We start from the raw sequence: 56,294 nt of genomic DNA on the forward strand, positions 1-56,294 counted from the left end.
CGCCGGAAACGGCGGTCCTAACCTCACCGACAGCACCGATTTTCGCCGCTGTCGATGGGGAAAGGGGGAAACCACACCGCTTTTTCCGCAGCCTGCTAGTCCTGGACCGCATCCGGTGCGTGCGTCGCCCGCGCGCGGTAGTGCGCCAGCACATGGACCCTCAGGGCACTGGACAGGTTGAGGCGCGGTCCGTGCGGGCCGGCGGCACGGGCGGCATCCACCTCGGTGACGATGTCCGCGACGGTGCGGCCCTCGGCCGCCGCGATGTCGCGCAAGGCGTCCCAGAACGGGTCCTCCAGCGAGACACTGGTCGGATGGCCGGCGATGGTGATCGAGCGTTTGCGTCCGGTCATGCGCCGGGTTCGGGACGATCGGGGGCCGCCGGATCGTGCATGAACCGGGCCGCGACCGTGACCGCCTCGGCCAGGGCCTGGGCCTCGGTGCGGCCGGAGGCCTTGCGCGGCTTGAAGCCGTGGTCGCCGTCCTCCAGCCAGTGCAGCCGGATGGCCGGCGACAGGCGCAGACCCGGGACCACCTCCCGGCCGCCCATGGGATCGCGCGTGCCCTGGCAGATCAGGGTCGGGGTGCGCAGGTGTTCGAGATGCGCCGTGCGCAGGCGGTCGGGGCGGCCCGCCGGGTGGACCGGGTAGCCCAGGCAGAGCAGGGCGCGCACCCCGGCATCGTCCGCGAGCAGGGAGGCCATGCGTCCCCCCAAAGACTTGCCGCCGATGACCACGCGGTCGGCCGGGCCATGGGCGGCGATCATGGCCCGCCAGGTATCCAGGAGCACCGGTTCACGATCGGGCGGACGGCGGCGGCCGTCGCGGCGGCGCGCGGCCATGTAAGGGAACTCGAAGCGCACGACCCGCACGCCGGCCTCGGCGAGCCCTGTCGCCACGGTCGTCATCCAGTCGGAGTCCATCGGGGCGCCGGCGCCGTGCGCCAGCAGCAGCCGCGGTCCGTCGGTCGGGCCGTCCTCCAGCACCGGCGGGCGAGGCGGCGCATCGGCGGTGGGCATGGTGGGCATGGCGCGACCGGGCGCGCGGTCAGGACCCGGCGGCGGCGCGGGCGCGCTTGCCCGCTTCCCAGGCCGCCCGACCCCAGTCCGCCAGCATGTCCTCGTCGTCCAGAACGAACGGTGGTACCCGCCGGAAGCTGGCGGCCACCAGCGCACCCCCGCCCGGCGGCTCGAAGTGGGTCATGATATCGGCCGCCGCCTTCTCGGAGTCGGTGTCGGCTGAGGTGTCGTCTGCGGTGTCGGCGTCACGCTCGGCGGCGTCGTAGGCCGCGCGGGTGCGGGCATCGACGCGGAACAGCAGAACCCCGTCCTGGATCACGCCGAACAGCGTCCCCTTGAGGTATAGGCCGATGGTTGCGCCGCTGTGGCGGGTCTCGACCCCGCCCAGCGCGGCGCGCAGCAGCGGCAGCACCGCGTCGGCCACGTGCGCGGCGCGGGCCAGCGTCGTCATGACGAGCCCCGCAGCTTGATCGGCCGGTCGAACACGGCCAGCACGTCCAGCAGGGCGGATCCCCGCGCCAGGGTCTCGCGGCCGGTCAACACCGTGTACTGGTGCGCGGGCGGCGCCAGCGTTCCCGTTCCGCGCGATTGGGGGCCGCGGGCCTGCTTGGTGATGATGTACTGCGGGCGTTCCAGGCTGCTGCGGAAGACCGCGAAGCGGGCCATGCCGTCGCTCTGGTCGATGGCGTAGTCACGCCACTCGCCGCGCATGACGCGGCGGCTGTACAGGGACAGCAGGGAGTTCATTTCCGATCGGGTGAAATGGACGAGGGGGGTGCCGCGCCGGTATTCGAGCAGGCGGACGATCTTCGACATGGGCGCTCCACTGCTTCCCGGTCCCCTGCGTCCCGGGACCCCTGTATGGTCGCGTCGCGGGGCATTGTCAGCCGAGTCGTCGACCCTGTCGAGACCTAACTGGCCGCTGCCGCGGCTGAGGTGTGTCGGCTCGTCCGCCGGCGGCGAGCGGCCGGCGCAGGCTACAGCCGGTCGCCCGAAGCCGGACTCACGCCGAGCTCCGACGTCGGACGCGACGCCGCGTTAGCGTTGCCCCGGACGCGGGCCGACCATGGGGCCGGCCAGATCCCGGGAACTGATGACGTGGCGAGGATCGGTCACCAGGCGGCCGTTCTCGCCCGGAACCGCTTTATCATAACAGGTGATGCCGCCGATCGAGCGGTAGCAGTACAGCCGCGTCTCGACCGGCATATTGGCAGGCAACGGTTGCACGCAGTAGTACCCGCCGTCGCCATAGCGGACCGTGGAGCAGTCGTGTCCGGTCACGAGCGAGACGACGTGGTCGGGAATGGTCTTGTCGGAGGCCACCACCGAGGCGATGTTGACGGCGCCGGCGGTCAGCGTCACCGGATGGGTGGCGACGTCGTACATGGTATCGCAGCCGGCCAGCGCGACCAGCGCCGTAGCCCCAGCCAGGCCCCCGGCCAGGGCGCCGGCCCCGCGCTTCCAGGGGGACCGGCGTGCGGTCCGTCGTGTGGCCCATGGTGTCGCCCATGGAGTGGCCCCGCCTGTCTCAGGCCGCCGCCTGGTGTTCGCGTCCATCACGCCCCCGCCCCATTCCTCGTCGCTCCCGTCCCGCCGCTCCAGCCGCCGATGCATACGTCGGGCGGCATCGACCGGCCCACCGAGGCTGCCGTTGCAAGCGCGGTCTGGTCACCCTACCTGCCCCGGGGTTAAGGATCGTTGAATCCGGCGCCCCTTTCCCCGCCACCACGGAGGCTCGATACCGCCATGGCCGTGCATACCCCGATCTGCGATTTCGGTTGGCGCGCTCCCGATTTCTCGCTCCCCGGCACCGATGGCCGCACCTGGACGCTGGCCGACGTGCGCGGACCGCGCGCCACCCTGATCGTGTTCATCTGCAACCACTGCCCCTACGTCAAGGCGGTCATCGACCGGCTGGTGCGCGATGCCCACGCGCTCATGGACGTGGGCGTCGGCGTGGCCGCCATCTGCTCCAACGACCCGGTGCAGTACCCCGACGACTCCTTCGACAACATGACGCGGTTCGCCGCCGACCACGGGTTCCGCTTCCCCTACCTGCACGATGCAACGCAGGAGATCGCGCGGGCCTATGACGCCGTGTGCACGCCCGACTTCTTCGGCTTCGACCGCGACCTGGGGCTTCAGTACCGAGGCCGCCTGGACTCCTCGGGCAAGCAGCCGGCGGGGCCCGACGCCCGCCGCGAGTTGTACGAGGCCATGATGGCGGTCGCCGAAACCGGGCAGGGACCGCGCGAGCAGACCCCGTCGATGGGCTGTTCGATCAAGTGGAAGGCGGCCTGAGCCGGCGTCCGGCGACCGCGCGGCTCCCGCGTTGCCTTCCCGGCATGCGCTGATTATGGTGTGCGACCGGTCCCGCCCCGGTGACCGGCCACTGTCGCACGACCGCCCCGCACAGAGGACTCGAGGAGACACCCGTGGCGAAAACGCCCAGGCGCGCCCGCGAAGACGATCAGGCCCCGTCCGCGCCCGACGATCTGGATCCGGCCCAGGCCGCCCTGTTCCGCGAGGTCGAGGAAGACCTGCGCGCGGAGCAGATGCAGAAGCTGTGGAAACGCTACGGCGGCTATGTGATCGCCGCGGCGGTTCTGGTGGTGGGCATCGTGGCCGGGATGCAGGGTTGGACCGCCTGGCAGGCGTCGGTCCGGGCTGACGAGGCCGAACGCTACTACGCGGCCGTGCGCGGTCAGGGGGTCGATCGTCCCGCGCTGGATGTGCTCGCGCAGGAGGGGCGCACCGGCTACGCCGATCTGGCGGCGCTCCAGGCCGCCAACGCCCTGGTCGAGGCGGGGGACGAGGCCGGCGCCGTCGCGGCCTACGACGCGCTGTCCGCCGACGGCGGCGCGCCGCAGCCGATGCGCGATCTGGCGACCGTGCTGGCGGCGCTGCATGCCATGGACACCGAGAGCGCCGGCGCCGTGCGCGGCCGGCTGGCGCCGCTCGATACCGAGGCCGGCCCGTGGCGGTTCATGGCGCGGGAACTGCTGGCCGTGCTGGCGTTGCGCGAGGGCGACACCGCCGCAGCCCGGACCGCGTTCGCCGATCTGAAGGAGGCCCGCGAGGCGCCGCCGGGCGTGCGTTCGCGCGCGGCCGAAATGCTCTCCATGCTGGGCGGGCCGGCCCCGGGCGAGGGCGACGGGGCCGCACCGGAGGCCGAGGGCTGAGGCGATGACGAACGGCGGCATGGGGCGCGGACGCGCGGGTCTCGCGATCGGGCTGGTGGCGGCGCTGGCCGGCTGCGGCTGGATCGGGGCGGAGACCCAGGATCCGTTGCCGGGCACGCGCATCAGCGTGCTGGAGCGCGAGGTGCGCCTGTCGCCGACCGTGGCCGGCGAGGCGGGCGAGATCCGGCTGCCGGCTCCCGCGCCCAACGACGACTGGCCGATGGCCGGCGGTTACGCCAACCACGCCATGCACCACATGAGTCTGGGCGAGGCGCCGGCGCTCGCCTGGCGCACCGACATCGGCACCGGCTCGGGGTCGCGCGACGCGCTGCTGGCCGAGCCGGTCATCGGCGGCGGGCGCATCTACACCATCGACGCCGAGGCCGAGGTGCGGGCCTACGATCTCGCCACCGGCGACCTGCTGTGGAGCGTCTGGCTGCCCGATCGCGCCCGCGAGGAGGACGACGGCTACCTTCTGGGCGGCGGTCTGGCCTTCGGGGCCGATGGCCGGCTCTATGCGACCACGGGCTTCGCCAAGGTCATCGCCCTCGACGCCGCGAGCGGCCAGGAAATCTGGCGCGAAGAGGTCGGCGTGCCGATCCGGGCAGCGCCCACGCTCAACAGCGGCCGCGTGTTCGTGGTCACCGTCGACAACCAGACCATCGCCCTCGCCGCTCAGGACGGCCGCAAGCTGTGGACTCATGCCGGCTCGCCCGAGGTCGCCAGCCTGCTGGGCACACCCGCCCCGGCGGTCGACCAGGGCGCGGTGATCGTTGCCTATTCGTCCGGCGAGCTGTACGCGCTGCGGGTGGAGACCGGCGCCGTGCTGTGGCAGGACAGCGTCACCACGGTGCGCCGGACCGATGCCGCGGGCAATCTGCGCGACATCCGGGCGCGGCCGGTGATGGCCGGCAACCGCGTCTATGTGGTCGGCCACAGCGGCCTGATGACCGCCATTGACCTGGCGACGGGCGAACGCATCTGGCAGGCGGAGCTGGGCGGCGTGCATCAGCCCTGGATCGCCGGCCGCACACTGTACGTCATCACCGCCGAGGCCGATCTGGTCGCGGTTTCGGCCGACGACGGCCGCATTCTCTGGGTCACGCCCCTGCAACGCTGGGAGGATCCCGACGACAAGGAGGGGCCGATCACCTGGGGCGGCCCGCTGCTGGCATCCGACCGCCTGATCGTGACCGGCAGTAACGAGGAGATTCTCGCCGTCTCGCCCTACGACGGCCGCGTGCTGGGCTACGTCGAGGCCCCGGCCGGCATCACCCTTCCGCCGGTGCTGGCGGCCGATACCCTCCTCATCCTCACCGACAACGGCGACCTGATCGCCTACCGGTAGGACGACACCCGCGCCCCGGCGTGCCGGGCGCCCCCGGGTCGGTGCCGCCGACCCGGCCCTTTGCGAGTCCCCGTTTCATGACACCGTTGACCGTCGCCATCATCGGCCGCCCCAATGTGGGCAAGTCCACCCTGTTCAACCGGCTGGCCGGGCGCCGGCTGGCGATCGTCCATGACCAGCCGGGGGTGACGCGGGACCGCCGCTTCGCCGACGGCCGGCTGGGCGACATGGCGCTGCGGCTGGTCGACACCGCCGGCCTGGAGGAGGCGCCGGCCGATGCCCTGGAGACCCGCATGCGGCATCAGACCGAGCGGGCCATGGCCGAGGCCGACGTGGTGCTGATGCTGATCGACGCCCGCACCGGCGTGACCCCCATGGACGCCCATTTCGCCCAGGTGCTGCGGGAATCCCCGACCCCGGTCGTGCTGGTCGCCAACAAGTGCGAGGGGGGCGCGGGCGAGGCCGGGCTGTACGAGTCCTACGGGCTCGGCCTGGGCGATCCGGTGCCGCTGTCGGCCGAGCACGGCGAGGGGTTGGCGCTGCTGTACGAGGCCCTGCTGCCGCACGAGGCGGCCCTGCATGAGCGCCAGGCCGCCGCGGGCGAGGCCGGGGCGCCGGACGGCGCGGATGCGGCGGGCGCGGAGGCGCTGCCGCCCGACCTGGAGGCGCGCGCCATGGCCGGCGCCGAGGACGACGCCGAGCCCGAGCCCGACGACCCCGGCCGGCCGCTCAACCTCGCCATCGTCGGCCGCCCCAACACCGGCAAGTCGACCCTGGTCAACCGTCTGATCGGGGACGACCGCCTGCTGACCGGGCCGGAAGCGGGCGTGACCCGCGACTCCATCACCGTCGACTGGACGCACCGCGGCCGCCCGGTGCGGCTGGTCGACACCGCCGGCCTGCGCCGCAAGGGCCGGGTGACCGACAGCCTGGAGAAGCTGTCGGTCGCGGACACCCTCAACGCCATCCGCCTGGCCGAGGTGGTGGTGCTGATGATGGACGCTGACATGGTGATGGACCGCCAGGACCTGACCATCGCCCGCATGGTGGTGGAGGAGGGCCGCGCCTTGGTGCTGGCGGTCAACAAGTGGGACGCCGCCGCCGACCGTGAGGCCACCCTGCGGCGCGTGCGCGACCGCCTGGAGACCTCGCTGGCCCAGGTGCGGGGGCTCCCGTTCGTGACCGTCTCGGCGTTGCAGGGCCGCAACCTGGACCGCCTGATGGACACGGTGTTCGAGATGCACGCGCGCTGGAACGTGCGCGTCTCCACCGGCCGCCTGAACCGCTGGCTGGCGGGGATGACCGGCGAGCATCCGCCGCCCATGGGCAAGCACGGCAAGCGCATCCGGCTGCGCTACATGACCCAGGCCAAGGCTCGGCCGCCTACCTTCGCGGTGTTCTGCAGCCGGCCCGAGGATCTGCCCGACAGCTATGTGCGCTACCTGGTCAACGGTCTGCGCGAGGCGTTCGGATTCGACGGGGTACCGGTGCGCCTGTTCCTGCGCAAGAGCGAGAACCCGTACGCGAAGGGATGATCGGGGGTGGCCGTCTGGCGCCCACGCGCCCGTGTGGGCGCCGGGTAGTCTGGTCGGCTCTTGTCCTGACTCGTCAGAACAAGAGCCATCCGCGGCTTCGCGGCGCCGGTGCGGTCGCACCGGCCGGCCGGTATTACGGTCCTTCCGCCACCGTCCGCCCCGCGTCTGTCAGCTTGCAGACCTGCCAATCCGGCTTGACCGGGTTGGCGAACCAGGGCTCGGCCCAGCCGGCGTCCAGGCACGCCTGAACCAGGCGGCGGCTGACCCGCCGGCCGTTGGCGTCGAACAGGGGCAGCTTACCGCCCGGCTGCGCCAAGCCGCGTCGCAGCCAAGCCCGCTGGGCTTTGGTCGGTCTGGGGGCTTTGGTCGGTTTGGGAGCCGGTCCGGGACTCGGCGGCGGGGCAGGGGGCGAGTCGCCGGTCCCGGCCGCCGGCGGCGGCTTGACGCCGGCCGGCGCGCTGCGCAGGCTGCCGGGCGCGGCCGCCTCGTCGGCGGCATCGCGGGCAGCGGGTCCGGATCGCGGGCGCGCGCTCATGCACGGCAGGATAGGCAGCCCGCCGGGAGGAGTCCATTGGAATACTGTCTGGTTTACATGACCGCCGGCTCGCATGACGAGGCGGTGCGCATCGGGCACGAACTGGTGGCCGATCGGCTGGCGGCTTGCGTCAACGTCCTGGGCCCCATGACCTCGATCTACGAATGGGAGGGCCAGACCCACGAGGATCCGGAGGTCGCTTTCGTCGCCAAGACCCGGCGCGACCTGGTGGATCGGCTGGCGGCGCGGGTGCAGGCGCTGCATTCCTATGATTGCGCCTGTGCGGTCGCCCTGCCCATCGTTGGCGGGCATCCCCCATTTCTTCAGTGGCTGGGCGAACAAACGGCCGCAGAAGGTTGATATCGCAACCATCAACTCTCGCCCTCCGGCTTACCCCGGGAGCGATACCGTGGCGGCGGCCTGGGCGGCAATGCCTTCGCCGCGGCCGGTGAAGCCGAGCCGTTCGGTGGTGGTGGCCTTGACCGCCACCCGGCCGCCGTCGAGTCCCAGGATCTCGGCGATGCGGCCGGCGATGGCGGCGCGGTGCGGGCCGACCTTGGGGCGCTCGCAGATCAGGGTGAGGTCCAGGTGCAGGATTCGTCCGCCCAGGGCCTCGACCAGCCCGCCAGCATGGCGCAAGAACACGTCCGAGGGCGCGCCCTTCCAGCGCGCCTCGCTGGGCGGGAAGTGGCGGCCGATGTCGCCGGCGGCAATGGCGCCGTAGATCGCGTCGGCCAGGGCATGCAGGCCGACGTCGGCGTCCGAGTGGCCCGACAGGCCCTGGGTGTGCGGGATGCGCACCCCGCCCAGGGTGACGTGGTCGCCGGGACCGAAGGCGTGCACGTCGAAGCCGGTGCCAACCCGGACCTCGCCCGCGCCGCGGAACCGGGCCTCGGCGCGGCGCAGGTCGTCGGCGGTGGTGACCTTGCCGTTGTCCTCCGCGCCCGGCACCAGCACGACCGTGCCGCCGGCCGCCTCCAGCACCGCCGCGTCATCCGTCAGTGCCTGGCCGGCGGCGGCGCGGTGGGCGGCCCGGATAGCCTCGAACCGGAAGCCCTGCGGCGTCTGCGCGCGCCACAACCCGGCGCGGTCCACGGTCCCCGTGATGCGGCCGTCGGCGTCGGCGCGCTTCAGGGTGTCGGCCTGGGCGACGGCAGGGATGGCGCCGGCGTGGTGGTCCAGGGCAGCGATGACCCGGTCGATGACGCCGACGGTGACGAAGGGTCGCGCGGCGTCGTGGATCAGCACCTGGTCGGGCGCCAGTTCCGCCAGGCTTTCCAGGCCCAGGCGCACCGAGTCCTGGCGTTCGGCGCCGCCCGGCACCGGCTCCAGCAGGTCGAGGCCGCGCGCCGCCTGCTCGTAGAGCGGCCGGTCGTCGGGATGGATGACGACGCGGATCGCGGACACGTCGGGGTGAGCGGCGAAGGTGGCCAGGCAATGCCGCAGGATCGGCCGCCCGCCCAGGGTCAGGTACTGCTTGGGCAGGCCGCCGCCCAGCCGGTAACCGCGCCCCGCCGCCACGATCAGGGCCACCCGCTTCGGTCCGCCCTTGCTCCCGCCTTGCACCGCCTCCGTCATGGTCGCCGTGTCCCTCGTCGCTCCGTTGTTTCGGTCCCATGGCGCCGAAGCGCCCCGCGGGCGGCGCAGGGTAGTGCATTCGGCCAGGGTCTGGAACGTCGTTCCGCGCCCGCGGCGCGGCCGCGGGGGCACGCTGTTCCGCAATTGCGAACGCCGCGCGTTGTGATGCCACCGATCGCGCGGTATAGTCCCGCCATGGTCAACACGCTGGGGTTCCATCTCGCCGCCGTCCTGTTCCTGGTGCCGGCGGCCGTGCTGCCGCTGTGGCGTGCCGCCAAGCCGGTGTGGCAGGCGGCCGCCACGGTGCTGGCGGCCATGGGGCCGACCTTCTGGGTCACCTGGCAGCTCACAGAGGGTTGGCACACCGGTGTTTCCGCGACCCTGTGGGTGGCGATCGCCACCAGCGCCCTGTTGTTCTTCCTGGTGACCATGGTCAGCCGCCATGCCTGGCGGCTGGCGCCGCTGCTGATGCCCTACCTCGGCCTGCTGGGCGTGGTGGCGGGCGTCACGGCCGGGGCGGACGACGCCGTCCTGCCCCTGCGCGGCCAGGCGCCGCCGGCCGCCTGGCTGGTGTTCCACATCGTGGTGTCGGTCATCACCTATGGCCTGCTGACGATCGCGGCGGTCGCGGCCCTCGGAGCCTTCCTCCAGGAACGGGCGCTGAAGCGCAAGCAGCCGACGCGGCTGACGAGGCTGCTTCCGTCGGTGACGGAGTCGGAGCGCCTCTCGGTGGCCCTGCTGGCCTGGTCGGAGGCGGTGCTCGGCCTCGGGCTGCTCAGCGGCATGGCGGTGCAGACGTTCGTCAGCGGGACCCTGCTGGTGCTGGATCACAAGACGCTGCTGTCGCTGCTGGCGTTCGCGGTCATCGGCGGCCTCTTGGCCGCGCATCGCTGGGCCGGGGTTCGTGGTCGCGCCGCGGCGCGCTACGTGCTGCTGGCCTACCTGCTGCTGACCCTGGCCTTCCCGGGCGTCAAGTTCATCTCGACCGTGCTGGCCTGACGCGCAAAAAACAGACGGACTGCCGCAAGATGGGTCGCCAATTGCCTAAGCAGTGTGCATAATGCGCGTCTTCTGACCCGGTTCCGCTCCCCATCGGTTTCTCCCCATGACCCTGACCATCGGTCCCCTGCGCCTGCGCAACCGTGTGCTGCTCGCGCCCATGTCGGGCATCACCGACGCGCCGTTCCGGCGGCTGGCGTGGCGCTTCGGGTGCGGCCTGACGGTCTCCGAAATGATCGCCAGCGGGCGCGTCGCCAGCGGCCACGATACCCGCCTGGGGCACGCGGCCGGATCCTGCGGGGACGCCGGGCCGGCCGCCGTGCAGCTCGCCGGCTGCGACCCGGTGATCATGGCCGAGGCGGCGCGCGCCTGCGCCGACCAGGGAGCGGCGCTGATCGACATCAACATGGGCTGCCCGGTCAAGAAGGTGGTCAAGGGCGAGGCCGGCGCCGCGCTGATGCGCGACGAGCCGCGCGCCGCCGCCATCATCGGCGCCGTGGTGGCGGCGGTCTCCGTCCCGGTGACGCTCAAGATGCGGGCCGGCTGGGACGCCGACCACCGCAACGCCCCCCGGCTGGCGCGCATCGCCGAGGACCTGGGGGTGCGGATGATCACGGTACACGGGCGCACCCGGGACCAGTTCTATGGCGGCCATGCCGACTGGTCGGTGATCGGCGACGTTAAGGCGGCGGTGTCGGTGCCGGTGGTCGGGAACGGCGACGTCGGCTCGCTGGACGACGCCCGGCGGCTGCTGGCGCGCTCGGGCGCCGACGGCGTGATGATCGGGCGCGCCGCCCAGGGCCGGCCGTGGCTGCCCGGGCTGGTGGCCCAGGGCCTGGAGGCGGGAACCGCGCCGGCCGAGCCGGACCTTCTCGCCCGGGCCGCGATCGCCCTGGAGCACTTCGACGGCCTGATCGACCACTACGGCGGTTATCGTGGCCTGCGCCTGGCCCGCAAGCACATGGCGTGGGCGGTGCAGGGACTGCGCGACGCGGCGGCCTTCCGGCGCGCCTTCAATGCCGAGACCGACCCGGCGTGCGCCCGGGCCGCCCTGGTCGCCTTCTGGGCGGAGGCCCGGCCGGAACGCGCGGACGGTGGTCCGGCGGCCGGCCCGTCGGCACGGGAGGCAGCATGAGCCGGTCCCTCAAGGTCGTCGATGGCGGCCGTCCCACGTCGGAGCCGACCCTCGACCCGGTCTCAATCCTCAACGCCATCGCCTCGGCCGTGCTGGTGCTGGACGACGCCGACCGGGTGGTGTTCCTCAACGCCGCCGGCGAGCAGTTGTTCGAGAGCAGCCTGGCCCACCTCAAGGGCACTCCGCTCGACGACCTGGTGCCGCGCGACAGCCAGACGTTCTCGTTGATCTCCCAGGCGCGGCGCAACAGCAGCGCCGTGTCCGAGTACGAAGTGGAGATCGACACCCCGCGCACCGGCCCCCGGGTGATGACCATCCAGGTCTCGCCCCATGGCGACATGGCCGATTGGGTGGTGGTGCAGTTCCAGGAGCATTCCAAGGCCCTGCGCATCGGCCAGCAGATGTTGAGCCGGGGCGCGGCGCGGTCGGTGTCTGCGATGGCGCGCCTGCTGGCGCACGAGGTCAAGAACCCGCTGTCGGGCATCCGCGGCGCGGCACAGCTCCTCGACCAGAGCGTGCCCGAACCGGACCGGGTGCTGACCCAGCTCATCCGCGACGAGACCGACCGTATCGTGGCCCTGGTCGACCGCATGGACGTGTTCAGCGAGGGCGGCGCCCTGAAACGCGAGCCGGTCAACATCCATCAGGTTCTGGAGCACGTTCGCCGGGTGGCCGAAAACGGGTTTGCCCGGGGCGTCCGTCTGGTCGAGAGCTACGACCCGTCGCTGCCGCCGGTGCTCGGCAACCGCGACCAGCTCGTGCAGGTGTTCCTGAACCTGGTCAAGAACGCGGCCGAAGTGGTGCCGGCGGAGGGCGGCGAGATCGTGCTGTCCACGGCCTACCAGCACGGCCTGCGGCTGGCCGCGCCGGGCTCGACCGATCGGCTGGACCTGCCGCTGGTGGTGACGGTGCGCGACAACGGGCCGGGCATCCCCGAGGACATGCGCGGCCACCTGTTCGAGCCCTTCGTCACCAACAAGCCGGCCGGCAGCGGCCTTGGCCTGCCGCTGGTGGCCAAGATCGTGACCGACCACGGCGGCATCGTCGAGTTCGATACCCAGCCGCGCCGGACGGTGTTCCGGGTCGTGCTGCCGATGGCGCCGGCGGCCCGGCAAACGCGGCGGCACGAGGCGTGAGAGGGTCAGAGTGTGACAGCGTGAGAGACAGCGTGAGAGGAGGAGAGACGATGACCGAGGCGACGGTCGGCCCCGGCGCGGAGGCGATGGCGCCGCTGCTGGATGCCGTGCCGGGCGAGGGCCGGACCATCCTGATCGCCGATGACGACCGCGCCATCCGCACGGTCCTCAGTCAGGCGCTGGGGCGGGCCGGCTACGAGGTGCGGACCACCGGGACGGCCTCCACGCTGTGGACCTGGGTCTCCGACGGTGCCGGCGATCTGGTCATCACCGACGTGGTCATGCCGGACGAAAACGGTCTCGACCTGATCCCGCGTATCAAGAAGGTCCGGCCGGACCTGCGCATCATCGTGATGAGCGCCCAGAACACCCTCCTGACCGCGGTCAAGGCGACGGAGCGTGGCGCGTTCGAGTACCTGCCGAAACCCTTCGACCTGACCGAACTGGTCAACGTGGTGCGGCGCGCGCTGTCGACCCCCAGCCAGCCGGCGGCGCGCGGCCCCGACGTGGCGGACGAGGACGAGGGCCTGCCGCTGATCGGCCGCTCGCCGGCGATGCAGGAGATCTACCGCACGCTGGCCCGGTTGATGAACACCGACCTGACGGTGATGATCACCGGCGAGTCCGGCACCGGCAAGGAGTTGGTGGCGCGCGCCCTGCATGACTACGGCAAGCGCCGCGGCGGGCCGTTCGTGGCGGTCAACATGGCGGCGATCCCGCGCGAGCTGATCGAGTCCGAGCTGTTCGGCCACGAGAAGGGCGCCTTCACCGGGGCCACCACGCGCGGTGTCGGCCGGTTCGAGCAGGCCGACGGCGGCACCCTGTTCCTGGATGAGATCGGCGATATGCCGCCCGAGGCGCAGACCCGCCTGCTGCGCGTGCTGCAGGAGAACGAGTACACCACGGTGGGCGGGCGCACCGCGATCCGGGCCAACGTGCGCATCGTCGCCGCCACCCACCGCGACCTGACCCAACAGATCCGCCAGGGGCTGTTTCGCGAGGATCTGTTCTACCGCCTCAATGTCGTTCCGATCCGCCTGCCGGCGCTGCGCGAGCGGGCCGAGGACATCCCCGAACTGGTGCGGCATTTCCTGGCCCAGGTGGCCGAGGAGGGCCTGCCCGGCAAGATGATCGACGGGCCGGCGATGGAGCGCCTGAAGCGCCACCGCTGGCCGGGCAACGTGCGCGAGCTGGAGAATCTGGTGCGCCGCCTGGCCGCGCTGTACTCGCAGGAGACCATCGGCGTCGACGTGATCGAGGCCGAACTGGCCGCCGCCCCGCCGACGGTCGGCAACGGCGGCGGCAGCGGCGAGGGCCTGAGCACGCTGGTCGAACGTCACCTGCGCGAGTACTTCGCGGCCCACAACGAGGCCCTGCCCGCCGCCGGGCTGCACGACCGGGTGTTGCGCGAGGTGGAACGCCCGCTGATCGCGCTGTCGCTGGAGGCGACCAAGGGCAACCAGATCCGGGCCGCGCACCTGCTGGGGCTGAACCGGAACACCCTGCGCAAGAAGATCCGCGAATTGGACATCCAGGTGATTCGCGGCGTACGGTGACAGACCGGGGCGCGCCCGGACCGGAAGGCCGGCGGACCTGGGAACGGAACCACGATGGACACTGCCACCCGCAGCACCCTGAAACGGCGGCTCCTGCGGTTGGGCCTGTGGGCGCGCCGCGCGCGCCTGTCGCGCGCCCTGACCCTGGTCCTGGCCGTGGCCGCGGTGGTGTCGGTGGGCGTCACCACGGCGGTGCTGACCGGCCTGGGGCCGACCATCAAGGACCCGGCGGTCATGCTGGGTCTGCTCAACGTCAACCTGGCGATCATGCTGGCGCTCGGCCTGCTGGTGGCGCGCCGCCTGGTGAAGGTCTGGGCGGCCCGTCGCAGCGGCGGGGCCGGATCGCGCCTGCACGTGCGCATGGTGGTGTTGTTCGGCGTGGTGGCGGTGACCCCGGCGATCCTGACGTCGGTGTTCTCGATCCTGGTGTTCCAGGTCGGCGTCCAGGGCTGGTTCTCGACGCGGGTGTCGACCGCGCTCGATGAATCGCGAGAGGTCGCCCAGGCGTACCTGACGGAGCATCAGCAGGCGATCGCCGGCGACGTGCTGGCCATGGCCAACGACCTGAACCGGGACTGGCTGCGCATCAGCCGGGACCCGCAACGCCTGAGTCAGTTCCTGGGCACGCAGTCGGCGTTGCGCAACCTGACCGAGGCGGTGGTGTTCGGCAAGGACGGCAAGGTGATCGCCCGCGCCGGCTACACCTTCTCACTGCAGTTCGAGCAGGTGCCGTTCTGGGCCATGGACCGGGCCGACAGTGGCGACGTCGCGCTTCTGACCGGCGAGAACGACGACCGGGTACGCGGTCTGGTGCGGCTCGATACGGTCACGCCGCTGTACCTGTACGTGGGGCGATTCGTCGATCCCGCGGTGCTGGGGGCGATCGAGAGCACCGAACAGGCGGTCAACCAATACCGCGAACTGGAGGGGCGCCGCTCGGGCTATGAGTTCACGCTGTCCATGATCTTCCTCATGGTCGCCGTCCTGCTGCTGCTGGCGGCGGTGGCCGTGGGCCTGACCATGGCAACGCGCCTGGCGACCCCCATCATGGCCCTGATCGACGCCGCCGACCGCGTGCGCCAGGGCAACCTGCGGGTCCGGGTCAAGGAGATCGCCGCCAATGACGAGGTGGCGTCGCTGTCGCGGGCGTTCAACCGCATGACGGCGCAGATCGAGGCCCAGCAGAAGAGCCTCATGGGCGCCAACCGGGAGCTGGACGAGCGCCGCCGGTTCACCGAGACGGTGCTGGCCGGGGTCTCCGCCGGCGTCATCGCGCTCGACCGCGACGGCCTGGTGACGCTCGGCAACCGGTCCGCGTGCGATCTCCTGGGCGAGGACCTCAACGCCTGGGTGGGCCGCCCGGCCGCCCGCCTGATCCCGGAGATCGCCGCGCTGATGGACCAGATCCGGCCCCGTCCGGACCGGTCGGCCCAGGCCGAGACTGCGTATCGGCACGACGGACGCACCCTCACGCTGCTGGTGCGCCTGAGCGCCGAGCGCGACGCTGAGGGGGGCATCCTGGGTTACGTCTTGACCTTCGATGATATCACCGAGTTGCAGCAGGCGCAGCGCAAGGCGGCCTGGGCCGACGTCGCGCGGCGCATCGCGCACGAGATCAAGAATCCACTGACTCCGATCCAGCTCTCCGCCGAGCGCCTGAAGCGGCGCTACCTCAAGCAGCTCACCCAGGACCAGGACACCTTCGTGCAGTGTACCGACACCATCGTGCGCCACGTCAGCGACATCGGCCAGATGGTGGACGAGTTCTCGGCCTTCGCCCGGATGCCGGCCCCCACCATGCGCACCGAGACCCTGAACGGGATCGTACAACAGGCCGTGGTCTTGCAACGCACGGCCTATCCGCGCATCACCTATCACACCGACCTGCCCGATCATCCGGTCCGGCTGCGGTGCGACGCCCGCCAGGTGACGCAGGCGCTGACCAACCTGCTCAAGAACGCGGTCGAGGGGATTGACGGCCGATTGGAAAAGGAAAAGGATCAAGCATCGGCGGTGGCCGGCGTCATTCGGGTGGGGCTGGAGGAGCGCACGGACTCGGTGGCGATCGTGGTCGAGGATAACGGCAAGGGTCTGCCGGCCCTGGATCGTGAACGCCTGACGGAGCCCTACGTGACCACCCGGACCAAGGGCACGGGCCTCGGTCTGGCCATCGTCAAGAAGATTCTTGAGGATCACCGCGGTGACCTCGTCCTGGGCGACGCGGCCGGGATGGGAGCGCGGATCACCCTCGTGTTTCCGCGTCGGAGCGACGAGACGGACACGCCCGGTGCGGTGGCGTCCGCCGCCGATACCAAGCCTCCGGTTCCCCTGGCTGCCCAGGGTGGTGTGTGACAACCCGGCGTACCGGCCGACGGATGCGCCCTTGCCATGACCAGGATTGCAACCAGACCCATGACCAAGACCAGGGATGCGGGCGCTGGCGCCCTGTCAGCGTGATCATGCCCCACGACATCCTGATCGTTGACGACGAGAGCGACATCCGCATGGCGGTGGCCGGCGTCCTGGAGGACGAGGGCCACACCTGTCGGGAAGCGACCGACAGTGACAGTGCCCTGCAGGCCATCGCCGAGCGGCGTCCGAACCTCGTCGTTCTGGACATCTGGCTGGAGGGCAGCCGGCTCGATGGGCTGGAGCTGCTCGACCACGTCTTGCGGGACTATCCGACGCTTCCGGTGCTGATGATCAGCGGCCACGGCACCATCGAGACCGCGGTGGCAGCGATCAAGAAGGGCGCCTACGACTTCATCGAGAAGCCGTTCAAGACCGACCGCCTGCTGCTGATGGTGGACCGCGCCGTCGAGGCCGCGCGCCTGAAGCAGGAGAACGCCGAACTGCGCATCCGGATCGGCGCGCACAGCGAACTGGTGGGCGAGAGCCCGCCCATCAGCCAGTTGCGCGGGGCCATCTCCAAGGTGGCGCCGACCGGGTCGCGCGTGCTCATCACCGGACCGGCCGGCACCGGCAAGGAGGTGTTGGCGCGCCAGATCCACGCCCGCAGCCGCCGGGCCGAACAGCCCTTCGTGGTGGTGAACTGCGCGGCCATGCACCCCGACCGCATGGAACTGGAGCTGTTCGGGACCGAGACCGGCGTGGACGGCTACGATTCACCGCGCAAGGTGGGCATGTTCGAGCAGGCCAACGGCGGCACCCTGCTGCTGGACGAGATCGCCGACATGCCGCTGGAGACCCAGGGCAAGCTGGTGCGCGTGCTCCAGGAACAGACCTTCGAGCACGTGGGCGGCACCCGGCGGGTGCATGTCGACGTCCGGGTCATCGCCACCAGCCACCGCGACCTCCAGGACGAAATCCAGCAGCACCGCTTCCGCGAGGATCTGTACTATCGCCTCGCCGTGGTCCCGCTGCGCGTGCCGTCTCTGGTCGAGCGACGCGGCGACATCCCGCTGTTGGCGCGGTTCTTCATGGACGCCGCCGCCCGCTCCGCGGGTATCCCGCCGCGCCCCCTGGGCGAGGATGCGATGGCCGCCCTCCAGGCTTACGACTGGCCCGGCAACGTGCGGCAGTTGCGCAACGTCATCGACTGGCTGCTGATCATGGCGCCGGGGGAGCCGCGCGAGGCCATCCGCGCCGACATGCTGCCGAGCGAAATCAGCGCCCTGACGCCCGACACGCTGCGGCTGGAGAAGTCGCCGGAGATCATGACCCTGCCGCTGCGCGAGGCGCGCGAGATGTTCGAACGGGACTATCTGCTGGCCCAGGTCACCCGGTTCGGCGGCAACGTCTCGCGCACCGCCGAGTTCGTGGGCATGGAACGCTCGGCCTTGCATCGTAAGCTGAAGAGCCTGGGTGTCGCCGGCGGGGCGGCGGCCGCCGCGGCGGCCAGTGGCGGCGACGCCGGCCAAGCCGCGCCCGCGTCGGCCGAGCCCGGCCTGGTGCACGGCGGCGCCCGCGGGTCCGCCTCCTGACCGGCGCGGCCGGCCCACGCGCGTCCGTCACGAAGGGCACGACGCCATGAAGGTCATCGTCTGCGGGGCCGGCCAGGTCGGCTTCAACATCGCCCGCTATCTGGCGTCGGAGGGCAACGACGTCACGGTCATCGACCAGCGCCCGGATCTGATCCGCAAGATCTCCGACAGTCTCGACGTTCAGGCCATGGTGGGGCACGCGTCGTACCCCAGCGTGCTTGACACCGCCGGCGCCGCCGACGCGGAGATGCTGATCGCGGTCACCCACGCCGACGAAGTGAACATGGTCGCCTGTCAGGTCGCGCACTCGCTGTTCCATGTGCCGACCAAGATCGCGCGCGTGCGCGCCCAGGACTACCTCCAGGACGAATGGGCCAACCTGTTCAGCCGCGAGAACATGCCGATCGACGTCACCATCTCGCCGGAGATCGAGGTGGCGAAGGCGGTGATCCGGCGTCTGCGGGTGCCCGGCGCGACGGAGTTGATCCCGCTGGCGCACAACAAGGTGCGGCTGCTGGGGGTGCGCTGCTCCGAGGACACGCCGGTGGTGTTCACGCCCATCCGCCAGCTCGCCGCGCTGTTTCCCGAATTGTCCATCGTCATCGTCGGCATCGTGCGCCAGGACCGCCCCATGGTGCCGAGCCCGGACGACCAGATGATGCCGGGCGACGACGTCTACTTCGTCTGCGCCACCGAGCATCAGGCCCGCGCCCTGGCCGCCTTCGGGCACGAGGAGCCGGAAGCACGGCGGATCCTGATCCTGGGCGGGGGCAACATCGGCCTGTTCCTGGCCCAGCGCCTGGAGCGCGATTTCCCGCAGGTCTCGGTCAAGGTGGTGGAGCAGGACCGCGCCCGCGCCGAGTTCGTGGCCAAGACCCTGACCCGCTCCGTGGTCATCAACGGCGATGTGCTGGACCAGGAGATCCTGGAAGAGGCCGCCGTGGACCAGACCGAGACCGTGGTCGCGGTCACCAATGATGACGAGAACAACATCCTGGCCTCGCTGCTGGCCAAGCGGCACGGCTGCCAACGGGCCATCACCCTCATCAACAAGTCCACCTACAACCCGCTGGTCTCCACCCTGGGCGTGGACGTGGTGGTCAACCCGCGCAGCATGACGGTCTCGACCATCCTCCAGCACGTGCGCCGGGGCCGCATTCACAGCGTCCACTCTCTGCACGAGGGCTTCGGCGAGCTGATCGAGGCCGACGCGCTGGAGACCTCGGGCCTGGTCGGCCGCCCCCTGCGCGAGGTGCGGTTGCCGGCCGGGGTGATCCTCGGTGCCGTGGTGCGCGGCGAGCAGGTCATCAGCCCGCGCGGGTCCACGGTGCTGAAGGCCGGCGACCGCGTGGTGCTGTTCGCCTCCTCCGGGGCGATCAAGAAGGTGGAGAAGATGTTCTCGGTGCGGCTGGAGTTCTTCTGAGCCGGACACAGGGCTGCCTTGTGCGCGCGGCATTCCCTCGCGCGCCCGAGTGGTCTAGAACCGGGGTCTGCACCGCGCACCGTCCCGCCACCGCCCCTCGGAGGAGCCATGTCCCGCATCGCCTACGTGAACGGCCGCTACGTGCCCCATGCCACCGCCGGGGTGCACGTCGAGGACCGGGGCCTCCAGTTCTCGGACGGCGTCTACGAGGTCATCGCCATTGCCGGCGGCCGGCCCATCGACATGACCGGCCACATGGAGCGGCTGGCCCGGTCGCTGCGCGAACTGCGCATCGCCATGCCGATGCCGGCGCGGCCGCTGCGGATGGTGATGCGCGAGGTGGTGCGGCGCAACCGGGTGCGCAACGGCATCGTCTACCTCCAGGTCAACCGCGGCGTCTACCGGCGCGACCACCCGTTCCCGCCGGCGGCCGTGCCGCCGTCGCTGGTGGTCACGGCGCGATCCGGGCTGGGTCCGTCGGCGGCGGTGACGGAGGAGGGGGTTCGGGTCGTCACGGTCCCGGACCAACGCTGGGCCCGCCGCGACATCAAGTCCGTCGCGCTGTTGCCCAACGTGCTGGCCAAGCAGGCGGCCCGCGAGGCCGGGGCCTACGAGGCGTGGCAGGTGGATGCGGACGGCGCCGTGACCGAGGGCACCTCCACCAACGCCTGGATCGTGACGCGGGACGGAACCCTGGTGACACGGCCGCTGGGCGACGACATCCTGGCCGGCATCACGCGCCACACGCTGATCGCGCTCGCCCGCGCCGACGGCATCCCGGTGGAGCAGCGCGCGTTCACCGTGGACGAGGCCAAGGCGGCGCGCGAGGCGTTCACCTCCAGCACGACCCTGCTGGCGCTGCCCGTGGTGCGCATCGACGACGCGGTCGTCGCCAACGGCGCGCCGGGCAGCATCACGCGGCGCCTGCGGGAGCTGTATCACATCCATATGGCCGGCGCCGGCGGCGAGGACTGGGTGGGCGCATGACCGGAGCGGCCTCCTTTTTGACGCCACCGCACCAGACCGCCGCGCCCCCGGAGGCGGTCGCGACCGGGACGCTGCCGGTGCCGCGCGTCCTCCTGTTCGACTGGGACAACACGCTGGTCGATACCTGGCCGTGCATCCATCGGGTGGTCAACATCCTTATGGAGCACATGGGCCACCCGCCCTGGACCTTCGACGAGACCCGGCGCCGCATCGGCCGCTCGATGCGCGATACCTTTCCGGAGATGTTCGGCGACCGCTGGACGGAAGCACGGGACGTCTTCCTGGATGCCTTCCGGGCGGTGCATCTGGAGATGCTGGTCGTGCTCGACGGCATGGAGCCGATGCTGGAGGGCCTGGCCGCACGCGGCGTGCCGATGGGGCTGGTGAGCAACAAGACCGGCGCCCTGTTGCGGCGCGAGGTCACGGCCCTGGGGTGGGAGCGGTACTTTTTCGCCCAGGTCGGGGCCGGCGACGCCGCCCGCGACAAGCCGGCTCGCGAGGCGGTCGACCTGGCGTTGGCAACCGCGCCGGGCGGGGCCGTGACGGCGGACCCGGCGGTGTGGTTCGTGGGCGACAGCCCGACCGACATGACCTGTGCCCATGCCTGTGGCCTTACCCCGGTGCTGTTGCGGTCCTGGGCGCCGGAGCCGGGCGAATTCGACCCCCATCCGCCCCTTGTGCATCTTTCGGACGGCGCCCACCTCTTGAGGACCGTCGAGGCGATCGGGCAAAGGTGCCCCTGACAGTCCCTCGGACGCGTCGGGATCGGGGGTGGTGGTCTGAGGCTCGGCGGCGTCTCACGACAAATGGAACGCGATACGCTGGCTGCGAAACCCTAGAGCTTGAACAAGAACGTCAAGAGCAAAAACAGAAAAAAGGAGGCACAATATGCCCCAGGAAAAATCCCAAAATGTACAGGATGTGTTCCTAAATCACATCCGCAAGCAAAAGACGCCAGTGACCGTGTTCCTTGTCAATGGCGTCAAACTCCAAGGCATCGTGACTTGGTTCGATAACTTTTCGCTGCTTCTGCGGCGCGATGGGCACACTCAGCTTGTCTACAAGCATGCTGTCTCCACGATCATGCCCAGCACGCAGATTCAGCTCTTCGAACAGAAGGCCGAGGAAGGGGCCGAAGCCTGATCCGTGGTCACATCCGGGTTTGAAGACGGGGTCAAGGACCAGGGGCGAGCGCCCCCGACCCGCGCTCTGGTGGTGCATCCCGACCTGCGCGGGGCGGCCGGGGCCGGGCGCACGCGCGATCCCGCCACCCGGCTCGACGAGGCGGTGGGCCTGGCGCGCGCCATCCATCTCGACGTCGTCGCCGCTGAGATCGTCCCAGTCTCCAAACCGCGTCCGGGCACCCTGCTGGGGGGCGGCGCGGTCGAACGCCTGGGCACCCTCATCGCGGACGACGAGGTCGGCGTCGCCATCGTCGACAACCACCTGTCCCCGGTGCAGCAACGCAACCTGGAGCGGGCGTGGTCGTGCAAGGTCATCGACCGCACCGGGCTGATCCTGGAGATCTTCGGTGAGCGGGCCCGCACCCGCGAGGGCCAGCTTCAGGTCGAACTGGCCCATCTGTCCTACCAGCGCAGCCGGCTGGTGCGGAGCTGGACCCACCTGGAGCGCCAGCGGGGCGGCCTGGGGTTCATCGGCGGCCCGGGCGAAACCCAGATCGAGATTGACCGCCGCCTGATCGGCGAGCGCATCGCCCACCTGCGCAAACAGCTCGACGCCGTGACCCGCACCCGGGAGCTGCACCGGGCCGCGCGCCGTCGCGTGCCGTATCCGATTGTCGCGCTGGTCGGGTATACGAACGCCGGTAAGTCGACGCTGTTCAACCAGGCCACGGCCGCCGACGTGCTGTCCCAGGACATGCTGTTCGCGACTCTGGATCCGACCATGCGCGGTCTGACGCTGCCGTCGGGCCGCACCGTGATCCTGTCCGATACCGTGGGCTTCGTCTCCGACCTGCCGCACGAGCTGGTTGCCGCCTTCCGGGCCACCCTGGAGGAGGTGATGGAAGCCGACGTCATCGTGCATGTGCGCGATGTCTCGTCGCCCGACGCCGAGGCCCAGAAGCAGGACGTCGAGCAGGTGCTGCGCGAGCTGGGCGTGGGCGAGAAGGTGGACGCCGGCCTGATCGAGGCGCTCAACAAGACCGACCGGCTCGATGCCGAGGCCCGCGCGCGCGTGGCGGCGGCGGTTCGGGACCGCACCCGCCAGGTGCCGTTGTCGGCGGTCACGGGCGACGGGCTGGACGACCTGCTGCGGGCCATCGACCGCACCCTGTCGGCGGGCCGGGTCGCCCTTGACCTGGACCTGGATGCCGCCGATGGCGCCACGCTGGCGTGGATCTACCGGCGCGGCGAGGTCCTGGACCGGCACGACGCCGATGCGACCGTTCATGTCCGTGTCCGCCTGGACCCGCCCGACGCCGAGCGTCTGCATCGCCGGCTCAAGCCTGGCGGGGAGCTCTCCGAGGACGACACGCTCACCGGTGCGGCGCCGGTGGCCGGGGCGACCGCGCACGGCCCGTCCTGATCGTCGCCCATCCCGTTGCAGGGCCGGCCTGTCTACTAGTAGACTGGTCGCCCCGAAGCTGGGGGAGGGCAGGTCATGGCCACACGGGAGTCGCAGCGGCGCTGGCGCGGCAAGAACCATCTGGTCAAACGCCAGCTCAACGTGATGGCCCGCGGTCTGATCCACGGCTATCTGGAGGAGATCGCGGCAGCCCACGACCTGCGCGGCAAGGGCGAGGCGGTGGCCTTCTCTGCCTTCGCGCTGCGCGTGCTGATGCAGCAGGCCGACTACGATCCGGCGGCGGCCGACCGGCTCGCCGCTCTGCGCGAGAGCTACCACCGCGACCGCGACCTGTACCAGGGGTGACCGCTCGCCCCCTTGCCGTGCTGCCTCCGGTCCCTTAAACGAACGCCCATGGCCCTGTCGATCCCCATCACCGCCGTCACCGAGGTTCTGCACGAGGTGGCGGAGGCGGAGGTCTTGTCCCGGTTCCGCAACCTGTCGCGCGCGGACATCCGGAGCAAGTCCTCGTCCCAGGACCTCGTGACCCTGGCGGACATCGAGGCCGAGCGGGTCCTGACCCGCCGCCTGCCGGACCTGTTGCCCGGGTCGTCGGTGGTGGGGGAGGAGGCCGCGTACGCGGATCCCGGCGTGCTGGACCGCTTGACCGCGCCCGGTCCGGTCTGGATCGTCGATCCGGTCGACGGCACCGGCAACTTCAGCAAGGGCATCGCGCGCTTCGGCATGATCGTGGCCCTGGCCTACCGCGGCGAGACCGTGGCCGGCTGGATCCTCGACCCGATCGACGGCCGCATCGCCGTGGCCGAGCGCGGCGCCGGTGCCACCCTCGACGGCCGCCGGGTGGCCATCAAGACCGACGTCGGGCGGCTGGGGACCCTTGAGGGGTGCGCCTTCGGGCCGCGCAGCAAGGTGCTGAAGGGGCGCGTGCGACGCTTCCATCATCTCGGCAGCGCGGCCCAGGTCTATCTCGGACTGCTTCAGAACCGGTTGCAGTTCGGCGTGTTCTCGCGGCTCATGCCCTGGGACCATGCCGCCGGCATCCTGCTGCACGCCGAGGCCGGCGGTCAGGTCGGTCTGCTCGACGGCACCCCCTACCGTCCGGCCCTGCGGCGCGGCGACCTGCTGCTGGCGCCCAACGCGGCGCTGTGGGACGAGATGCGCAGCCTCCTGCGCGCCGTGACGGTCTCCGGCTGAGGCGACGGCAAGCCCGCGATCGGCTGATTCAACGGCCGCCATAGGTGGGCGGTCGCTTCTCCAGGAAGGCGGCGACCGCTTCCGCGTGATCCGCGCTGGTGTGGCACATGCCCTGGACGGCTGCGCAATGGGCCAGGAAGTCGGGCAGGGCAGTGCGCTGCGCCATCTTCATCAGACGCTTGGTGTGACGCACCGTCAGCGGCGGCTTGGCGGCGATCTCGGCCGCCATCGCCGCGGCCGTGGCGACCAGATCGGCGTCCGGCACGACCCGCGAGACCAGACCCAGCGCCAGGGCCTCGTCGGCCTTCACCAGGCGCCCGGTGAAGGTCATGTCGGCGGCGGCGGCGGGCCCGATCAGGCGTTGCAGGAACCAGGCGCCGCCGTCCCCCGGGATGATGCCCAGGTTCACGAAGGTCTCGCCGAATACAGCCGACTGCCCGGCGATGCGGAGGTCGCACATGCAGGCCAGATCGCAGCCGGCGCCGATGGCCGGCCCGTTGACGGCGGCGATCGCCGGCACCTCCAGCCCGTCCAGGGCCAGGGGCAGCCGCTGGATGCCGTGCCGGTACTGCCGCGCCACCTGCTCGACCGGTCCGCCGAACGGCGGGGCGCCGTCGCGCATGTCCTTGACGTTGCCGCCCGACGAGAAGGCCGTGCCGGCGCCGGTGACGACCAACACCGAGACATCGGCCCCGGCGTTGATCCAGTCCACCACCGCCACGATATCGTCGACCAGCGCGCTGCCGGTCAGGGCGTTGCGCACGTCATCGCGGTTCAGGGTCAGGGTGGCGACGCGGCCGTCAACGGACAGCAGGGCGTCGGTCAGGGCCGGCACGGCGGGATCGGTCATCGCGGATGGTCTCCCGGATCGCGGTGTGCAAGGATCGGCGGCATCGTAACACACCCCCAGGATGCCGGGAGGGCGCGGCGCGTCATGTTCGGACTGTTCGGCCTGTTCGGGAAGGCACGCGAGATCCAGGCGCTCGACGATGCGGTGCGGGCCGAGGGTCTGCACCCCCGGTTGGTGCCGGATGCGGTGAAGATGACGGTGGTGCGGCTGGTCCGCGCCGAGGGGCTGTCGGACACGGCGCCGGCCGCGCCGCTGCTGGCCCACTGCATGCTGGGACCGGAGGACCACGCCGCCGCCACCGACGCGGCTCGGGCCGCGGGCGCGGCGGAGCGGCTGGCGGCAGCGATCGAGGCGGGCGACAGCCTGGACGCCCGCCTGGTGCTGCTGACCATGGAGGCCGGCGTCATCCATCCCGATGTGGTCACTGCGTACGGGCTGGAGCGGGCGTAACGGAGACACCCGCCCGCCAGCGCCGACAGACCACGGGGGGCCGGCATCCAGGCCGGCGTGTCAGAACACCTGCTGCATGGCCGTGCGGGCGTCCAGCGGGGGTGCGGCGGGCGCGGGGGTGGTGGCAGGAGCGGGGGTGGTGGCAGGAGCGGGCGCTTCCGCGACCCGCACGTCCGGTCCCGTGTCGTCCGGGTAGATGAACCCGTGCGCCGGGTAGACGCGGCCGAAGGCGCCCACGGCGGGGTGCTTGAACCGGACCCGGCTCCAGTCGTTGTCGGGCGAGACGTCGATGGCCGGCATGTGGGTGTACACACGGCCGCGGGTGGCGGCGGTCCAACCCCAGTTGGCATGGCTGACCCGAATCTCTCGCGGCCCGAGGATACCGGTAACGACGCCGACGTGTCCGCCGCTGAGCCGGCGGTCCGGCTTCAGGGCCAGCACGGCGTAGGGAGCGGGCCGGCGGCCGCGCGCGTAGCGGCCGGCGGCCTGGCCCCACCAGGTGTCGGCATCACCCCGGATCCGGACGCCCGAGATCTCGCGGGCATAGGGCACGCACCAGACGAAGGACTCGCCGCCGGTATAGGCCGGCACCGGAAACAGGCCGTTCGCCGCAACGGGCGCGCCGACGTCGGCCGGCCCGGAACTGCACGCCCCCAGCAGCAGGAGCCCCAGAAGCGCGGCCACGGCCCGCCGCGCCGGGGGGCGGGGGAGGGGCGGCGTCCGGCCAACGAGGAAGCGGGATTTCAGCTTTTTTACCAATGCCCTATCCCCCTATGCTGACACATAACATCAGCATAGGGGAGGGCGGCGCGACCGTCAACCCAAAAATAGTATACTTGTATAAACGCTACCAGGGGAAGTGGGGCGTCATGACCCTGCCGGCGTTCACTGCCCCGTCCAGGTCGGCGCGCGCTTCTCCAGGAAGGCGTCGATGCCCTCTTCGGCATCGCGGGCCAGCATGTTGGTGGTCATCACATCGCTGGCATAGGCATAGGCGTCGGCCAGCGGCATATCGAGCTGGCGGTAGAACGCCTCCTTGCCGATCGCCAACGTGAGCGGCGACTTGGAGGCGATGGTGCCGGCCAGCTCGGCCACCTTGGCGTCGAGCGCCGCCACGTCGGGCGCGACCGCGGTCAACAGGCCGGCGGCCAGGGCCTCGTCGGCGCTCAGCGGGCGGCCGGTCAACAACATCTCCATGGCCTGCTTGGGGCCGACGTTGCGCGACAGCGCCACCATGGGCGTGGAGCAGAACAGGCCGATGTTGACCCCGGGGGTCGCGAACCGGGCCTCGGGCACCGCCACCGCGAGGTCGCAGGTGGCGACGAGCTGGCAGCCGGCCGCCGTCGCCATGCCGTGCACGCGGGCGATCACGGGCTTGGGCAGCCGGGTGATCGCCAGCATGAGGTTGGAACACTGTTGGAACAGGGCTTCGTAGAACGAGCGACCCGGGTTGGCGCGGACCTCCTTGAGGTCATGGCCGGCACAGAAGGCCGGGCCGTTGGCCGAAATCACCACCACCTTGACCGCGTCGTCCTCGGCGACGGCGTCGAGTGCCGTCTGCAAGGCCGTCATCAGGGACACGGACAGGGCGTTGCGGGCTTGCGGCCGGTTCAGCGTCAGCGTGCAGATGCCCTCGGCGTCGTGGCGCAGCAGGATGGGCTCGGGCGCGGTGGGATCGGGGGCGGCCTCGGCCGCCGGCGCGCTGGTCATGCGGTCCTCCCTGGGAGACTGTGGCCGGTCGGGTCATGGTGCCCGAACCACAGGCAGGATCAAGCGTCGGGTCACGGCGCCGCGACGGAGAACGGCACCTCGCGGGTCGCGGCGCCGCCGCCGAGTGCGTCCCGCACGGTGAGCTGGATGACGTAGTCACCGGCCGGCAGCCGCTCGGTGCCAAGGGACATGGTCATGAACACCGCCGTCGAAGGCACGTGGAACGTGAACGGTACATGGGCGAAGTCGCGCTGCCCGCCAAGAATGGTGCCGTCGGTGTCGAGGACCAGGAAATCGGCCTTCAGGCCCATGGTGTAAAGGCCGTCGGCGAACTCGTACTCGAGCCCGATCGGCTCGACGTACAGGTGCAGCGGTTCCCCCGCGGTGTAGGGGCCGTCCGGGCGCGGGGCGTAGGCGCGGAAGCCCTCCGCCGTGGCGGTGGTCGCTTCCACCCGCACGAGATCGAACGGCGCGGCGCTCCACACCGTCAGCATGGCCTCGCGCAGGGCCTCCACCGCCGCCGCCGGCCGGCCCGCGGTCACGCTGTCCGCCGCCCGGGCGACGGCGGCCCGCGCTTCGGCGTTGGCGTCCGCCGCCGCTGTGGCCGGCGCGCCGCCCGCCACGGCCACCAGCATCGCCCCGCCCAGGGCCGCCCGTCCTGCCATGCGCACTCCGTTCATCCCCCTTGCCCCCCTCTGGTTCGTCCGTCGCCGTGGTCGGCTTGTATGGTCGTGTTCTGGTGTCTTCCGTCTACCGGTGTCTTTCGTCTACCGGTGTCTTTCGTCTACCGGTGTCTTCCGTCGGCCGATCCCGCCACGCCGAACCATACGGTACCGTTTGGAATCGGGGTTCCATACGGTACCGTCTGGATGTACGATAGCGGCTCGATCCGACAGCGTGACGGAACTATAGCGGCCCATGTCCCGAATATCACTGCCCGAATTCAACGCCATCCTGGACCGGGAACTGCCGATCACCCGGCTGCTGGGGATCCACACCGAGCACATCGCCCACGGCCGCGGCCGGCTGCGCATGCGCTTCAATCCCGACCTGATCCGGCCCGGCGGCACGGTGGCGGGGCCGGCGATGATGGCGCTGGCCGACGTCGCCATGTACGCGGTGGTGCTGAGCCTGCTGGGGCCGGTCGAACTGGCGGTGACCACCAACCTGTCGATCAACTTCCTGCGCAAGCCGGCGCCGGGGGACGTGGTGGCCGAGGCCCATGCCCTGAAGGGGGGCAAGCGGCTGATCGTGGTCGAGGTCGAGCTGTACGCCGACGACCCGGACCACGAGGGGGAGCGGATGCTGGTGGCGCACACCGTGGGCACCTATTCGGCCCCGCCGCTGCCCGACGCGGCCGCGGTCGGACGCGCCATCGAGGCCGGGAGCTGGGCTCAGGTATCCTGATACCTTAATGGCAGTCGGCTGGAATTGCAGCCGTTTTGGCGTTGACAGGGGCATTTCCGGTGGCATAGTGCGCGCCTCGACCGGCGCGGCGACGGCCCCTGTCTGCCAGGCGCCGGGTCCTCGCGACACCCGCCGACCTTTCGCGGACGGAGAGCCGAATGAAAACCTATTCCGCCAAGCCCAGCGAGGTGGAGCGCAAGTGGTACGTGATCGACGCCGACGGCGTTGTTCTCGGCCGCCTCGCCGCCACCGTCGCCACCATCCTGCGCGGCAAGCACAAGACCATGTACACGCCGCACATCGACACCGGTGACCACGTGGTGATCGTCAACGCCGACAAGGTGCGCCTGACCGGCCGCAAGCTGACCCAGAAGCGGTTCTACTGGCACACCGGCTACCCCGGCGGCATCAAGAGCCGGACCATGGAGCAGATCCTCGGCGGCAGGCACCCGCAGCGGGTGGTCGAAAAGGCCATCGAGCGCATGGTGCCCAAGGGCCCGCTGGGCCGCGCCCAGCTCCGCAAGCTGCGCGTCTATGCCGGCGCCGAGCATCCGCACGCGGCGCAGCAGCCGGAGGTCCTGGACCTCGCCGAACGCAACCCGAAGAACAAGAGGAGTGTCTAATCCATGGCCGAGGAACGCGTGGGCCTGGACGGCCTCAAGGACGCCATGCGCGGTCAGGCCGCGGCGGCGACGGGAAGCGCGGCGACGACCGTGACGCAGGCGGCCGAGGCCGAGGCCCCGCAGCCGCTGCGCGATGCCTTCGGCCGTGCCTATGCCACCGGCCGGCGCAAGAACGCCGTGGCCCGGGTGTGGGTCAAGGCCGGCAGCGGCCGCATCACGGTCAACGGCCGTGACATCACCACCTATTTTCCGCGCCCGGTGCTGCGCATGGTCATCAACCAGCCCTTCGTGGTCACCCAGACCATGGGCCAGTTCGACGTCATCTGCACCGTCAAGGGCGGCGGGCTGTCGGGCCAGGCCGGCGCCGTGCGCCACGGTCTCAGCCACGCCATGGGGCGTTGGGATCCGCAGCTGCGGCCGCCGTTGAAGGCACAGGGCTTCCTGACCCGCGACTCCCGCGTGGTGGAGCGTAAGAAGTACGGCAAGGCCAAGGCCCGCCGCAGCTTCCAGTTCTCCAAGCGCTGACCGGACGTACGGCCGTCTGCGTCCAACGAGGCCGGATCGCCGGGACCCGCACGTGCAGACGTGCGGGTCCCGCCCGTTTTGGGCGGGCACGGCAGGGACCTTGACCCCGGCGGGCGGCTGCGCCACTGTCCTGCGCTCTCCGGCGCGCCGCGCGCGGCCGGGTGTCGCCGCCGTCCGCAGGGGCCGAGACCGCCATGCTCCAGACCGAATTCTACCGCGTCAAGCGGTTGCCACCATACGTTTTCGCCGAGGTCAACGCGATGAAGGCGCGCGCCCGCGCCGCCGGCGAGGACATCATCGACCTGGGCATGGGCAACCCGGACCAGCCGACCCCCCAGCACATCGTGGACAAGCTGGCCGAGGCCGCCGCCAACCCGCGCGCCCACCGCTATTCCACCTCGCGCGGGATTCCGGGGCTGCGCCGCGCGCTGGCCGCCTATTACGATCGGCGCTTCAACGTCACCCTGGATCCCGAGACCGAGGTCATCGCCACGCTCGGGTCGAAGGAGGGCCTCGCCAACCTGGCCCAGGCCATCACCAGCCCGGGCGACATCGTGCTGGCGCCCAACCCGAGCTACCCGATCCACGCCTTCGGCTTCATCATCGCCGGCGGCTCGGTGCGGCACATTCCGTGCGAGCCCGACCACACCTTCCTGGAGGCGCTGGAGCGGGGCGTGCGCCATTCGGTGCCGAAGCCGATTGCGGTGCTGCTGAACTACCCTTCCAACCCCACGGCGCTGGTGGCCGATCTCGACTTCTACGGCCAGGTGGTGGAGTTCTGCCGCCATCACGGCATCTGGATCCTGTCGGACCTGGCCTATTCGGAGATCTATTTCAACGACCAGCCGCCGCCCTCCATCCTGGAGGTGCCGGGCGCCCGCGAGGTGGCGGTGGAGTTCACCTCACTGTCCAAGAGCTACAACATGCCCGGGTGGCGCATCGGCTTCGCGGCCGGCAACCGCCACCTGATCGGGGCACTGACCCGGATCAAGTCCTACCTGGACTACGGCGCCTTCACCCCGGTGCAGGTGGCGGCAACCGCGGCCCTCAACGGCCCGCAGGACTGCGTCGCGGAAGTCCGCGCCCTCTATAAGGAGCGCCGCGACGCCATGGTGGAGGCGTTCGAGCAGGCCGGTTGGCCCATCCCGTCGCCCCCGGCCACCATGTTCGCCTGGGCCCCCGTGCCGCCGGCGTTCGCCCACCTGGGGTCGCTGGAGTTCTCCAAGCTGCTGTTGCAGGAGGCCAAGGTGGCGGTCTCGCCCGGCGTGGGCTTCGGCGAGCACGGCGACCAGCACGTCCGCATCGCGCTGGTCGAGAACCGGCAGCGGATCCGCCAGGCAGCCAGAAATATCAAGGCGTTCCTGTCGAATTATGACAGTGCGCTCGAAGTCTCGGAACGAAAACGCGCGGAGGTCTGAACAGCATGTCGGCGCCCCTCAGGATTGCCATTGCCGGCCTGGGAACGGTCGGAGTCGGAACGGTGCGGTTGCTGGCGGAGCACGCGCCGACCGTCGCCGCCCGGTGCGGGCGCCCGATCGAGATCGTCGCGGTGAGCGCGCGCGACCGCTTGCGCAACCGGGGCTGCGACGTCTCCATGGCGACGTGGTACGACGACCCGGTCACGATGGCGCGCGAGGCCGACGCGGACGTGGTGGTGGAACTGATCGGCGGCTCCGACGGCGTGGCGCGCGACACCGTGCTGGCCGCGATCGGCGCCGGCCGTCACGTGGTCACCGCTAACAAGGCGCTGCTGGCGATTCACGGGGTCGATCTGGCCCGGGCGGCCGAGGCCCAGAGCGTGCACCTCGCCTACGAGGCCGCGGTGGCCGGCGGCATCCCGATCGTCAAGGCCCTGCGCGAGGGGCTGGCCGGCAACCAGGTGCGGCGCGTCTACGGCATCCTCAACGGGACCTGCAACTACATCCTGACCGCCATGGGCGAGACCGGGCGCGACTTCGAGGACGTGCTGGGCGAGGCCCAGCACCTGGGCTACGCCGAGGCTGACCCGTCGTTCGACGTCGACGGCATCGACACCGGCCACAAGCTCGCCCTGCTGGCCAGTGTGGCCTTCGGCCGCCCGGTGGATTTCGGCGCGGTCTACATGGAGGGCATCCGCCGTATCACGGCGATGGACATTACCTTCGCCGAGGAGTTGGGCTATCGCATCAAGCTGCTCGGCGTCGCCGAGGAGACCGAGCACGGCATCCTCCAGCGGGTCCACCCCTGCATGGTGTCGCAGGGCCGTCCGATCGCCGCCGTCGACGGGGTGTTCAACGCCGTGGTGGTCGAGGGCGACTACGTGGACCGCTCCATGCTGGAGGGACGCGGGGCCGGCGCGGGTCCCACTGCCTCGGCCGTGGTGGCGGACCTGATGGATCTGGCGGCGGGGCGCGGCGCGCCCACCTTCGGGGTGCCCGCCGACCGCCTGGTCGGCAGTCCCGCCGCCACCATCGACACGCATGTGGGCGCCTACTACGTGCGGCTGATGGTCGTCGACCGTCCGGGGGTGTTCGCGGACATCGCGACCGCGTTGCGCGATGCCCAGGTGTCGATGGAGTCGATCCTCCAGCGCGGCCACGATCCCGGCGAGACCGTGCCGGTGGTCATGACCTTCCATCGGACGGTGGAGGCGGCGGCCAAGCGCGCGCTGGAGCGGATCGCCCGCATCGACGCGGTGGTGGAACCGCCTTGCATGATCCGCATTGAAGCCTTCTGATTTCGGCATTGGGCTTCCGCCCCGGACCGCACCCGGCCTGTGGTATCGTCATGTGGTATCCTCAGGGATGGTCCGGCGGACCGCCATGGGCGTCGCGTGCCGGGCCGTCCGGTTCTCCCCATCCAGGTCTTTTCCGCTATGTCTCCGCTCGAACCCTACCATGTCCTGGAACGCAACCTCGCGTTGGAAATGGCCCGCGTCACCGAGGCCGCGGCCCTGGCCGCCTCGCGCCATATGGGGCGGGGCGACGAACGGGCGGCGGTGCGCGCGGCCAGCCGGGCGATGCGGGCGGCCCTGAACGGCGTCGGCATCACCGGGCGGGTCGTGATCGGCGACCATGACCCGGGGTGCGACGCTGACACGGACCCCGACTGCGGGCTCGGCGACGGCATGCCCGTGGGCACGCGCAGCGGCCCCAGCGTCGAGATCGCGGCCCAGCCGCTTGAGGGGGCCACCATCTGCGCCACCGGCATGCCGAACTCGCTGTCGCTGCTGGCGCTGGCCGAGGCCGGCGGCTTCGCCCCCATGCCGCCGGGACTCTACATGGACAAGATCGCCGTCGGGTCGGGCGTGCCGGACGGTGCGCTGGGCCTGGACCGCGCGCCCGGCGACAATGTGCGCGCTCTGGCCGAGGTGCGCGGCGTGCGCCCCGCCGATCTGGTGGTGTGCATCCTGGAGCGGCCGCGCAACGAGGGCATCATCACCGCCGTGCGCGAGGCGGGCGCGCGCATTCAGCTTATTCAGGATGGTGATGTCTCCGGCATCATCGCCACCACCGACCCCGAGAGCGGCGTGGACATGCTGATGGGCAGCGGCGGGGCGCGCGAGGGCATCCTGTCCGCCGCCGCCATGGCCTGTCTGGGGGGCTGGATGCAGGGCCGTCCGCTGGCCCGGACCGAAGCCGAGCGGTCGGCCCTCCGGGAGGCCGGCCTTGACCCCAGGGCGCCGATCCTGGCGCTGTCGGACATGGTACGCGGCGACGTTATGTTCGCCGCCACGGGTGTGACCGACAGTGCGGTGCTGCGCGGGGTGCGGCGCTGGCCGGACGGCGCCACCACCCACTCCCTGGTGGCGCGCACCAAGTCGGGCACGGTGCGGCGCATCGAGGCCCGGCACGATCTGCGCCGCAAGGCCGCCGTCGCCGGCGCGGACGATCCTGCATGACGGTCGCGCCGACCGCGACCCCCACCACCAGCCTGCTGGGCGTCGAGCGGTCGGTGCTGGGGCGCCGCTGGACGGCGCGCCCGGTGGACGATCGCCTGGTCGCCGCCCTGTCGCAGCGCCACGACCTGCCGGATGTGGTCGCCCGCATCCTGGCCGGGCGCGGGGTGTCCCTGGAGACCGCGCCCGACTTCCTGCATCCGACCATGCGCGCGCAGTTGCCCGATCCCAGCCATCTGCGGGATCTGGACACTGCGGTGGCACGCCTCGCGGCCGCCGTGCAGCGCGGCGAGCCCATTGCCGTGTTCGGCGACTACGACGTGGACGGGGCGACGTCCAGCGCCCTGCTGCGCCGCCTCCTGGAGGGGATCGGGGCGCGGGTGCTGGTGCACATTCCGGACCGCATGACCGAGGGCTACGGTCCGAATGCGCCGGCCCTGTTGGCGCTGAAGGGTCAGGGGGCCGGGGTCTGCGTCTGCGTCGACTGCGGCATGACCGCGCACGGTCCGCTGGCGGAAGCGCGCGCGGCCGGTCTCGACGTCATCGTGGTCGATCATCACGCACCCGGCGAGACGCTGCCGGCGGCGGTCGCCGTCATCAACCCCAAGCGGCGCGACGAGACGACCCCACACCGTGACCTGGCAGCCGTGGGGGTCACCTTCCTGCTGGTTGTCGGACTCAATCGCGCCCTGCGGAGCGCCGGCTGGTACGCTGCCGCCGGGCGCCGGGAGCCGGACCTCATGGCCCTGCTGGACCTCGTGGCCCTCGGTACGGTGTGCGACGTGGTACCGCTGGCCGGGCTCAACCGCGCGTTCGTGACCGCCGGGCTGAAGAGCATGGCGCGGCGCGGCAATCCCGGCCTGGCGGCGCTGGCCGACGTTGCCGGCCTGACGACCCCCCCGACGGCCTTCCACCTGGGGTATGTCCTGGGGCCGCGCATCAATGCCGGGGGCCGGGTCGGCGAGGCCCCGGCCGGCATGCGCCTGCTCAGCACCGACGACGCCGCGGAGGCGCGCGATCTGGCCGCCCGGCTGGACGGCTTCAACGCCGACCGCCGCGAGATCGAGGCCCAGGTCCTGCTGGAGGCGATCGAGCAGGTGGAGGGAGCGCCGGCGCCGGACGCGGGACCGCTGGTGATGGCAGCCGGGGAGGGCTGGCACCCCGGGGTGATCGGCATCGTCGCGAGTCGGCTGAAGGAACGCTACGGTCTGCCGGCCTGCGTGCTCGCGGTCGAGGGCAACCAGGCCAAGGGGTCGGGACGCTCGGTGCCCGGCCTGGACCTCGGCCGAGCGGTGATCGAGGCCCGCGAGGCCGGCCTCCTGACCCTGGGCGGTGGCCACGCCATGGCGGCGGGGTTCAGCCTCGATCCCGACCACATCCCGGCCCTGCGCGCCTTCCTCGCCGCGCGGCTGGCGGCGCAGCTCGGTGACGGCATCCTGGATCCGCGCCTCGATCTGGACGGCACGCTCGCCGTGGAGGGCGTCTCGGCCACGCTGCTGGAGCATCTGGAGCGCGTCGCCCCCTACGGCGCCGGCAATCCCGAACCCACCTTCGCGCTCGCCGATGCCCGAATTCTCTACGCCGATGTGGTCGGCATGGGCCACGTCCGGTGCCAGGTGCAGGGGCGGGGCGGGGGGCCGCTCAAGGCCATCGCCTTCAAGGTCGCGGACAACGAACTGGGCCAGGCGCTGTTGACGGCGCGGGGTACCGTGGCCCATCTGGCGGGCACGCTGCGGCTCGATCACTGGCAGGGCCGCGTCCAGCCGCAGTTTGTCATCGAGGACATGGCGCGTCCGGGCTGATCGGGGGCGTCGGTCCCTTTCGGACGGGCGGGGGATCAGCTAAGGTCTGCGGCCCCATCGGCGCACGCGACGAACGGCGCGGTCCGAACCCGGACCGGAGCATGGGATGGAGCGCTGTCATGGCCACCAAACCCGCCGGCCCCAAGGGGGCGCGCGCCGGCAAGGCAGGGTCGACCGGGACGCCGCGCGCGGCGGCCGCGGCGGAGCGTCGGCGTGCCGCGCAGGCGAAGGCCATTCACGACATCAACGAGCAGCTCAGCGGCCCGGTTCTGGCGGTCTACCGAACCTTGCTGCCCGACCTTCAGACGCTGTCGTACGAGGACATTCTGACCTCGCCCGACCTGGTGAACGGCTGCATGCTGATCTTCGAGAAGCAACGGTCGCTGTTCCAGCATCTGCTGGTGAGCGAGGCCGGCCTGCCGGTCACCGACGACGACGAACCGCTGTGGTGTGGCCGCTCCATCGACGACATCCGCATCCTGGTCATCCGCACCACGGCCAAGAAGTACCTGCGCACCCACGGCGACCGCTTCCGGGACGTCAAGGAGCACAGCAACCGCGCCGACAGCAAGGTGAACGTGGGCCTGCTGGAGCGTCTGTTCGACCTGGTGACGCGGCTCTGGCAGGGCGGGCCGGCCCAGAAGCCGAAGCCGTCGGCCGAAAAGACCCGGAGCGGGGCGGACGTGTTCTACGAGACCATCGCCCCGTTCCTGCGGCACCGCTGGCAGGTGCCGCTGATCCCATACTATGCGGCCCTGCCGCGCTCGCTGATCCGCGAGGTGGGCGAGGGGCTGTTGAGCCTGCGCCGGCCCGAGGATCTGGAGTTCCTGTTGCGCATCGGCCGCAACGATTTCAACGAGGCACAGACCATCGCCGGTGACCTGACCCGCGAAATGCTGGATACCGACCCGCGCGCCGCCTCCGGCGTCACGCACGCCGGCCGCCAGGAATACGAACGCCTGCTCACCAGCCTGCATCACCGCATGGGGCCGCGATTCTGGAAGGTCTTCACCGGAACCGAGCTGCTGGACAGCCTCAGCACCAAAAGCACGGCCGATATCATCGAGATGGCCACCCACCTGGACCGTGTCGGCCCGGAGACGGTCGACAGCCTGGTCACCTTCCTGCAGCGTCCGCAGATCGCCCCGTTCCTGCGGGTTGCGGAGGACACCCTGCCGCGCGAGGACTTCGACGCCATCTTCGGCATGCCCGGCAACCCGCGCCTGGCCCGCGTGTTCGCGCAGAAGGCCGCCCAGTTGCGCGTGGAGCCCGCCAAGCTCGAGGACTTCGAGACCCAGCTTCCGTTCATTTTCCAGGCGTATCGCACCGCGCCCGAGGACTTCACCCGGACCCTGTAGGCCATGGCCGGGTCGTTGCGCCGGGCGGCGAAACGTGGCAGGTGGGGTTGCTCATTTGGCGGAGGAACCCACGATGTCGCTGTCCGGTTCGTTTGGTGGCAGGGGCCTGCGGGCGTCCGGTCTCGGGATTGGGGGCGCGCTCGCGGTCGCGCTGGTGCCGGCGGCCCTGCTGGCCGCCGAGCCGTCGGCGCCAACCCGTATCCTTCAGACCCCGGCGGGCGCCGAGTCCGCCCAGACTCAGGTTGCCCAGACTCAGGATTTCCAAAGCTGGTTGGACGGCGTCCGGTCGGAGGCTGTGCGGCGCGGCATCGCCGCCGCCACGGTGAACCGGGCGTTTCAGGGGGTTGCACCCAATGACCGGGTCATCGACCTCGACCGCCGCCAGCCCGAGTTCACGCAAACGTTCTGGGGCTACTTCGATCGCGCGGTGTCGGAAACACGGGTGGAGGAGGGGCGGGCGATGCTGGCCCGCCATGGCCCGCTGCTTCGGCGGGTGGCCGCCGAGACCGGTGTGCCGGCTCACGTGCTGGTCGCCTTCTGGGGTTTGGAAACCAACTACGGCGGCAACCTGGGCGGGTTCAATGTCATTGAGGCTCTCGCCACCCTGGCCTGGGACGGCCGGCGCGGTGCGTTCTTCCGCGAGCAGCTCCTGACGGCGCTGGAGATCATCGACCAGGGGCACATCGACCCGGCCCGCATGCTGGGATCCTGGGCCGGGGCGATGGGGCAGATGCAGTTCATGCCCACCACCTTCCGCGATCATGCCGTGGACTACGACGGCGACGGCCGCAAGGATATCTGGGGCACGCTGGCGGACGCCTTCGGCTCGGCCGGCCGCTTCCTGTCCAACCTGGGCTGGCGCCAGGGCGAGCTGTGGGGGCGCCAGGTTCGCCTGCCGGCCGGGTTCGACCATGCCCAGTCCGATCTGGGGCTGCGGCAACCGCTGGCCGCCTGGGCCGCCCTGGGCGTGCGCCGGGCCGACGGCGGGCCGCTGCCGGTGGTCGAGGGCATGAGCGCCGCGCTGCTGCTGCCGGCCGGGCACGAGGGGCCCGCCTTCCTGGTCTACGACAACTTCCGCATCATCATGCGCTGGAACAATTCCAGCGTGTACGCTCTGGCGGTGGGTCGGCTGGCCGATCGCATCGGAGGAGACGGGCCGCTGGTGGGCACCTTCGACCGCACGCCCGAGCCGTTGCGACACACCGAGGTGCGCGCGTTGCAGGGACTGCTCAATCGGCTCGGCTACGACGCCGGTCCGGTCGACGGCCTAGTGGGCCCGGGGACGCGCGGCGCCATCCGGCGTTTCCAGGCCGCCCAGGGGCTGCCGGCCGACGGCCACGCCGACCCGGACCTTCTGCGGCGGGTCCAGGGCGCGGTGGGGCGCCTCGACTAGCGGGGTCGGCTGTCGAACCCGGCCGCCGACCGGCCGGCCGGCGGGTGCGGTAAGGTTCCGATACCCTAACCGGTTCCCGCCATGGTCAGCGCAGGATGGTGCCTTTGTCTTGCAGACGGCGACTCGGGCCGGTACAGTGTGCGGGCTTGATTCAAGATGTCGGCGCTATGCCTGCCTTGTTCCCTTTATCTGGGGGGTGTGGACGTCGCGGGGCGTGCCTTGGCGGTCGGCACCGGGGGGAGCCCGGATGCCGCGCGGGATCCAGGGCGCGGGATGCAAGGAGGCGGACGACCCATGACACGACGCGCCGTTGCGGTCGGAACCGTGATGCTGGCCGGACTTCTGGGTCTGGGGGGCTGTGCCGAGACCACCCTGACGGTGGACACCGCCAAGTCGGTTGCCGCGGCGGTCAGTCCGGATCCACAACGCGAGGGGTCCTACAAGGTCGGCGCGCCCTATGAGATCGGGGGCCGCCGCTATACGCCGGCCGAGGACTTCGCCTACGACGAGGTCGGGGTGGCCTCGTGGTACGGACCGAAGTTCCATGGCCGCAGGACCGCCAACGGCGAACGCTTCGACCAGAACGCCATGACGGCGGCGCACCCGACCCTGCCGATGCCGTCCGTCGTGCAGGTGACGAACCTGGAGAACGGTCGTCGCGTGACCGTGCGGGTCAACGATCGCGGCCCCTTTGCGGACAACCGGATCATCGACGTCTCCAAGAAGGCCGCCGACCTGCTCGGGTTCCGGCACCAGGGCACGGCCCGGGTCCGGATTCGGATCCTGGCCGAGGAGAGCCTCGCCCTGCGCGACGGCCTGACCGGCGCGGGACCGGGCGCGGTTCGCATCGCGTCCGCCGATCCCGGCTTCGTGCCGACCGGCGCCCCGGCGGTCGACGGCTGGTTCATTCAGGCCGGCGCATTCTCCGACTCGCGCAACGCCCGGCGCGTCGTCTCTGATCTGGCGTCGGTCGCGCCGGCGCACCTGGCGCCCGTGACCCGCGACGGGCGCGATCTCGTGCGGGTCCGCATCGGCCCGTTGCCCGACGGCCGCGCGGCCGCCCGTCTGTTGCAGGCGGTGCAGGCCTCGGGCTATCCTGAGGCCCGGCTGATCGGTCGCTGAGACACGTCACGGGCGACGTAATAGGCCGGCTTTTTACAAAAAAGTCAGTGGGTTGCCTATGTTTTTTCAGGTTCGGCGTGGGGTTCTGCCGGCGTGGTCTGCGGGGGCCGCACGGATGGTCGCCGTCGTCCTCGTCATGGCCGCCGTTGTCGTCGCGACGCCGGCCCGGGCCATTGAGACCACCGCCCGCGAGGCATTGCTGGTGGACTTCGACACCGGCACGGTGATGCTGGAGAAGGACTCCGACACGCCGATGCCGCCGTCCTCCATGAGCAAGCTCATGACCGTGTTCATGGTGTTCGAGCAGCTCAAGGCCGGACGGCTGTCGCTGGACGACACCTTCACCGTCAGCGAGAACGCCTGGCGGACCGGTGGAGCGGCCAGCGGCGGGTCGACGATGTTCCTGGAGCCGAACACGTCCGTGCGCCTGGAGGACCTGCTGCGCGGCATCATCGTCCAGTCCGGCAACGATGCCTGCATCGTGGTGGCCGAGCATCTGGCCGGCACCGAGGAGGCGTTCGCGGAGGCGATGAATCGGCGCGCGCGCGAGATCGGCCTGACCGACAGCGTGTTCCGGAACTCCACCGGGTTGCCCCATCCCGAGCACGTGATGACGGCCCGCGATCTGGCGACGCTGGCCAAGCGCATCATCACCGATTTCCCCGAGTACTACCCGTACTACTCGGAGAAGGAGTTCACCTACAACGGCATCACCCAGCACAACCGCAACCCGCTGCTTTATAAGAACATCGGCGCCGACGGGCTCAAGACCGGCCACACCAGCGTGGCCGGCTACGGGCTCACGGCCTCGGCCAAGCGCAACGGGCGGCGCCTGATCCTGGTCCTCAACGGCCTGGACAGCACGCGTGCCCGGACCGAAGAAGCCGACCGGCTGATGTCCTGGGGGTTCCGGACCTTCGAGAACGTCGAGATGTTCAAGCCGGGGGCCACCGTCACGGAGGCCGAGGTCTGGCTCGGACAGACGGCGGCGGTGCCGCTGGTTCTGCCGGACGGTCTGACCGTGACGCTGCCGCGGAACGCGCGGCGGACGATGACGGTGATGGTGCGGTACGACGGTCCGATCCCGGCGCCGATCGCGCGCGGCGACGAGATCGCCACCCTGGTGATCGAGGCGCCCGACATGCAGCCCTTGCAGTTCCCCTTGCAGGCCGGCACCAGCGTGGAGCGCATGGGCATGGTCAATCGCATGTTCGCGGCGCTGCGCCACATCGTGCTCGGCCTGGCGCTGCCGGACGCGACGCCGGAGAGCGACGAGGCGGCGGCGCAGGGCGCGTCCTAGCGGGGGCAGCAGCCCGCCGGTAGACGGGCAGGGCAAGCGAGGCAACGGAGGATCCCGGTGAGCGGGCGAGGACGGTTCATCACCCTGGAGGGCGGCGAGGGCACCGGCAAGTCGACCCAGGCGCGCCGGCTGGCGCAGGCGCTGCGTCGGCGCGGCCTGAGCGTGGTCGAGACCCGGGAGCCCGGGGGCTCGCCCGGCGCCGAGTTGCTGCGCGCCGTGCTGCTGGAGGCCCCCGCGGAGTGCTGGGATGCCATGAGCGAGGCGCTGATCCTGTCGGCGGCGCGGCGCGACCATCTCGCCACCACCATCCGGCCGGCGCTGGCGCGGGGCGACTGGGTGGTGTGCGACCGCTTCGCGGACTCCACGCTGGCCTACCAGGGGTTCGGTCACGGCGTCGATCCGGCGACCCTGGAGCAGCTCTATGACCTGGCCGTCGGACCCTTCGGTCCCGACCTGACCCTGGTCCTCGACCTCGATCCCCAGGTCGGGCTGGAGCGCGCCAAAGCCCGTGGTGCCGAAACCCGGTTCGAACACCTGGACATCGGCTATCACCACCGCGTCCACATGGGGTTCATCGACATCGTCGCGCGTGAACCCGAGCGGTGCGCGATGATCAGCGCGGCCGGCGATGAGGAAACCGTAGAGGGCCGGATTCTGGCGGCCGTAGAGGCGCGCATGGCCGAGTGGTCCGCCGATGCCGACGCGGTCGAGGGCGCCGACGGCCCGGTGGCGGACTGAGGCCCGGATGGCGCGCGCGTCGTCGCGGGGCAGGGGCCGCACCCTCGATCCGGCCGACCTCGATCCGGCCCCGCGGGCCAATCCGCACCTGGCCGGCCAGGCGGCGGCCGAGGGCGAGGTGCTGCGGGCCTGGACCGGCGGGCGCATGAGCCACGCGTGGCTGATCTCCGGTCCACGCGGCATCGGCAAGGCGACGCTGGCGTTCCGCATGGCCCGCTTCGTCCTGGCCGACGGAGGCGGAGCCGGGCAGGGGGGCGACGGCCCCGGCCTGTTCGGCGACGCCACGCCGGCACCGACCAGTCTGACGATGGCCCCGGACCACCCGGTGTTCCACCGCGTCCAGGCCGCCAGCCACGCCGATCTGCGGGTGATCCAGCGCGCACCCGTCGACGAGACCGAGGCCGCCGCCGCCCTGGGCGCGGGCCGGGAGCCGCGCCGGCGCGGCGAGATCGGCGTGGACAGCGTGCGCGGCCTGGGGGCGTTCCTGTCCTTGACCCCGGCCGAGGGCGGTTGGCGGGTGGTGGTGATCGACGCCGCCGACGAGATGAACCGCAACGCCGCCAACGCGGTCCTGAAGGTCCTGGAAGAGCCGCCGCGCCGGGCCATTTTGCTGCTGGTGGCCCACAATCCGGCCCGGTTGCCGTCCACGATCGCCTCGCGCTGCCGCCGCCTGACCCTGCGGCCGCTGGCGCCCGACGTGATGACGGACCTGCTGATGCACTACCGGCCCGACCTGGACGAGTCGGCCCGGGCAACCCTGGTCCGGCTCGCCGGTGGCAGCATCGGCCGGGCGTTGGGCCTGGCGCGGCAGGGCGGGCTCGACCTGCATGGCGAGCTGCTGGCGGTGCTGGGGCAGGCGCCGCACATGGATGTGGCGCGCTGCCATGCCCTGGGTGATGCCGTGGCGCGCGACGATGCCGCCTGGCAGCTCCTGCGCGATCTTCTGCCCGGGTGGCTGGCGGGCCTGGCGCGCTTCGGCGCGACCGGGCAGGGGGCGGCGGACGGCGAGACGGCCGCCGAGGACCGCGCCCTCATGACCCGGTTGTGCCGGGCGGCGCCCCTTGATCGGTGGGTCGCGGTATGGGAAAAGACGGTCCACCTGCTGGGCCGGACCGAGGCCGTCAATCTGGACCGCAAACAGGCCGTGCTGGCCGTCCTGCTGCTGATCGAGCGGGCCGCCGCCCGCGCCTGACGGCGCGGATCGACGCCCCCGGACCGTTCCGGCCCGTTCCACCGTTCAGCGCCGGAGCATGTCCCCCATGTCGGGCCGCCCCCCGTTCTACATCACGACGCCGATCTACTACGTGAACGACAGCCCGCACATCGGGCATGCCTACACGACGCTGGCGTGCGACGTGATGGCGCGCTTCAAGCGCCTCGACGGGTTCGACGTCAAGTTCCTGACCGGCACCGACGAGCACGGCCAGAAGGTGGAGAAGTCGGCCCAGGCCCGCGGCATGGACCCGCAGGCCTTCACCGACATGGTCTCGGGCAACTTCCGGGACCTGGCCAAGGCCCTGAACTTCTCCAATGACGACTTCATCCGCACCACCGAGGCGCGGCATGCCCGGGCCTGTCAGGCGCTGTGGCAGGAGCTGGTGGCGCGCGACGAGATCTACCTGGGCAGCTATGCCGGCTGGTACGCCGTGCGCGACGAGGCGTTCTACGGCGAAGACGAACTGACGGTCGGTCCCGACGGCGTGCGGCGGGCGCCCAGCGGCGCCGAGGTGGACTGGGTCGAGGAGCCGAGCTACTTCTTCCGGCTGTCCAAGTGGGCGGAGCCCCTGCTGGATCTGTACGCGCGCCGCCCGGACTTCGTGGCGCCCGAGAGCCGGCGCAACGAGGTCATGAGCTTCGTGCGCGGCGGCCTGAACGACCTGTCAGTGTCGCGCACGACGTTCCAATGGGGCGTGCCGGTGCCGGGCGATGACGCGCACATCATGTACGTGTGGCTGGACGCCCTCACGAACTACATCACCGCCGTGGGCTACCCGGAGACTGAGACGGGTGAATATGCCACCCACTGGCCGGCGGACCTGCACATGGTCGGCAAGGACATTCTGCGCTTCCACGCCGTCTACTGGCCGGCGTTCCTGATGGCCGCCGGGCTGGAGCCGCCCAAGCGGGTGTTCGCCCACGGCTGGTGGACCAACGAGGGGCAGAAGATCTCCAAGTCGCTGGGCAACGTCATCGACCCCTACGACCTGGTGGACCGCTATGGCCTCGACCCGGTGCGTTACTTCCTGCTGCGTGAGGTGCCGTTCGGCAATGATGGGGACTTCTCGCACCGGGCCATGGTCGGCCGTATGAACGGCGACCTGGCCAACGATCTGGGCAATCTGGCCCAGCGCGTGCTGTCCATGATCGCGAAGAACTGCGGCGGGTCCGTGCCCACGCCGGGGCCGCTCACCGAGGACGACACGGTGCTGCTGGCGCAGGCGTACGGTCTGCTCCCGCAGGTGCGGGCGGCGGTCGACCGCCAGGCCTTCCACGAGGCGCTGGAGGCCGTCTGGGTTGTCGTCCGCGCGGCCAATGCCTATGTCGACCGCCAGGCGCCGTGGGCGCTGCGCAAGACCGACCCGGGGCGCATGGCGACCGTATTGTACGTCTTGGCGGAAACCATCCGCCATGTCGCCATCCTGGTGCAGCCGGTGGTGCCGGACTCCGCGGCGCGCATGCTGGATCAGCTCGGCGTGGCCGCCGACGCCCGCGGATTCGAGGCCCTGGGCGAGGGCGGCGCCCTGACGCCCGGCTCACCACTGCCGAAGCCGCAAGGCGTCTTCCCGCGCTACGTCGAGGACGACGCGGCCTCCTGAACGAAGCGAGAGCAAACATGCTGGTGGACAGCCATTGCCATCTGGACTTCCCCGACCTCGCCGATGATCTCGACGAAGTGGTGGCACGCGCCCATCGGGCCGGCGTCGGCCATATGCTGACCATCTGCACCCATGTGACGCGGTTCGAGCAGGTGCTGGCGGTGGCGCGCCGGTTCGAGACCGTGGACTGTACGGTCGGTATCCACCCGCACGAGGCGGGCAGCGAGCCCGAGACCTCGGCGGAGACTCTGATGGCGCTGGCGCGCGATCCGAAGGTCATCGGCTTCGGCGAGACCGGGCTGGACTTCTTCTATGAGCACAGCCCGCGCGATGCCCAGGAGCGCAGCTTCCGGGAACACATCCGCGCCGCCCGGGACACCGGGCTGCCGGTCGTCATCCATACCCGGGATGCCGATGCGGACATGATCCGCATCCTGGAGGAAGAACACCGGGCGGGACCGTTTCCCGGCCTGATCCACTGCTTCAGTTCCGGTCCCGAGCTGGCCCACAGGGCCGTCGCCCTCGGTCTGATGATCTCCATCTCCGGGATCGTGACCTTCAAGAAGGCCGATGCCCTGCGCGAGACCGTCCGCGAGATCCCGCTGAGCCATCTACTAGTGGAAACTGACGCCCCGTACCTGGCGCCGGTCCCGAAGCGCGGCAAGCGCAACGAGCCGGCCTTTACCGCGTTCACCGCGGACGTGGTGGCCCAGGTGAAGGGGATCCCGCCAGCCGACCTGGCGGCCGCGACGACAGACACCTTTTTCCGGCTGTTCACCAAGGCACGGCGTCCCGCCGCCGCGGCGGCGGAATAAGCCCCGGCGCATGACCACCCCTCTGCGCGTCACCATCCTCGGCTGCGGGGCCGCGCCGGGCGTTCCCAGCATCGCCACCGGCTGGGGCCGCTGCGACCCCGCCAATCCCCGCAACCGACGCCGCCGCGCGTCGATCCTGGTATCGCCGGCCGGGCCGGGCGACACCCCGGCGCCGGCGCCGATCCTGGTCGACACGGCGCCGGACTTGCGCGACCAGTTGCTGGATGCCGGAACGAACGCCCTGTCCGCAGTCCTCTATACCCACGCCCATGCCGACCATCTGCACGGTCTCGACGACCTGCGCGAGGTCAACCGGGCCATGGGCGGTCCGCTGGACGTCTACGCCGACGCCGAGACCCTGGCGGTGTTGGAGAAACGCTTCCACTACGCCATCACGCCGCAGCCGGAGGGGGTCCGCTGGATCTTCAAGCCGCTGCTGGTGCCGCATCGGATCGACGGGCCGTTCGAGGTCGCCGGGCTACCGATCACGCCGTTCGCCCAGGATCACAAGGTCATGACCACGCTGGGCTTCCGGTTCGGCGACGGCTTCGCCTACAGCACCGACGTGGTCCATCTCGATGACGACGCGTTCGCGGCCCTCGCGGGCGTCGATACCTGGGTGGTGGGCTGTATCGGCTGGGAGCCGCATCCGACCCATGCCCATGTGGAGCGCGTGCTGGAGTGGGCGAACCGGGTCGGACCGCGCCGCCTTGTGCTGACGCATTTGGGGCTGGGTCTGGACTACGACGCCCTGGTGCGGGTGCTGCCGGCCGGTGCCGAGCCGGCCTATGACGGCATGGTGCTGGAGGTCCCGTCGGCCTGACGGCCCGGCCCATCCACCCCACCGTCGCGCTCGATATCGTTCTATTCATAATATACATTATGCGACAAATAGACCGACGGCGCCCTGGAAAACCTTGATCCGCAACGACGGTCTTAGCGGCCGACAACCGCGGGATCGGTGACGCAACGAAACGAGCGGCTGTCGGCTGTAACGCGGTTTCACCGAACCTTTTCACCGAACCTTGATTTGCACCATGCCGGCGCGCCGCTACCCTCTGCCCGGCGCTGGAATGCCGGTTGGCTGCAAGGCCCGACCGCGGCCGCGCCCCACCCCGCCCCCATCCCGATTCCCATCCGTATCCGAGGAGAGTTTCGCGGCATGACCGCATCGTTCGTCTATCGTCGCAGTTACCGCGGGCCGGTCGTGGCCTGCGTGTTCGATTGGGCCGGCACCATGGTCGATCACGGCAGCCTCGCCCCCACGAGCGCGTTTCGGGAGGCCTTTGCGGCCTTCGGGGTCGCGATCAGCGAAGCCGAGGCCCGCGGACCCATGGGCCGTGCGAAACTGGACCATGTGCGCGACATCGGCGCCCTGCCGGCGGTGGCCGAACGCTGGCAGGCAGCCCGGGGCCGCCCGTTCGACGAAAACGAGGTCCAGGCGGTGTACGCCGATTTCATCCCGCGCCAGGTCGCCACCGCCGGGGCCCATGCCGATCTGATCCCGGGCGCGGCCGACGCCGCGGCCGCCCTGCGCGCCCGCGGCGTCCGCATCGGGGCCACCACCGGCTATACGCGCGCGATCATGGCCGCCGTGGCCCCCCGCGCCGAGGCGCAAGGCTATGCGCCCGATGTGACCGTTTGCGCCGACGACATCGCCGGACGGGGCCGGCCCGCGCCTGGTCTGCTGTTCCAGGCCATGACCGCGCTCGACGCGTGGCCGCCGGCCGCGGTGGTGAAGGTCGGCGATACCGTGGCCGACGTCGAGGAAGGCCTGAACGCCGGCGTCTGGAGCGTCGCCGTCACCGAGACGGGCAGCGAGATGGGCCTGTCGCTGGCGGAACTGGAGGCTTTGACACCGGAGGACCGGGCCGCCCGTCGGTTGGCGGCGGCCGACCGCCTGACCCGGGCCGGCGCCCATTTCACTATTCCCGGCGTGGCCGACCTGCCGGAGGTTATCGACGCCGTCGAGGCGCATCTGGCCCGCGGAGAAACGCCATGAGTGGTGCGGTCGTGCCGTCCACGGCGGACGTGGTGGTCATCGGCGGCGGCATCTGGGGATCGGCCACCGCCGAGGCCCTGTGCCGGTACCACGGTGCCGACGTTGTGGTGCTGGAGCGCGAGAGCCTGTCCGCCGCCACCACCAGCCGCGGCGCGGCCCTGATGCCGCGCGCCCGCTCGACCGCCACCCTGCGGGCCATGGTCTGCGAGACCTATGCCGCCATCGAGAGCCTGGAGGCGCAGCTTGGCGAGGACCTGCAACTCCATCGGGTCGGCGCGCTCCATATCGCGACATCGGAGGCCACGCGGGCGACCCAGGACGCCCAGGTGACGGCGGCGCGGGCCGAGGGGGACCGGGTCGAGCATCCGGATTCCGACACGGTGGCCGCGATGGTGCCGTGGCTGAGGCCCGATGCCGACCGGGCCTATGCCTTCTTTCCCGACGACGGCTTCATTGACCCTTACAAGCTCGGCATGGCCTATGCCCAGGCGGCCCGACGGCATGGCGCCACCCTGTGCCAGGGTGTGGAGGTCACCGGCATCCTGCGCGCGGGGCGCCGGGTGGTCGGCGTCGAGACCACCGCCGGGCGCATCGCCTGCGCCACCGTGGTGTGCGCCGCCGGTCCCTGGTCGGCGCTGGTCGGCCTGTGGTCCGGCGCCCGCCTGCCGCTGGCCCCGGTGCGGAGCCATTACTGGATCACCGCGCCGAACGAGACCCTGTTCCCGCGCGACCAGGTGATGGTGTTCGCGCCCGACGGCCGGTTCTACGCCCGCCCCGAGGTCGGCGGCCTGCTGTACGGCTTCCGTGACCGGGTGTGCGTGGCCGCGGATCCACGCGACTACCCACCGGACCCGTCCGGTTTCGCGTTCGGCCACGATGATGCCGGCTGGGAGTCGCTCAACGACGCCCTGAAGGGCTTCCGGTCGTTCTGGGACGGCCTCGGCGACGTGCCGGTGGCGCATTATATTGCCGCCGCGTCGGCCTATACCCCGGACGGGCAGTTCGTCATCGGGCCTTGGCCGGAGATCGAGGGCTTCGTGGCCGTCACCGGCTGTTCCGGCGCCGGCATCGCCACCAGCGGCGGTGTCGGCCGCGCGGCCGCAGCGTTGGCGGTGGGCGCGGAACCGCCCTGGGACCTGTCGGCCTTCCGGCCCGACCGCTTCGGGGCCGTCGACCCGCTCGATCGGGCCTTCCTGGATCGCTGCGCCGCCGCGCGCGCCAATAAGCGGTCCGGATAGGCGACGCGGCGGCGGCCGCCTGCCCGACCCCTGGCCCGCCGGGTGCCCGGCGCGCTACACTCGCGCGCGAGGGCGGGGGCGTCGCAGTGACCCAGAACGGTCATTTGCCCCCACGACCGCGACGCTCCTAGAGAGGGGGGTTCTCCGCCCCTCGACCGGAGGGGCACGACCCGCTATGACCCGTGCGAGGTTGCGTGTGCTCGGTTTGATGGCTGACAGCCTGACGCGTTATGGCGCCGTGGTGCGGGCCGCCCTGCGTGCGCCCGCCGGGCGGCGCTGGCCGTCCGCGCGGCGAGTGGTGGTGATGCTCGGCTTCCTGCCCCTGTTCACCCTGGTGCAGGTCGGCCACTGGGTCGCTCTGCTGCTGGACGAGGTGCTGTTCCCGGGGTACCGCCGCGTCCCGGTGCGGGCGCCGCTGTTCGTGCTCGGCGTGCCGCGCAGCGGGACCACGTTGCTGCATCGGGTGCTGTCCCGGGATCCCAACCTGACCACCTTCCGGACCTGGGAATGCCTGCTGGCCCCGTCGATCACCCAGCGCATGGTGATTCGGGGGCTGGCCCGCGTCGACCGAGCGGTCGGCCGTCCCTGCGGCCGCTTGCTGGCCGCGCTCGAACGGGGCGTGTTCGGCACCTTGGACGATGTCCACGCCATGGACCTGTCGGCCCCCGAGGAGGACTACCTCGCGCTGCTGCCGGCCATGGCCTGTTTCATCCTGGTGGTGCCCTTCCCCGCTGCCGCGCCGCTGTGGCGCCTGGGCACCGCGGACCGCGACATGCCGGCGGGCGAACGCGACCGCTTGATGGCCTTCTATCGGGGTCTGCTGCAACGGCATCTCTACGTGCACGGCGCGGACCGGCGCCTGCTGTCGAAGAACGCGGCGTTTGCCGGGCTGGCCGGGAGTCTGGCCACCACCTTCCCCGACGGCATGTTCATCCGCTGCGACCGCGACGCGCGGGCGGTGGTGCCGTCGCAGCTCTCCGCGATCCAGGGCGGTGTTCGGCTGTTCGCGAGCGACCCGGAGAACCAGGTGTTCACGCCGCGCATGACCGAACTGCTGCGGTTCTACTACGCCAACCTGGCACGCACCCTGCCGGCCGGCGGCGGCCCCCGCCACGTCACCCTGGACATGAACAGCCTGAAGGAAGACCTGGCGGGAACGGTGCAGGGCGTCTACCGCACGCTCGACTTGCCCCTGGATCCGACCTTCGCGGACGCCCTGGCCGAAGAGGCCGCGGCGGCGCGGGCCTACCGCTCGCGTCATCGCTACACGGCCAACGCGTTCGGGTTGGACGAGACGGCCATTGCGGCAACCTTCGCGCCGGTTCAGGATCGTAACGGACCCGCTAGCGGGACTCAGAGTCCGGACCGCGGGGCCGATGCGCCACATCATCCGACGGGACGCCGCGGGGCCGCGCCCGCCCCGTCGGCGCTCGCGGGACAGCAGGGATCGTGACCATGTCGAACGTATCCTCGCCCCAGGGACCGCCGCGCGCCGATCGCACCGGAGAGCAGGCCGGCGACCGAACCGCCTGGCGGATCGCCGTGATCTCGGACGCGGTGGCCGAACGCAACGGCGTCGGCGCCTATTACAGCGATCTGGCCGAGCACCTGCGCGACCACGTGGCGGCTGTGGCGGTGCTGGGGCCGGGCGGCGACGGCAGCCTTGGCAGCGTGGCCCTGCCCCTGCCCGGCGACTCCACGCAGAAGCTGTCCCTCCCCAACCTCGTGACCGTGCGCCGCCGGCTCCTCGACCTGCGCCCGCATGCCATCGTGGTCCCGACACCGGGCCCCTGGGGCCTGCTGGGGGCGCGCATGGCGGGCAGCCTGGGTGCGGCCCTGGTGGTGGGCTTCCATACGCACTACGAGCGGCTGGCCGATCTGTACTGGAGCACCACCCTGGGCATGATCCCGCGCTCCTACATGCGCATGGCCAATCGCTTCCTGTTCGACCGCGGCGCCGTGGTGCTGGCGAACTCCCACGCCATGGCGGATGCGGCCCGCGACCTGGGCGCGGCCAGCGTCGACCTGATGGGCACGCCGATTCCGCGCTCGTTCATCGACCCGGCCCCCCTGCCCCTCCCGGACGGCGTGAGCCGGGTGCTGTTCGCGGGTCGGCTGGCCCCGGAGAAGAACGTGCAGGCGGTGGTCGATGCCGCGCGCGCACTCCCGGACATCGCGTTCACCATCGTCGGCGACGGGCCGATGCGCGCAAGCCTGGAGGATCAGGCCCACGCGCTGCCGAACCTGACGCTTCCGGGCTGGCTGCCGCGCAGCCACTTGCCGGCGCTGCTGGACGCCACCGACGTGCTGGTGCTGCCGTCGCACGTCGAGTCCCTCGGCACCATCGCCCTGGAGGCCCTGGCCCGCGGGCGCAACGTGCTGGTGTCGGCCCAATGCGGCATCACGGAATGGCCGATGCTCGACCGCGCCCTATTCCGGATCGGCGACGGCGAGACGGTCGCCCATGCGCTGGCCCGGGTCGCCAGCCTGGATCCCACCATCCGCCGCCGCAAGGCCGCCCTGGGCGCCGACGGCGCCCGCGAGATGAACGCATGGGCCATCCAGGGTTGGCTGAACGTCCTGGCCGCCCATGCCACGCCCGACGCCACGCCCGATACCACCGATGCATGACGCGGCCCCAGATCCGGAGCCGACCACGACCGGGCGCGTCCCGGCGCCCGTTCTGGTCTCGATCCACGACGTGATGCCGGCCACCCTGCCCCAGGTCGCGACGCTGCTGGATCTGCTCGACCGTGCCGGCGCCGGACCGGTCGATCTGCTGGTCGTGCCGGGCCTGGACTGGCCGGCGTCCGACCTGGCCACGCTGCGCGACTGGAGCCGTGCCGGGCACCGGCTCGCCGGGCACGGCTGGCGGCATCGCGCCGACCGCATCCGGGGACCGTGGCACCGGCTGCACAGCCTCTTGATCTCGCGCGACGTGGCGGAGCACCTGGCCCTCGACGGTGACGGCATCGCCGACCTGATCGCCCGCTGCCACGCCTGGTTTGCCGCCCACGACCTGCCCGCGCCCCGCCTGTACGTCCCGCCGGCCTGGGCGCTGGGGGCGATCCCGCGGGACCGGCTCGCCACCCTGCCCTTCGCGCGGTACGAGGTCTTCACCGGCCTCATCGACGCCGCGACGGGACGTTGGCGGCCGGTGCCCATGGTGGGCTTCGAGGCCGATACGGTCGCGCGGGTCTGGCCCGTGCGGCTCTGGAACGCGCTCAATCGCGGCCACGCCCGGGCCTGGCGCACCCCCCTGCGGATCGCCATCCACCCCCACGACCTGTCGTATCGGCTGGGGGACGACCTGCGCCGCACCATCGCCACCCTGCCCGTCCGGCCGGCCCCGGCGTAGAGCGGAACGCCCGAATACGGACTCGCATGGTGATTTCGAATTCGGGCGTTCCGCTCTGAAACCAACAGATCGCGCCGAGTCACGCTCGAAATCGGCCCCACCCCGGTGGTTCCGATTTCGAGCGATCGGCGCTAGTGCACTTTCGATCCAGACAAAAGATGCAACCTGCATTCTTTTGTCTGGATCGAAAGTGCACTAGAAACAGTGTTTTGTGCAGCGACATTTGCTTTCAAAGGGAATCCCTTGAAAGCGTCGCTGCCCTAGGCCGCGGCCGGCGCCGTCCTCAGCGGCCCGGGTCGTACTTGGCGCAGAAGGCCGCGATCTCCAGGTGCCGGAAGTCGTCCAGCGCCGCGCCAAGGGCATCGTGCGACCAGTCCCACCAGCGGATGCGCGCCAGGGCGGCGGCGATATCCTCCGAAAAGCGGCGACGCACGGGCCGGGCGGGAACACCGGCCACGATGGTGTAGGCCGGCACATCGCGGGAGACCACCGCGCCCGCGGCCAGCACGGCCCCGTCACCCACGGCCACCCCCGGCAGCACGGTCACGCCGTGCCCGATCCACACGTCGTGCCCGATGGTCACGGGCGATGCCCGCCGCCAGGCGAAGAACGCCGCCTCCGCCGCCCCCAGGCCGTACTGGTCGGCGCGGTAGGTGACATGGTGCTGGGTGGCCCGCTGCATCGGATGATTGCCCGGATTGAGGCGACAGTGGGCGGCGATGGAACAGAACTTCCCGATGGTCGTGTGGTCGGCCTGGCCGTCGTTACAGATGTAGCTGTAGTCGCCCAGCGTGACGCCGCTCAGGGTGACCCGCGCCTGCACCTCCGTCCATCGGCCCAAGACGCAGTCGTGAAGCCGTGCCGTGGCGTCGACGGTGGGTGTTTCGGACAACGTCATCGGCGTGGGCCTCCTGTCGGTCTCCATGATGCTCTCCGGCGATACGCGAAGCAAAGGGGCATGAAAAGGCCGGTACTATACGCCGGAATACAGTACGGCAAGTCGTGGTGGCCATGACAATTGTATGACCGACGCGTTACACGACGGTTTCACGTTCGTGTCGGGAGCATGAAGTTACGGTCACGCCTTCTGCCCAGTCTTTATTTTCAGAGGCGCCTTGCTAGTCTCGCGGCGGTCGGGAGGCGTCGGGTTCGCGCCGCTCCTCGACTGCTCGCCCGCGACCCGGACAGACTCGAGGACAGGCATGCGCGTCATCGACCTCAACAAGACATTCGGATCCGTCATGGCCGTCAAATCGGCCAGCTTCGACGTTCCGGGCGCGCAGATGATTGGCGTGATCGGACGCTCCGGTGCCGGCAAGTCGACCCTGCTGCGCATGATCAACCACCTGACGCCGGCGACATCGGGCAGCATCCTGATCGACGGTCGCGATATCCTGGCGTTGCGCGGCGCCGCCCGTCATGCCTGGCAGCGCGACTGCGCGATGATCTTTCAGCAGTTCAATCTGGTGCCGCGCCTGGACGTGCTGACCAACGTCATGCTGGGGCGCCTGAACCGTCACGGCACCCTGCGCAGCCTGCTCAAGGTGTTCGGCCGCGAGGACATCGCCCGCGGCCTGCATGCCCTGGAGCGGCTCGGCATCGCCGACCAAGCCCTGAAGCGGGCCGAGGACCTGTCGGGCGGACAGCAACAGCGTGTCGCGATCGCCCGCGCGCTGACCCAGGACCCGCGCATGATCCTGGCGGACGAGCCCATCGCCTCGCTGGATCCGATGAGCGCCCAGGTCGTGATGGACTCCCTGCGCCAGATCCACGAGCGCGACGGCCTCACGGTCATCTGCAATCTGCACACCCTGGACACCGCCCGCACCTACTGTGACCGCGTCATCGGCATGCGCGACGGCGCGATCGTCTACGACGGCCCGGCGCACGCCGTGACCACGGACGTGGCCCGCGACATCTACGGCGCAGACGACTCGTTCAACGAAGGCGTGACCTCGACCGTGCTGGAGCCCGACGACCGGCGCGCGGCCGAGGTCGCCTACCTGCGCGCGGCCGAGGCCGGCGCCTGACCCCTCTTCCACGCGGTCCCGGGCAGCGCGACGCGGGACCGCTTCCTCCGAACCCCGTCGAGACTTCCAAGGAGGCTCCCGTGACCCTGACCCTGTCCCTGAAGGCGGCCGCCGCGTCGACCGCCGTTCTGCTGGCCACCACCGCCCTGGTGCCGGCGTCCGCCGTCGCCCAGGACGCGACCATCGACGAGTTCCGCATCGGCATCATGGGCGGCGAGAACGCCTCGGACCGCCTGCGCTCCAACGAATGCCTGCGCACCAAGATCGAAGACCTGCTGGGGGTCGAGACCAAGCTGTTCGCGCCGGCCGACTACAACGGCGTGATCGAGGGTCTGATCGGCGGCAACCTCGACCTGGCCTGGCTGGGCGCCTCGGGCTACGCCAAGACCTACCTGGAGGACCCGGAGGCGGTCGAGCCCGTGCTGGTGAAGATCAACACCGACGGCAGCTACGGCTACCACTCGATCGGCTTCGCCCGCGCCGACAGCGGCATCACGGCGCTGGAGGACATGGAGGGCAAGGTGTTCGCCTTCGGCGACCCGAACTCCACCTCGGGCTACCTCATCCCGTCCATCGAGATCCCGCAGGCCGGCTACGCCATGGAACCCGGCGAATACTTCGGCGACGTGGTCTTCTCGGGTGGCCATGAGCAGACCATCGTCGGTGTGTACAACGGCGACTACGACGCCGGCGTCACCTGGGCCGACGGCCTGGGCGAGTGGGAGGACGGCTTCAACAGCGGCGCCTTCCGCAAGGCCGTGGACGCCGGCCTTGTCGACATGACCGAGCTGGTCGAGATCTGGCGCTCCAACGTGATCCCCGAGGGGCCGATCGTGCTACGCAAGAGCCTGCCGGCGGACGTGAAGGAGAAGGTCACGGCAATGATCGACGACCTCGTCAACACCGACGCCGAATGCGCGTACCAGTTCATGGCCGGCGAGATCAAGGACATCGACCCGATCGGCCACGACGCCTACGTCAGCGTCATCGAGGCCCGCAAGGCAAAGATGGGCAACTGATCACCGCGACACCGACCGGCCGGGGAGTGGGCGCCGACCGCTCCCCGGTCGTGTCACGGTCGCCCTCCCCCTGGTCCGGACACGCCCCGTCCCGCATGGTCGCCCCCGCATGGTCGCCGTTTCCCAACATGAAAGCATCGTCCAGCTTGAACAGCGCCGCCGCGCCTATTCGCTGCTGACGATCCTCGTCGTTGTCCTGATCCTGGTCACCGGATACACGCAGGCGGAGTCGATGAACTCCGGCGGGTTCCTGACCGGCTTGCGCCAGTTCTTCGACTATCCCGGTGACATCCTGGAGGAGGCCTGGGCCGAGGGCTGGGCCTTCTGGGGCATCGTCTGGGGGTTCCTGCCGGCGCTGGTCGAGACGCTCAACATCGCCGCCACCGCCACCATCCTGGGCGGCGTGCTGGCGATGGTGTTTGCGTTTCTCAGCACCCGTTCCCTGGACGTCTGGCCGCCCCTGATCCCGGTTTCGCGCCGCCTGATGGACGTGATGCGGGCCTTCCCGGAGCTGATCCTCGCGCTGTTCCTGATCTTCGTGCTGGGCGCCAGTTCGGTGCCGGCGATGATCGCGGTCGCGTTTCACACCATCGGCGCGCTCGGCAAGCTGTTCTCGGAGGTCAACGAGAACATCGACCGCCGCCCGGTGGAGGGCCTCCAGGCGGTCGGCGCCAGCTGGCTGCAACGGCTGCGCTTCGGCGTGCTGCCCCAGGTGCTCCCCAACTACACCAGTTATTTTCTGATGCGGTTCGAAATCAATGTGCGGGCCTCCGCCATCCTCGGTTTTGTCGGGGCTGGTGGCCTGGGGGCCGAGCTACGCCGGACCATCGGCTGGGGCAGCGGTGAGGAGACCGCCGCCCTGTTGCTGCTGCTGTTCGCGTCCATCATGGTGATCGATCAGGTCTCCGGCATGGTCCGGCGGGGCCTCGTGACCGGCACCCTGCGGGCCAAACGGGTGCCGGCATGAGCACTCCACCGGCCCCCCTGGCCTTCCCCCTGGCCTTCCCCCTGGCCTTCGACGCCGACGCCGTCATGGCGCGCCACGTCGACGCCGTGCGCCACGTCCGGCGCGGCAGCTTGATCGGCCTCGCGGGCCTGCTCGCGGTGCTGGCCTACCTGGTCTATGCGTGGTTCGCCTTCGACATCCCGCGCCTGATCGCCACCGCCGAGCCGCAGCGCGCCGTCCTGCTGGCCACCGACGCGGTGGCGCACAAGGTTCACGTGACCAAGGGCCTGCGCAATCCCGGCTTCGAGGTCGCCGTGGAGGGCGAGCGCACGGCGACCTACGACACCCCGCCCGCCTGGGTCGAGGCCGATACCGCCGGCGACCGGGTCATCGTCGATCTGGGCGACGGCTACAGCGCCCGCATTGATGGCGCCGTTCTGACCCTGACCGGACCCGACACGGCGCCGATCCGCGTGGAAGCGACCGACCGAGGGGTGCGCATCGACTATCGCGGCGCGCGGCCGGACTGGGTGACCGAGGGCGTCAACGTCAAGACCGGCAGCCTTGTGAAGTTCGAGGCCCGTCCCAGCATCGACAAGCGGGTGCAGGTGACCCGATCCAAGATCGAGATCCACCGCTATTTCTTCGGCTGGGAGAATTTCTGGTTCCCGTTCGACTCGCCGCTGCACGGCCTCTCGCTCGGGGCGCTGGTCGAGCTGGCCCTGTCCGGGGACCGTATCGACCCGGACCGCTCCAACGTGGCCACCATCTTCGACACCTTCTGGTCGAACCCGGAAT

General features: G+C 70.9%; 56 protein-coding genes (1 of these 56 running past the window's edge). 44 read left to right on the forward strand and 12 right to left on the reverse strand.

Annotation, left to right across the window (positions count from 1 at the left end; all coding sequences use genetic code 11):
• Positions 1–95: 95 nt before the first annotated feature.
• The 5 genes from GGD88_RS02010 to GGD88_RS02030 all read right to left on the reverse strand — a co-directional run bounded on the left by GGD88_RS02010 (position 96) and on the right by GGD88_RS02030 (position 2,404).
• Entirely contained in the window at positions 96–353 is a 258-nt protein-coding gene (locus tag GGD88_RS02010) for a ribbon-helix-helix domain-containing protein (protein WP_184431217.1), read from the reverse strand.
• Positions 350–1,027 carry an alpha/beta family hydrolase gene (locus GGD88_RS02015; RefSeq protein WP_246423508.1) on the reverse strand — a complete coding sequence of 226 codons (678 nt, stop codon included), beginning with the start codon at positions 1,025–1,027 and terminating at the stop codon, positions 350–352. The genes GGD88_RS02010 and GGD88_RS02015 overlap by 4 nt, the downstream gene beginning before the upstream one ends.
• A gap of 19 nt (positions 1,028–1,046) precedes the next feature.
• On the reverse strand, positions 1,047–1,469 hold the full coding sequence (locus GGD88_RS02020; protein ID WP_184431219.1) for a TfoX/Sxy family protein: 423 nt from the start codon (positions 1,467–1,469) through the stop codon (positions 1,047–1,049).
• Entirely contained in the window at positions 1,466–1,834 is a 369-nt protein-coding gene (locus tag GGD88_RS02025) for a DUF2794 domain-containing protein (RefSeq protein WP_184431221.1), read from the reverse strand. Before GGD88_RS02025 ends, GGD88_RS02020 begins: the two co-directional genes overlap by 4 nt.
• Before the next feature lie 222 nt (positions 1,835–2,056).
• A complete protein-coding gene (locus GGD88_RS02030) occupies positions 2,057–2,404 on the reverse strand; it encodes a hypothetical protein (RefSeq protein WP_184431223.1) in 348 nt (115 codons plus the stop codon).
• A 360-nt stretch (positions 2,405–2,764) separates the two neighbouring features.
• Here GGD88_RS02030 and GGD88_RS02035 point away from each other — a divergent pair, with 360 nt between their 5' ends.
• The 4 genes from GGD88_RS02035 to der all read left to right on the forward strand — a co-directional run bounded on the left by GGD88_RS02035 (position 2,765) and on the right by der (position 7,083).
• Entirely contained in the window at positions 2,765–3,319 is a 555-nt protein-coding gene (locus GGD88_RS02035; RefSeq protein ID WP_184431225.1) for a thioredoxin family protein, read from the forward strand.
• Between the two features lie 134 nt (positions 3,320–3,453).
• A complete protein-coding gene (locus tag GGD88_RS02040) occupies positions 3,454–4,200 on the forward strand; it encodes a tetratricopeptide repeat protein (RefSeq protein WP_184431227.1) in 747 nt (248 codons plus the stop codon).
• 4 nt (positions 4,201–4,204) lie between these two features.
• Positions 4,205–5,548, forward strand: a complete 1,344-nt coding sequence (locus GGD88_RS02045) for an outer membrane protein assembly factor BamB family protein (RefSeq protein WP_184431229.1) — start codon at positions 4,205–4,207, stop codon at positions 5,546–5,548.
• A gap of 77 nt (positions 5,549–5,625) precedes the next feature.
• Entirely contained in the window at positions 5,626–7,083 is a 1,458-nt protein-coding gene (gene der / locus GGD88_RS02050; RefSeq protein ID WP_184431231.1) for a ribosome biogenesis GTPase Der, read from the forward strand.
• 133 nt (positions 7,084–7,216) lie between these two features.
• Here the strand turns inward: der and GGD88_RS02055 are convergent, their stop codons facing one another.
• Entirely contained in the window at positions 7,217–7,399 is a 183-nt protein-coding gene (locus tag GGD88_RS02055) for a hypothetical protein (RefSeq protein WP_343056200.1), read from the reverse strand.
• A gap of 255 nt (positions 7,400–7,654) precedes the next feature.
• On the opposite strand from GGD88_RS02055, the gene cutA reads away from it, so the two are divergent.
• Positions 7,655–7,978, forward strand: a complete 324-nt coding sequence (gene cutA / locus GGD88_RS02060) for a divalent-cation tolerance protein CutA (protein WP_246423509.1) — start codon at positions 7,655–7,657, stop codon at positions 7,976–7,978.
• Between the two features lie 30 nt (positions 7,979–8,008).
• On the opposite strand, the gene GGD88_RS02065 is transcribed toward cutA, so the two are convergent.
• Positions 8,009–9,196, reverse strand: coding sequence for a bifunctional 2-C-methyl-D-erythritol 4-phosphate cytidylyltransferase/2-C-methyl-D-erythritol 2,4-cyclodiphosphate synthase (locus tag GGD88_RS02065; protein ID WP_184431233.1), 1,188 nt, complete (start codon positions 9,194–9,196; stop codon positions 8,009–8,011).
• Between the two features lie 195 nt (positions 9,197–9,391).
• Between GGD88_RS02065 and GGD88_RS02070 the strand changes: the two genes are divergently transcribed.
• From GGD88_RS02070 to GGD88_RS02130, 13 genes are all read left to right on the forward strand, one after another.
• A complete protein-coding gene (locus GGD88_RS02070) occupies positions 9,392–10,195 on the forward strand; it encodes a cytochrome C assembly family protein (RefSeq protein WP_184431235.1) in 804 nt (267 codons plus the stop codon).
• A gap of 106 nt (positions 10,196–10,301) precedes the next feature.
• Entirely contained in the window at positions 10,302–11,330 is a 1,029-nt protein-coding gene (gene dusB, locus GGD88_RS02075) for a tRNA dihydrouridine synthase DusB (protein WP_184431237.1), read from the forward strand.
• Positions 11,327–12,466, forward strand: coding sequence for a two-component system sensor histidine kinase NtrB (locus GGD88_RS02080; RefSeq protein ID WP_184431239.1), 1,140 nt, complete (start codon positions 11,327–11,329; stop codon positions 12,464–12,466). Before dusB ends, GGD88_RS02080 begins: the two co-directional genes overlap by 4 nt.
• Before the next feature lie 86 nt (positions 12,467–12,552).
• Positions 12,553–14,022, forward strand: coding sequence for a nitrogen regulation protein NR(I) (gene ntrC, locus GGD88_RS02085; RefSeq protein WP_184431573.1), 1,470 nt, complete (start codon positions 12,553–12,555; stop codon positions 14,020–14,022).
• 54 nt (positions 14,023–14,076) lie between these two features.
• Complete coding sequence (locus tag GGD88_RS02090; RefSeq protein WP_184431241.1) at positions 14,077–16,374, forward strand: sensor histidine kinase NtrY-like; 2,298 nt, start codon at positions 14,077–14,079, stop codon at positions 16,372–16,374.
• Positions 16,375–16,481: 107 nt separating this feature from the next.
• Positions 16,482–17,966 carry a nitrogen assimilation response regulator NtrX gene (gene ntrX / locus GGD88_RS02095; protein WP_184431243.1) on the forward strand — a complete coding sequence of 495 codons (1,485 nt, stop codon included), beginning with the start codon at positions 16,482–16,484 and terminating at the stop codon, positions 17,964–17,966.
• A gap of 46 nt (positions 17,967–18,012) precedes the next feature.
• On the forward strand, positions 18,013–19,389 hold the full coding sequence (gene trkA / locus GGD88_RS02100) for a Trk system potassium transporter TrkA (RefSeq protein WP_184431245.1): 1,377 nt from the start codon (positions 18,013–18,015) through the stop codon (positions 19,387–19,389).
• 108 nt (positions 19,390–19,497) lie between these two features.
• A complete protein-coding gene (locus tag GGD88_RS02105; RefSeq protein ID WP_184431247.1) occupies positions 19,498–20,376 on the forward strand; it encodes a D-amino-acid transaminase in 879 nt (292 codons plus the stop codon).
• On the forward strand, positions 20,373–21,119 hold the full coding sequence (locus tag GGD88_RS02110; RefSeq protein WP_184431249.1) for an HAD family hydrolase: 747 nt from the start codon (positions 20,373–20,375) through the stop codon (positions 21,117–21,119). The genes GGD88_RS02105 and GGD88_RS02110 overlap by 4 nt, the downstream gene beginning before the upstream one ends.
• 145 nt (positions 21,120–21,264) lie before the next feature.
• On the forward strand, positions 21,265–21,519 hold the full coding sequence (gene hfq / locus GGD88_RS02115; protein ID WP_184431251.1) for an RNA chaperone Hfq: 255 nt from the start codon (positions 21,265–21,267) through the stop codon (positions 21,517–21,519).
• 69 nt (positions 21,520–21,588) lie between these two features.
• Entirely contained in the window at positions 21,589–22,923 is a 1,335-nt protein-coding gene (gene hflX, locus GGD88_RS02120) for a GTPase HflX (RefSeq protein ID WP_184431575.1), read from the forward strand.
• A gap of 75 nt (positions 22,924–22,998) precedes the next feature.
• The gene (locus GGD88_RS02125) at positions 22,999–23,268 is read left to right on the forward strand and encodes a hypothetical protein (RefSeq protein ID WP_184431253.1); all 270 of its coding nucleotides are present in this window, start codon (positions 22,999–23,001) and stop codon (positions 23,266–23,268) included.
• 48 nt (positions 23,269–23,316) lie between these two features.
• On the forward strand, positions 23,317–24,117 hold the full coding sequence (locus GGD88_RS02130) for an inositol monophosphatase family protein (protein ID WP_184431255.1): 801 nt from the start codon (positions 23,317–23,319) through the stop codon (positions 24,115–24,117).
• Between the two features lie 28 nt (positions 24,118–24,145).
• On the opposite strand, the gene GGD88_RS02135 is transcribed toward GGD88_RS02130, so the two are convergent.
• Positions 24,146–24,967 (reverse strand): enoyl-CoA hydratase-related protein, encoded by an 822-nt coding sequence (locus GGD88_RS02135; protein WP_184431257.1) that lies wholly within the window; start codon positions 24,965–24,967, stop codon positions 24,146–24,148.
• 84 nt (positions 24,968–25,051) lie between these two features.
• Between GGD88_RS02135 and GGD88_RS02140 the strand changes: the two genes are divergently transcribed.
• Positions 25,052–25,417 carry a hypothetical protein gene (locus GGD88_RS02140; protein ID WP_184431259.1) on the forward strand — a complete coding sequence of 122 codons (366 nt, stop codon included), beginning with the start codon at positions 25,052–25,054 and terminating at the stop codon, positions 25,415–25,417.
• A gap of 60 nt (positions 25,418–25,477) precedes the next feature.
• Here the strand turns inward: GGD88_RS02140 and GGD88_RS02145 are convergent, their stop codons facing one another.
• The 3 genes from GGD88_RS02145 to GGD88_RS02155 form a co-directional block, all read right to left on the reverse strand.
• Positions 25,478–26,101, reverse strand: a complete 624-nt coding sequence (locus tag GGD88_RS02145; protein ID WP_184431261.1) for a CHAP domain-containing protein — start codon at positions 26,099–26,101, stop codon at positions 25,478–25,480.
• A 201-nt stretch (positions 26,102–26,302) separates the two neighbouring features.
• Entirely contained in the window at positions 26,303–27,127 is an 825-nt protein-coding gene (locus tag GGD88_RS02150; RefSeq protein WP_184431263.1) for an enoyl-CoA hydratase, read from the reverse strand.
• Between the two features lie 71 nt (positions 27,128–27,198).
• A complete protein-coding gene (locus GGD88_RS02155) occupies positions 27,199–27,792 on the reverse strand; it encodes a hypothetical protein (RefSeq protein WP_184431265.1) in 594 nt (197 codons plus the stop codon).
• A 253-nt stretch (positions 27,793–28,045) separates the two neighbouring features.
• Here GGD88_RS02155 and GGD88_RS02160 point away from each other — a divergent pair, with 253 nt between their 5' ends.
• From GGD88_RS02160 to GGD88_RS02260, 21 genes are all read left to right on the forward strand, one after another.
• A complete protein-coding gene (locus tag GGD88_RS02160) occupies positions 28,046–28,534 on the forward strand; it encodes a PaaI family thioesterase (RefSeq protein WP_184431267.1) in 489 nt (162 codons plus the stop codon).
• Positions 28,535–28,692: 158 nt separating this feature from the next.
• Positions 28,693–29,157, forward strand: a complete 465-nt coding sequence (gene rplM / locus GGD88_RS02165) for a 50S ribosomal protein L13 (RefSeq protein ID WP_184431269.1) — start codon at positions 28,693–28,695, stop codon at positions 29,155–29,157.
• 3 nt (positions 29,158–29,160) lie between these two features.
• The gene (rpsI, locus tag GGD88_RS02170; protein WP_184431271.1) at positions 29,161–29,682 is read left to right on the forward strand and encodes a 30S ribosomal protein S9; all 522 of its coding nucleotides are present in this window, start codon (positions 29,161–29,163) and stop codon (positions 29,680–29,682) included.
• Between the two features lie 194 nt (positions 29,683–29,876).
• Complete coding sequence (locus tag GGD88_RS02175) at positions 29,877–31,100, forward strand: LL-diaminopimelate aminotransferase (RefSeq protein ID WP_184431273.1); 1,224 nt, start codon at positions 29,877–29,879, stop codon at positions 31,098–31,100.
• Positions 31,101–31,105: 5 nt separating this feature from the next.
• Entirely contained in the window at positions 31,106–32,398 is a 1,293-nt protein-coding gene (locus tag GGD88_RS02180; RefSeq protein ID WP_184431275.1) for a homoserine dehydrogenase, read from the forward strand.
• 138 nt (positions 32,399–32,536) lie between these two features.
• Positions 32,537–33,562, forward strand: coding sequence for a fructose-bisphosphatase class II family protein (locus tag GGD88_RS02185; RefSeq protein ID WP_184431277.1), 1,026 nt, complete (start codon positions 32,537–32,539; stop codon positions 33,560–33,562).
• On the forward strand, positions 33,559–35,361 hold the full coding sequence (recJ, locus tag GGD88_RS02190; protein WP_184431279.1) for a single-stranded-DNA-specific exonuclease RecJ: 1,803 nt from the start codon (positions 33,559–33,561) through the stop codon (positions 35,359–35,361). The genes GGD88_RS02185 and recJ overlap by 4 nt, the downstream gene beginning before the upstream one ends.
• Before the next feature lie 119 nt (positions 35,362–35,480).
• Positions 35,481–36,719 carry a hypothetical protein gene (locus GGD88_RS02195; protein ID WP_184431281.1) on the forward strand — a complete coding sequence of 413 codons (1,239 nt, stop codon included), beginning with the start codon at positions 35,481–35,483 and terminating at the stop codon, positions 36,717–36,719.
• Positions 36,720–36,792: 73 nt separating this feature from the next.
• Entirely contained in the window at positions 36,793–38,112 is a 1,320-nt protein-coding gene (locus tag GGD88_RS02200; RefSeq protein WP_184431283.1) for a lytic murein transglycosylase, read from the forward strand.
• Positions 38,113–38,406: 294 nt separating this feature from the next.
• A complete protein-coding gene (locus tag GGD88_RS19070; protein WP_281392773.1) occupies positions 38,407–39,234 on the forward strand; it encodes a septal ring lytic transglycosylase RlpA family protein in 828 nt (275 codons plus the stop codon).
• Between the two features lie 115 nt (positions 39,235–39,349).
• Positions 39,350–40,534: a D-alanyl-D-alanine carboxypeptidase family protein gene (locus GGD88_RS02210; protein ID WP_184431287.1), complete on the forward strand. Its 1,185-nt coding sequence runs from the start codon at positions 39,350–39,352 to the stop codon at positions 40,532–40,534.
• A 57-nt stretch (positions 40,535–40,591) separates the two neighbouring features.
• Complete coding sequence (gene tmk / locus GGD88_RS02215; protein ID WP_343056205.1) at positions 40,592–41,272, forward strand: dTMP kinase; 681 nt, start codon at positions 40,592–40,594, stop codon at positions 41,270–41,272.
• 7 nt (positions 41,273–41,279) lie between these two features.
• A complete protein-coding gene (locus GGD88_RS02220; protein ID WP_184431289.1) occupies positions 41,280–42,464 on the forward strand; it encodes a DNA polymerase III subunit delta' in 1,185 nt (394 codons plus the stop codon).
• A gap of 67 nt (positions 42,465–42,531) precedes the next feature.
• Positions 42,532–44,088 carry a methionine--tRNA ligase gene (metG, locus tag GGD88_RS02225; RefSeq protein WP_184431291.1) on the forward strand — a complete coding sequence of 519 codons (1,557 nt, stop codon included), beginning with the start codon at positions 42,532–42,534 and terminating at the stop codon, positions 44,086–44,088.
• Between the two features lie 17 nt (positions 44,089–44,105).
• Positions 44,106–44,903 (forward strand): TatD family hydrolase, encoded by a 798-nt coding sequence (locus tag GGD88_RS02230; RefSeq protein ID WP_184431293.1) that lies wholly within the window; start codon positions 44,106–44,108, stop codon positions 44,901–44,903.
• Between the two features lie 10 nt (positions 44,904–44,913).
• Complete coding sequence (locus GGD88_RS02235) at positions 44,914–45,726, forward strand: MBL fold metallo-hydrolase (RefSeq protein ID WP_184431295.1); 813 nt, start codon at positions 44,914–44,916, stop codon at positions 45,724–45,726.
• A gap of 339 nt (positions 45,727–46,065) precedes the next feature.
• Positions 46,066–46,905, forward strand: a complete 840-nt coding sequence (phnX, locus tag GGD88_RS02240; RefSeq protein WP_184431297.1) for a phosphonoacetaldehyde hydrolase — start codon at positions 46,066–46,068, stop codon at positions 46,903–46,905.
• Complete coding sequence (locus GGD88_RS02245; protein WP_184431299.1) at positions 46,902–48,143, forward strand: NAD(P)/FAD-dependent oxidoreductase; 1,242 nt, start codon at positions 46,902–46,904, stop codon at positions 48,141–48,143. Before phnX ends, GGD88_RS02245 begins: the two co-directional genes overlap by 4 nt.
• Before the next feature lie 208 nt (positions 48,144–48,351).
• Positions 48,352–49,596 (forward strand): sulfotransferase, encoded by a 1,245-nt coding sequence (locus GGD88_RS02250; RefSeq protein WP_184431301.1) that lies wholly within the window; start codon positions 48,352–48,354, stop codon positions 49,594–49,596.
• Positions 49,597–49,598: 2 nt separating this feature from the next.
• Positions 49,599–50,774 (forward strand): glycosyltransferase, encoded by a 1,176-nt coding sequence (locus GGD88_RS02255; RefSeq protein WP_184431303.1) that lies wholly within the window; start codon positions 49,599–49,601, stop codon positions 50,772–50,774.
• The gene (locus tag GGD88_RS02260) at positions 50,767–51,501 is read left to right on the forward strand and encodes a polysaccharide deacetylase family protein (RefSeq protein ID WP_184431305.1); all 735 of its coding nucleotides are present in this window, start codon (positions 50,767–50,769) and stop codon (positions 51,499–51,501) included. Before GGD88_RS02255 ends, GGD88_RS02260 begins: the two co-directional genes overlap by 8 nt.
• Before the next feature lie 283 nt (positions 51,502–51,784).
• Here the strand turns inward: GGD88_RS02260 and GGD88_RS02265 are convergent, their stop codons facing one another.
• Positions 51,785–52,399, reverse strand: a complete 615-nt coding sequence (locus GGD88_RS02265) for a DapH/DapD/GlmU-related protein (RefSeq protein ID WP_246423511.1) — start codon at positions 52,397–52,399, stop codon at positions 51,785–51,787.
• A 304-nt stretch (positions 52,400–52,703) separates the two neighbouring features.
• On the opposite strand from GGD88_RS02265, the gene phnC reads away from it, so the two are divergent.
• From phnC to phnE (GGD88_RS02285), 4 genes are all read left to right on the forward strand, one after another.
• Positions 52,704–53,531: a phosphonate ABC transporter ATP-binding protein gene (gene phnC, locus GGD88_RS02270; RefSeq protein WP_184431309.1), complete on the forward strand. Its 828-nt coding sequence runs from the start codon at positions 52,704–52,706 to the stop codon at positions 53,529–53,531.
• An 80-nt stretch (positions 53,532–53,611) separates the two neighbouring features.
• Positions 53,612–54,550: a phosphonate ABC transporter substrate-binding protein gene (gene phnD / locus GGD88_RS02275; protein WP_221236958.1), complete on the forward strand. Its 939-nt coding sequence runs from the start codon at positions 53,612–53,614 to the stop codon at positions 54,548–54,550.
• Positions 54,551–54,659: 109 nt separating this feature from the next.
• Positions 54,660–55,517 (forward strand): phosphonate ABC transporter, permease protein PhnE, encoded by an 858-nt coding sequence (phnE, locus tag GGD88_RS02280; protein ID WP_184431310.1) that lies wholly within the window; start codon positions 54,660–54,662, stop codon positions 55,515–55,517.
• Positions 55,514–56,294: the 5' portion of a phosphonate ABC transporter, permease protein PhnE gene (gene phnE, locus GGD88_RS02285; RefSeq protein ID WP_221236959.1), read on the forward strand. It continues 614 nt past the right edge of the window; 781 of the gene's 1,395 nt are visible here — the first part of the coding sequence; the start codon lies at positions 55,514–55,516; its stop codon lies off the right edge, out of view. The genes phnE (GGD88_RS02280) and phnE (GGD88_RS02285) overlap by 4 nt, the downstream gene beginning before the upstream one ends.

This window comes from Roseospira goensis, from assembly GCF_014197795.1.
GTDB classification, from domain to species: Bacteria; Pseudomonadota; Alphaproteobacteria; order Rhodospirillales; family Rhodospirillaceae; genus Rhodospira; species Rhodospira goensis.

Coding starts and splice junctions, on each gene's coding strand:
- GGD88_RS02010 (WP_184431217.1), bottom strand. CDS start 353: ATGACCGGACGCAAACGCTCGATCACCATCGCCGGCCATCCGACCAGT.
- GGD88_RS02015 (WP_246423508.1), bottom strand. CDS start 1,027: ATGCCCACCATGCCCACCGCCGATGCGCCGCCTCGCCCGCCGGTGCTG.
- GGD88_RS02020 (WP_184431219.1), bottom strand. CDS start 1,469: ATGACGACGCTGGCCCGCGCCGCGCACGTGGCCGACGCGGTGCTGCCG.
- GGD88_RS02025 (WP_184431221.1), bottom strand. CDS start 1,834: ATGTCGAAGATCGTCCGCCTGCTCGAATACCGGCGCGGCACCCCCCTC.
- GGD88_RS02030 (WP_184431223.1), bottom strand. CDS start 2,404: ATGTACGACGTCGCCACCCATCCGGTGACGCTGACCGCCGGCGCCGTC.
- GGD88_RS02035 (WP_184431225.1), top strand. CDS start 2,765: ATGGCCGTGCATACCCCGATCTGCGATTTCGGTTGGCGCGCTCCCGAT.
- GGD88_RS02045 (WP_184431229.1), top strand. CDS start 4,205: ATGACGAACGGCGGCATGGGGCGCGGACGCGCGGGTCTCGCGATCGGG.
- der (WP_184431231.1), top strand. CDS start 5,626: ATGACACCGTTGACCGTCGCCATCATCGGCCGCCCCAATGTGGGCAAG.
- GGD88_RS02065 (WP_184431233.1), bottom strand. CDS start 9,196: ATGACGGAGGCGGTGCAAGGCGGGAGCAAGGGCGGACCGAAGCGGGTG.
- GGD88_RS02070 (WP_184431235.1), top strand. CDS start 9,392: ATGGTCAACACGCTGGGGTTCCATCTCGCCGCCGTCCTGTTCCTGGTG.
- dusB (WP_184431237.1), top strand. CDS start 10,302: ATGACCCTGACCATCGGTCCCCTGCGCCTGCGCAACCGTGTGCTGCTC.
- GGD88_RS02080 (WP_184431239.1), top strand. CDS start 11,327: ATGAGCCGGTCCCTCAAGGTCGTCGATGGCGGCCGTCCCACGTCGGAG.
- ntrC (WP_184431573.1), top strand. CDS start 12,553: ATGGCGCCGCTGCTGGATGCCGTGCCGGGCGAGGGCCGGACCATCCTG.
- GGD88_RS02090 (WP_184431241.1), top strand. CDS start 14,077: ATGGACACTGCCACCCGCAGCACCCTGAAACGGCGGCTCCTGCGGTTG.
- ntrX (WP_184431243.1), top strand. CDS start 16,482: ATGCCCCACGACATCCTGATCGTTGACGACGAGAGCGACATCCGCATG.
- trkA (WP_184431245.1), top strand. CDS start 18,013: ATGAAGGTCATCGTCTGCGGGGCCGGCCAGGTCGGCTTCAACATCGCC.
- GGD88_RS02105 (WP_184431247.1), top strand. CDS start 19,498: ATGTCCCGCATCGCCTACGTGAACGGCCGCTACGTGCCCCATGCCACC.
- GGD88_RS02110 (WP_184431249.1), top strand. CDS start 20,373: ATGACCGGAGCGGCCTCCTTTTTGACGCCACCGCACCAGACCGCCGCG.
- hfq (WP_184431251.1), top strand. CDS start 21,265: ATGCCCCAGGAAAAATCCCAAAATGTACAGGATGTGTTCCTAAATCAC.
- GGD88_RS02125 (WP_184431253.1), top strand. CDS start 22,999: ATGGCCACACGGGAGTCGCAGCGGCGCTGGCGCGGCAAGAACCATCTG.
- GGD88_RS02130 (WP_184431255.1), top strand. CDS start 23,317: ATGGCCCTGTCGATCCCCATCACCGCCGTCACCGAGGTTCTGCACGAG.
- GGD88_RS02135 (WP_184431257.1), bottom strand. CDS start 24,967: ATGACCGATCCCGCCGTGCCGGCCCTGACCGACGCCCTGCTGTCCGTT.
- GGD88_RS02140 (WP_184431259.1), top strand. CDS start 25,052: ATGTTCGGACTGTTCGGCCTGTTCGGGAAGGCACGCGAGATCCAGGCG.
- GGD88_RS02150 (WP_184431263.1), bottom strand. CDS start 27,127: ATGACCAGCGCGCCGGCGGCCGAGGCCGCCCCCGATCCCACCGCGCCC.
- GGD88_RS02155 (WP_184431265.1), bottom strand. CDS start 27,792: ATGGCAGGACGGGCGGCCCTGGGCGGGGCGATGCTGGTGGCCGTGGCG.
- GGD88_RS02160 (WP_184431267.1), top strand. CDS start 28,046: ATGTCCCGAATATCACTGCCCGAATTCAACGCCATCCTGGACCGGGAA.
- rplM (WP_184431269.1), top strand. CDS start 28,693: ATGAAAACCTATTCCGCCAAGCCCAGCGAGGTGGAGCGCAAGTGGTAC.
- rpsI (WP_184431271.1), top strand. CDS start 29,161: ATGGCCGAGGAACGCGTGGGCCTGGACGGCCTCAAGGACGCCATGCGC.
- GGD88_RS02175 (WP_184431273.1), top strand. CDS start 29,877: ATGCTCCAGACCGAATTCTACCGCGTCAAGCGGTTGCCACCATACGTT.
- GGD88_RS02180 (WP_184431275.1), top strand. CDS start 31,106: ATGTCGGCGCCCCTCAGGATTGCCATTGCCGGCCTGGGAACGGTCGGA.
- GGD88_RS02185 (WP_184431277.1), top strand. CDS start 32,537: ATGTCTCCGCTCGAACCCTACCATGTCCTGGAACGCAACCTCGCGTTG.
- recJ (WP_184431279.1), top strand. CDS start 33,559: ATGACGGTCGCGCCGACCGCGACCCCCACCACCAGCCTGCTGGGCGTC.
- GGD88_RS02195 (WP_184431281.1), top strand. CDS start 35,481: ATGGCCACCAAACCCGCCGGCCCCAAGGGGGCGCGCGCCGGCAAGGCA.
- GGD88_RS02200 (WP_184431283.1), top strand. CDS start 36,793: ATGTCGCTGTCCGGTTCGTTTGGTGGCAGGGGCCTGCGGGCGTCCGGT.
- GGD88_RS19070 (WP_281392773.1), top strand. CDS start 38,407: ATGACACGACGCGCCGTTGCGGTCGGAACCGTGATGCTGGCCGGACTT.
- GGD88_RS02210 (WP_184431287.1), top strand. CDS start 39,350: ATGGTCGCCGTCGTCCTCGTCATGGCCGCCGTTGTCGTCGCGACGCCG.
- GGD88_RS02220 (WP_184431289.1), top strand. CDS start 41,280: ATGGCGCGCGCGTCGTCGCGGGGCAGGGGCCGCACCCTCGATCCGGCC.
- metG (WP_184431291.1), top strand. CDS start 42,532: ATGTCGGGCCGCCCCCCGTTCTACATCACGACGCCGATCTACTACGTG.
- GGD88_RS02230 (WP_184431293.1), top strand. CDS start 44,106: ATGCTGGTGGACAGCCATTGCCATCTGGACTTCCCCGACCTCGCCGAT.
- GGD88_RS02235 (WP_184431295.1), top strand. CDS start 44,914: ATGACCACCCCTCTGCGCGTCACCATCCTCGGCTGCGGGGCCGCGCCG.
- phnX (WP_184431297.1), top strand. CDS start 46,066: ATGACCGCATCGTTCGTCTATCGTCGCAGTTACCGCGGGCCGGTCGTG.
- GGD88_RS02245 (WP_184431299.1), top strand. CDS start 46,902: ATGAGTGGTGCGGTCGTGCCGTCCACGGCGGACGTGGTGGTCATCGGC.
- GGD88_RS02250 (WP_184431301.1), top strand. CDS start 48,352: ATGGCTGACAGCCTGACGCGTTATGGCGCCGTGGTGCGGGCCGCCCTG.
- GGD88_RS02255 (WP_184431303.1), top strand. CDS start 49,599: ATGTCGAACGTATCCTCGCCCCAGGGACCGCCGCGCGCCGATCGCACC.
- GGD88_RS02260 (WP_184431305.1), top strand. CDS start 50,767: ATGCATGACGCGGCCCCAGATCCGGAGCCGACCACGACCGGGCGCGTC.
- GGD88_RS02265 (WP_246423511.1), bottom strand. CDS start 52,399: ATGACGTTGTCCGAAACACCCACCGTCGACGCCACGGCACGGCTTCAC.
- phnC (WP_184431309.1), top strand. CDS start 52,704: ATGCGCGTCATCGACCTCAACAAGACATTCGGATCCGTCATGGCCGTC.
- phnE (WP_184431310.1), top strand. CDS start 54,660: ATGGTCGCCGTTTCCCAACATGAAAGCATCGTCCAGCTTGAACAGCGC.